The sequence below is a fragment of the Trabulsiella guamensis ATCC 49490 genome (assembly GCF_000734965.1).
In the GTDB taxonomy this organism is placed as follows: Bacteria; Pseudomonadota; Gammaproteobacteria; order Enterobacterales; family Enterobacteriaceae; genus Trabulsiella; species Trabulsiella guamensis.
In genome coordinates this window covers 1-57,671 of the sequence record NZ_JMTB01000111.1, presented here as the reverse complement: position 1 = coordinate 57,671, position 57,671 = coordinate 1, and the positions used below count along the sequence as shown (strand labels likewise).

General features: G+C 53.2%; 55 protein-coding genes, 1 tRNA gene, 1 rRNA gene and 1 pseudogene (1 of these 58 running past the window's edge). 29 read left to right on the top strand and 29 right to left on the bottom strand.

Annotated elements, in window-relative coordinates:
• The 7 genes from nanA to zapE all read right to left on the bottom strand — a co-directional run.
• Positions 1-355, bottom strand: partial view of an N-acetylneuraminate lyase gene (gene nanA / locus GTGU_RS18920; protein WP_038160810.1) — the 5' end (the start) only. 554 nt of this gene lie to the left of the window's left edge; only the first 355 of its 909 coding nucleotides appear in the window; the start codon lies at positions 353-355; its stop codon lies beyond the left edge, outside the window.
• A 124-nt stretch (positions 356-479) separates the two neighbouring features.
• Positions 480-1,283, bottom strand: a complete 804-nt coding sequence (gene nanR, locus GTGU_RS18915) for a transcriptional regulator NanR (protein WP_038160809.1) — start codon at positions 1,281-1,283, stop codon at positions 480-482.
• Between the two features lie 102 nt (positions 1,284-1,385).
• Entirely contained in the window at positions 1,386-1,883 is a 498-nt protein-coding gene (gene sspB, locus GTGU_RS18910) for a ClpXP protease specificity-enhancing factor (protein ID WP_038160806.1), read from the bottom strand.
• Between the two features lie 3 nt (positions 1,884-1,886).
• Complete coding sequence (sspA, locus tag GTGU_RS18905; protein ID WP_038160803.1) at positions 1,887-2,525, bottom strand: stringent starvation protein SspA; 639 nt, start codon at positions 2,523-2,525, stop codon at positions 1,887-1,889.
• Between the two features lie 315 nt (positions 2,526-2,840).
• Entirely contained in the window at positions 2,841-3,233 is a 393-nt protein-coding gene (gene rpsI, locus GTGU_RS18900) for a 30S ribosomal protein S9 (protein ID WP_000829818.1), read from the bottom strand.
• A gap of 15 nt (positions 3,234-3,248) precedes the next feature.
• On the bottom strand, positions 3,249-3,677 hold the full coding sequence (gene rplM / locus GTGU_RS18895; protein WP_002918559.1) for a 50S ribosomal protein L13: 429 nt from the start codon (positions 3,675-3,677) through the stop codon (positions 3,249-3,251).
• 220 nt (positions 3,678-3,897) lie between these two features.
• Positions 3,898-5,025, bottom strand: a complete 1,128-nt coding sequence (gene zapE, locus GTGU_RS18890; protein WP_038160792.1) for a cell division protein ZapE — start codon at positions 5,023-5,025, stop codon at positions 3,898-3,900.
• Positions 5,026-5,221: 196 nt separating this feature from the next.
• Between zapE and zapG the strand changes: the two genes are divergently transcribed.
• The 3 genes from zapG to degS all read left to right on the top strand — a co-directional run bounded on the left by zapG (position 5,222) and on the right by degS (position 8,317).
• On the top strand, positions 5,222-5,620 hold the full coding sequence (gene zapG / locus GTGU_RS18885; RefSeq protein WP_038160790.1) for a Z-ring associated protein ZapG: 399 nt from the start codon (positions 5,222-5,224) through the stop codon (positions 5,618-5,620).
• Positions 5,621-5,790: 170 nt separating this feature from the next.
• Positions 5,791-7,158 carry a serine endoprotease DegQ gene (gene degQ / locus GTGU_RS18880; RefSeq protein ID WP_038160787.1) on the top strand — a complete coding sequence of 456 codons (1,368 nt, stop codon included), beginning with the start codon at positions 5,791-5,793 and terminating at the stop codon, positions 7,156-7,158.
• Between the two features lie 88 nt (positions 7,159-7,246).
• Positions 7,247-8,317, top strand: coding sequence for an outer membrane-stress sensor serine endopeptidase DegS (degS, locus tag GTGU_RS18875; RefSeq protein ID WP_038160945.1), 1,071 nt, complete (start codon positions 7,247-7,249; stop codon positions 8,315-8,317).
• A gap of 51 nt (positions 8,318-8,368) precedes the next feature.
• Here degS and mdh read toward each other — a convergent pair whose 3' ends face one another.
• The gene (gene mdh / locus GTGU_RS18870; protein WP_038160784.1) at positions 8,369-9,307 is read right to left on the bottom strand and encodes a malate dehydrogenase; all 939 of its coding nucleotides are present in this window, start codon (positions 9,305-9,307) and stop codon (positions 8,369-8,371) included.
• Positions 9,308-9,557: 250 nt separating this feature from the next.
• Between mdh and GTGU_RS26915 the strand changes: the two are divergent.
• From GTGU_RS26915 to yhcN-B, 4 genes and pseudogenes are all read left to right on the top strand, one after another.
• Positions 9,558-9,751: pseudogene (locus GTGU_RS26915) on the top strand (hypothetical protein).
• A complete protein-coding gene (gene argR, locus GTGU_RS18865) occupies positions 9,708-10,178 on the top strand; it encodes a transcriptional regulator ArgR (RefSeq protein ID WP_038160782.1) in 471 nt (156 codons plus the stop codon). The pseudogene GTGU_RS26915 and the gene argR overlap by 44 nt, the downstream one beginning before the upstream one ends.
• Positions 10,179-10,545: 367 nt before the next feature.
• Positions 10,546-10,809, top strand: a complete 264-nt coding sequence (gene yhcN / locus GTGU_RS18860) for a peroxide/acid stress response protein YhcN (RefSeq protein WP_038160779.1) — start codon at positions 10,546-10,548, stop codon at positions 10,807-10,809.
• A 108-nt stretch (positions 10,810-10,917) separates the two neighbouring features.
• Positions 10,918-11,184 (top strand): DUF1471 family stress response protein YhcN-B, encoded by a 267-nt coding sequence (gene yhcN-B, locus GTGU_RS18855; RefSeq protein WP_038160776.1) that lies wholly within the window; start codon positions 10,918-10,920, stop codon positions 11,182-11,184.
• Positions 11,185-11,233: 49 nt separating this feature from the next.
• Here the strand turns inward: yhcN-B and GTGU_RS18850 are convergent, their stop codons facing one another.
• From GTGU_RS18850 to aaeX, 5 genes are all read right to left on the bottom strand, one after another.
• Positions 11,234-11,506: a barstar family protein gene (locus GTGU_RS18850; RefSeq protein ID WP_038160774.1), complete on the bottom strand. Its 273-nt coding sequence runs from the start codon at positions 11,504-11,506 to the stop codon at positions 11,234-11,236.
• A 51-nt stretch (positions 11,507-11,557) separates the two neighbouring features.
• Positions 11,558-13,012 (bottom strand): NAD-dependent succinate-semialdehyde dehydrogenase, encoded by a 1,455-nt coding sequence (locus tag GTGU_RS18845; RefSeq protein WP_038160771.1) that lies wholly within the window; start codon positions 13,010-13,012, stop codon positions 11,558-11,560.
• An 83-nt stretch (positions 13,013-13,095) separates the two neighbouring features.
• The gene (gene aaeB / locus GTGU_RS18840) at positions 13,096-15,063 is read right to left on the bottom strand and encodes a p-hydroxybenzoic acid efflux pump subunit AaeB (protein WP_038160768.1); all 1,968 of its coding nucleotides are present in this window, start codon (positions 15,061-15,063) and stop codon (positions 13,096-13,098) included.
• A gap of 5 nt (positions 15,064-15,068) precedes the next feature.
• On the bottom strand, positions 15,069-16,001 hold the full coding sequence (gene aaeA / locus GTGU_RS18835; RefSeq protein WP_038160765.1) for a p-hydroxybenzoic acid efflux pump subunit AaeA: 933 nt from the start codon (positions 15,999-16,001) through the stop codon (positions 15,069-15,071).
• A 7-nt stretch (positions 16,002-16,008) separates the two neighbouring features.
• The gene (gene aaeX / locus GTGU_RS18830) at positions 16,009-16,212 is read right to left on the bottom strand and encodes a p-hydroxybenzoic acid efflux pump operon protein AaeX (RefSeq protein ID WP_038160762.1); all 204 of its coding nucleotides are present in this window, start codon (positions 16,210-16,212) and stop codon (positions 16,009-16,011) included.
• Positions 16,213-16,340: 128 nt separating this feature from the next.
• Here aaeX and aaeR point away from each other — a divergent pair, with 128 nt between their 5' ends.
• Complete coding sequence (gene aaeR, locus GTGU_RS18825; protein ID WP_038160759.1) at positions 16,341-17,291, top strand: HTH-type transcriptional activator AaeR; 951 nt, start codon at positions 16,341-16,343, stop codon at positions 17,289-17,291.
• A 28-nt stretch (positions 17,292-17,319) separates the two neighbouring features.
• Here the strand turns inward: aaeR and tldD are convergent, their stop codons facing one another.
• From tldD to csrD, 8 genes are all read right to left on the bottom strand, one after another.
• A complete protein-coding gene (tldD, locus tag GTGU_RS18820) occupies positions 17,320-18,765 on the bottom strand; it encodes a metalloprotease TldD (RefSeq protein ID WP_038160756.1) in 1,446 nt (481 codons plus the stop codon).
• Between the two features lie 88 nt (positions 18,766-18,853).
• On the bottom strand, positions 18,854-22,642 hold the full coding sequence (yhdP, locus tag GTGU_RS18815; protein WP_038160753.1) for an AsmA2 domain-containing protein YhdP: 3,789 nt from the start codon (positions 22,640-22,642) through the stop codon (positions 18,854-18,856).
• Between the two features lie 78 nt (positions 22,643-22,720).
• A complete protein-coding gene (gene rng / locus GTGU_RS18810) occupies positions 22,721-24,190 on the bottom strand; it encodes a ribonuclease G (protein WP_038160750.1) in 1,470 nt (489 codons plus the stop codon).
• Positions 24,180-24,773: a Maf family protein gene (locus GTGU_RS18805; protein ID WP_038160747.1), complete on the bottom strand. Its 594-nt coding sequence runs from the start codon at positions 24,771-24,773 to the stop codon at positions 24,180-24,182. Before GTGU_RS18805 ends, rng begins: the two co-directional genes overlap by 11 nt.
• A gap of 7 nt (positions 24,774-24,780) precedes the next feature.
• Positions 24,781-25,269 carry a rod shape-determining protein MreD gene (gene mreD / locus GTGU_RS18800; RefSeq protein WP_038160744.1) on the bottom strand — a complete coding sequence of 163 codons (489 nt, stop codon included), beginning with the start codon at positions 25,267-25,269 and terminating at the stop codon, positions 24,781-24,783.
• Positions 25,269-26,288: a rod shape-determining protein MreC gene (gene mreC, locus GTGU_RS18795; protein ID WP_038160742.1), complete on the bottom strand. Its 1,020-nt coding sequence runs from the start codon at positions 26,286-26,288 to the stop codon at positions 25,269-25,271. The genes mreD and mreC overlap by 1 nt, the downstream gene beginning before the upstream one ends.
• 67 nt (positions 26,289-26,355) lie before the next feature.
• On the bottom strand, positions 26,356-27,399 hold the full coding sequence (gene mreB / locus GTGU_RS18790) for a rod shape-determining protein MreB (protein WP_006818047.1): 1,044 nt from the start codon (positions 27,397-27,399) through the stop codon (positions 26,356-26,358).
• Between the two features lie 308 nt (positions 27,400-27,707).
• A complete protein-coding gene (csrD, locus tag GTGU_RS18785; RefSeq protein WP_038160738.1) occupies positions 27,708-29,648 on the bottom strand; it encodes an RNase E specificity factor CsrD in 1,941 nt (646 codons plus the stop codon).
• Positions 29,649-29,877: 229 nt separating this feature from the next.
• Between csrD and acuI the strand changes: the two genes are divergently transcribed.
• The 6 genes from acuI to accC all read left to right on the top strand — a co-directional run bounded on the left by acuI (position 29,878) and on the right by accC (position 35,074).
• On the top strand, positions 29,878-30,852 hold the full coding sequence (gene acuI / locus GTGU_RS18780) for an acrylyl-CoA reductase (NADPH) (RefSeq protein WP_038160736.1): 975 nt from the start codon (positions 29,878-29,880) through the stop codon (positions 30,850-30,852).
• An 82-nt stretch (positions 30,853-30,934) separates the two neighbouring features.
• Positions 30,935-31,936, top strand: a complete 1,002-nt coding sequence (msrP, locus tag GTGU_RS18775) for a protein-methionine-sulfoxide reductase catalytic subunit MsrP (protein WP_038160734.1) — start codon at positions 30,935-30,937, stop codon at positions 31,934-31,936.
• On the top strand, positions 31,936-32,535 hold the full coding sequence (gene msrQ, locus GTGU_RS18770; protein WP_038160732.1) for a protein-methionine-sulfoxide reductase heme-binding subunit MsrQ: 600 nt from the start codon (positions 31,936-31,938) through the stop codon (positions 32,533-32,535). Before msrP ends, msrQ begins: the two co-directional genes overlap by 1 nt.
• Positions 32,536-32,769: 234 nt before the next feature.
• Positions 32,770-33,222, top strand: a complete 453-nt coding sequence (aroQ, locus tag GTGU_RS18765) for a type II 3-dehydroquinate dehydratase (RefSeq protein WP_038160728.1) — start codon at positions 32,770-32,772, stop codon at positions 33,220-33,222.
• Between the two features lie 21 nt (positions 33,223-33,243).
• Positions 33,244-33,714 carry an acetyl-CoA carboxylase biotin carboxyl carrier protein gene (gene accB / locus GTGU_RS18760; protein WP_038160725.1) on the top strand — a complete coding sequence of 157 codons (471 nt, stop codon included), beginning with the start codon at positions 33,244-33,246 and terminating at the stop codon, positions 33,712-33,714.
• A gap of 10 nt (positions 33,715-33,724) precedes the next feature.
• Complete coding sequence (gene accC / locus GTGU_RS18755) at positions 33,725-35,074, top strand: acetyl-CoA carboxylase biotin carboxylase subunit (RefSeq protein WP_038160720.1); 1,350 nt, start codon at positions 33,725-33,727, stop codon at positions 35,072-35,074.
• Between the two features lie 38 nt (positions 35,075-35,112).
• Here the strand turns inward: accC and GTGU_RS18750 are convergent, their stop codons facing one another.
• The 5 genes from GTGU_RS18750 to GTGU_RS18730 all read right to left on the bottom strand — a co-directional run bounded on the left by GTGU_RS18750 (position 35,113) and on the right by GTGU_RS18730 (position 40,510).
• A complete protein-coding gene (locus GTGU_RS18750) occupies positions 35,113-36,072 on the bottom strand; it encodes a sugar kinase (protein ID WP_038160717.1) in 960 nt (319 codons plus the stop codon).
• 21 nt (positions 36,073-36,093) lie between these two features.
• On the bottom strand, positions 36,094-37,083 hold the full coding sequence (locus GTGU_RS18745) for an ABC transporter permease (RefSeq protein WP_038160715.1): 990 nt from the start codon (positions 37,081-37,083) through the stop codon (positions 36,094-36,096).
• The gene (locus tag GTGU_RS18740) at positions 37,084-38,583 is read right to left on the bottom strand and encodes a sugar ABC transporter ATP-binding protein (RefSeq protein ID WP_038160712.1); all 1,500 of its coding nucleotides are present in this window, start codon (positions 38,581-38,583) and stop codon (positions 37,084-37,086) included.
• A 141-nt stretch (positions 38,584-38,724) separates the two neighbouring features.
• Positions 38,725-39,618: a substrate-binding domain-containing protein gene (locus GTGU_RS18735; RefSeq protein ID WP_038160709.1), complete on the bottom strand. Its 894-nt coding sequence runs from the start codon at positions 39,616-39,618 to the stop codon at positions 38,725-38,727.
• Between the two features lie 37 nt (positions 39,619-39,655).
• Positions 39,656-40,510 (bottom strand): tagatose bisphosphate family class II aldolase, encoded by an 855-nt coding sequence (locus GTGU_RS18730; RefSeq protein WP_038160707.1) that lies wholly within the window; start codon positions 40,508-40,510, stop codon positions 39,656-39,658.
• 221 nt (positions 40,511-40,731) lie between these two features.
• Here GTGU_RS18730 and GTGU_RS18725 point away from each other — a divergent pair, with 221 nt between their 5' ends.
• From GTGU_RS18725 to GTGU_RS24975, 8 genes are all read left to right on the top strand, one after another.
• On the top strand, positions 40,732-41,565 hold the full coding sequence (locus GTGU_RS18725) for a DeoR family transcriptional regulator (protein WP_051857392.1): 834 nt from the start codon (positions 40,732-40,734) through the stop codon (positions 41,563-41,565).
• Positions 41,522-42,529 (top strand): sugar kinase, encoded by a 1,008-nt coding sequence (locus GTGU_RS18720; protein WP_084222815.1) that lies wholly within the window; start codon positions 41,522-41,524, stop codon positions 42,527-42,529. Before GTGU_RS18725 ends, GTGU_RS18720 begins: the two co-directional genes overlap by 44 nt.
• 99 nt (positions 42,530-42,628) lie before the next feature.
• Entirely contained in the window at positions 42,629-42,871 is a 243-nt protein-coding gene (locus GTGU_RS18715; protein ID WP_038160706.1) for a YhdT family protein, read from the top strand.
• Entirely contained in the window at positions 42,861-44,312 is a 1,452-nt protein-coding gene (panF, locus tag GTGU_RS18710; protein ID WP_038160704.1) for a sodium/pantothenate symporter, read from the top strand. Before GTGU_RS18715 ends, panF begins: the two co-directional genes overlap by 11 nt.
• 11 nt (positions 44,313-44,323) lie before the next feature.
• Positions 44,324-45,205, top strand: a complete 882-nt coding sequence (gene prmA / locus GTGU_RS18705) for a 50S ribosomal protein L11 methyltransferase (RefSeq protein WP_038160703.1) — start codon at positions 44,324-44,326, stop codon at positions 45,203-45,205.
• Positions 45,206-45,565: 360 nt separating this feature from the next.
• Entirely contained in the window at positions 45,566-46,531 is a 966-nt protein-coding gene (dusB, locus tag GTGU_RS18700) for a tRNA dihydrouridine synthase DusB (RefSeq protein ID WP_038160701.1), read from the top strand.
• A gap of 25 nt (positions 46,532-46,556) precedes the next feature.
• Positions 46,557-46,853, top strand: a complete 297-nt coding sequence (fis, locus tag GTGU_RS18695; RefSeq protein ID WP_000462905.1) for a DNA-binding transcriptional regulator Fis — start codon at positions 46,557-46,559, stop codon at positions 46,851-46,853.
• A 145-nt stretch (positions 46,854-46,998) separates the two neighbouring features.
• A complete protein-coding gene (locus GTGU_RS24975) occupies positions 46,999-47,163 on the top strand; it encodes a DUF2556 family protein (protein WP_072012020.1) in 165 nt (54 codons plus the stop codon).
• On the opposite strand, the gene envR is transcribed toward GTGU_RS24975, so the two are convergent.
• Complete coding sequence (envR, locus tag GTGU_RS18690) at positions 47,084-47,758, bottom strand: acrEF/envCD operon transcriptional regulator (RefSeq protein ID WP_038160698.1); 675 nt, start codon at positions 47,756-47,758, stop codon at positions 47,084-47,086. The genes GTGU_RS24975 and envR overlap by 80 nt on opposite strands.
• Positions 47,759-48,075: 317 nt before the next feature.
• On the opposite strand from envR, the gene GTGU_RS18685 reads away from it, so the two are divergent.
• The 7 genes from GTGU_RS18685 (at position 48,076) to GTGU_RS18655 (ending at position 57,380) form a co-directional block, all read left to right on the top strand.
• Positions 48,076-49,215 (top strand): efflux RND transporter periplasmic adaptor subunit, encoded by a 1,140-nt coding sequence (locus GTGU_RS18685; protein ID WP_156964211.1) that lies wholly within the window; start codon positions 48,076-48,078, stop codon positions 49,213-49,215.
• Positions 49,216-49,228: 13 nt separating this feature from the next.
• Entirely contained in the window at positions 49,229-52,342 is a 3,114-nt protein-coding gene (locus tag GTGU_RS18680; protein ID WP_038160693.1) for an efflux RND transporter permease subunit, read from the top strand.
• A 316-nt stretch (positions 52,343-52,658) separates the two neighbouring features.
• Entirely contained in the window at positions 52,659-52,880 is a 222-nt protein-coding gene (locus GTGU_RS18675) for a lipoprotein (RefSeq protein WP_038160691.1), read from the top strand.
• Positions 52,881-53,223: 343 nt separating this feature from the next.
• The gene (locus GTGU_RS18670) at positions 53,224-54,249 is read left to right on the top strand and encodes an amino acid ABC transporter substrate-binding protein (protein WP_038160684.1); all 1,026 of its coding nucleotides are present in this window, start codon (positions 53,224-53,226) and stop codon (positions 54,247-54,249) included.
• Between the two features lie 70 nt (positions 54,250-54,319).
• Entirely contained in the window at positions 54,320-55,501 is a 1,182-nt protein-coding gene (locus GTGU_RS18665) for an amino acid ABC transporter permease (protein WP_038160681.1), read from the top strand.
• Between the two features lie 9 nt (positions 55,502-55,510).
• The gene (locus tag GTGU_RS18660; protein WP_038160678.1) at positions 55,511-56,614 is read left to right on the top strand and encodes an amino acid ABC transporter permease; all 1,104 of its coding nucleotides are present in this window, start codon (positions 55,511-55,513) and stop codon (positions 56,612-56,614) included.
• Positions 56,615-56,621: 7 nt separating this feature from the next.
• On the top strand, positions 56,622-57,380 hold the full coding sequence (locus GTGU_RS18655; RefSeq protein ID WP_038160674.1) for an amino acid ABC transporter ATP-binding protein: 759 nt from the start codon (positions 56,622-56,624) through the stop codon (positions 57,378-57,380).
• 43 nt (positions 57,381-57,423) lie between these two features.
• Here GTGU_RS18655 and rrf read toward each other — a convergent pair.
• Positions 57,424-57,539, bottom strand: a 5S ribosomal RNA gene (gene rrf / locus GTGU_RS18650).
• A 39-nt stretch (positions 57,540-57,578) separates the two neighbouring features.
• Positions 57,579-57,654: transfer RNA gene (locus GTGU_RS18645), tRNA-Thr, on the bottom strand.
• Positions 57,655-57,671: the final 17 nt, after the last annotated feature.

Sequence of the window (57,671 nt, the reverse complement as noted above, 5' to 3'; positions counted from 1 at the left end):
AATGCTCCTCGAAACTGAAAGGGTAATAGAACGGTGTTACCGCAGAGACCGCATCGAAACCGTAACGGCTCGCTGCCGAAGCCAATTGCTGGGTTTCCCCGGTGCTGACGCAGCCAACATGCGCGATCAGCGTCACTTTGCCCTTTGCCTCTTCTGCCACGATTTCCAGCACTTCCTGACGTTCAGCCACACTCTGCACAAACGCTTCGCCAGTTGAACCGCCGACATATAACCCGTCAATTCCCTGACTGATGTTAAAGCGCACCAGCCGCCGCAGGCTCTCTTTATCCAGCTCTTGCGCTTTATCGAATGGAGTCAGTAAAGCGGGCATGACCCCACGTAAATTCACATTCATAGTGACCTCGCTGTGATGTTTTAGCTTAAATTCGATATACCTTTATACCTGTTATACCAGATCAAATAAGCAGCAGTTAATAGCAGATGTTTAATCTGCGATCGGCTTCACTAAACGACGATCGTTAAGATCGGGAGGATTTGCGGCTTTTCTTTTCCTGGCCAAAGGCGTGCCAGGTGGCGGAAACACTGTTGAGGTGGGTTTGCAGGGCACGATCCGCTTCGTCCGGATCGCGGTGGCGGATCGCGTCGACAATCGCCACATGCTGCTGGTAACTGACGTAGTTATGCTGGTGGAGTTCCTGATCCGGCACTTTTGGCCGCGCGGCGATCAGCCAGTCGAGCAGCGCAACGTGGATAGCCATGAAGATCGGATTACCGGGGATCTCCGCCAGCACACGGTGGAAATCTACATCTGAACGGATAAACAGCGTGTTGTCATCCAGCGACTGATTGTTGAGTTCGAGCGCTTTCACCAGTTGATCGATTTGCGTGGGTGTGGCGTGTTCTGCCGCGTAACGCACCAGGCTGGACTCGAAAAACAGACGTAGCTGTTCAAAGTGGGCGATGCCGCCAGGGTGGGAGAGGAAATCCTTTGCCATACCGGACAGTTCGCTGATGATGGTATCCGCCGAAGGGCGCGACACACGGGCACGTTCGCCGTTGCTGATTTGCACCAGCCCTTTGCGTTTCAGCGCCGCAAGTGCTTCCCTGACAGACGGACGGCCTACGTTGAAAAAAGCCATCAACTCACGTTCAGAGGGCAATTGCTCCCCCTCCGCAAACTCACGGCGGCGAATCATCTGTTCCAGCTCTTCCTCCACCATTTCGGAGAGCTTTTTACGCGCCAGCGGACGGCGACGCAAACTGCGACCAATGGTGTCTGAAGCGTTTTCTTCTTGCGGATCAAATGCGTTCATAAATGCCATAGTATTGATATGTGACAGCTTTCTTCATCTTATCACAGGAATTTCTGACTGGCGAAACGGACAGCTGATAACAAAACAGGCCCATAAGGACCTGTTAAAAGATTACTTCACTACGCGCAGCGCCGGACGGCCGCCACGAGGAGGCGGGGTATCATCAGGATCGTCATCATCCTCATGATCGGGTTTATCGCCGTCGATCACGGACATCATCGTTTCGGTTTCACCCGTGATGGTGGCTTCGTCCTCGATCAGGCTGACCCCCTCTTCGTCATAAGCCGCTTCCGGCTCAAACATGGTGCCTGCGCCGTTTTCACGTGCGTAAATCGCCAGCACAGCAGCCAGCGGAACAGAAACCTGACGCGGCACGCCACCGAAGCGGGCATTGAAGCTCACTTCGTCATTGGCAAGCTCCAGATTGCCCACGGCACGCGGAGCGATGTTTAACACAATTTGCCCGTCGCGGGCATATTCCATCGGCACACGAACGCCTGGCAGCGTGACATCCACCACCAGGTGCGGCGTTAACTGATTATCCAGCAACCACTCGTAGAAAGCCCTTAACAGATAGGGGCGGCGCGGAGACAGTTGAGATACATCCATGCGTTAGCCTCGACCGAGGCGCATTTCACGCTCGGCTTCAGTTAAAGAAGCGAGGAAAGAATCACGCTCAAAGACGCGCGTCATATACCCTTTTAGTTCTTTCGAACCCGCGCCAACCAGCTCAATGCCGAGGACCGGCAAACGCCACAGCAGCGGCGCCAGGTAGCAGTCAACCAGGCTGAACTCATCGCTCAGGAAATACGGTTTCTGGGTGAATACCGGCGCAATTGCCTGTAATTCTTCGCGCAGCTGTTTACGGGCAGCATCAGCCTGAGAGGCAGAACCGGTAGTGATGATGTTCATCAGCGAATACCAGTCTTTTTCGATACGATGCATATACAGGCGGCTTTCACCACGCGCCACCGGATAGACCGGCATCAGGGGCGGATGCGGAAAACGCTCATCCAGATATTCCATAATGATACGGGATTCCCACAGGGTGAGCTCACGATCCACCAGCGTCGGGACGCTCTGGTTCGGGTTGAGGTCAATCAGATCCTGAGGCGGGTTATCCTTCTCCACGTGCTCTATCTCAAAACTGACACCTTTTTCGGCCAGCACAATGCGGACCTGATGGCTATAGATGTCAGTAGGACCAGAAAACAGCGTCATTACCGAACGTTTGTTGGCAGCGACAGCCATGAAAACCTCCAGGTATATTCAGAATTTTTACTGCTGCCAGCCACTCTGTGGCCAGCCAGATATAAGGCCCCATCTGCACGAAGGACACCCTTTGTTCAACGTGAAAACAAAAAATGAACAATCCCCGGCATTTGGGCAGAAAATTGGATGATAGTTTACCAGATTTTGTTGGCTTTGGGGTGAGGGGATTCTGGAAATGCTGAAAAAGAGAGTGGAAGCAGGGCCTGGTTGTGGGTATCACCTGCTTTATCCATAAAAAAAACCCGCCGAAGCGGGTTTTTTCGCCAATTCTTCTCCTGCAAATGCAGGACAAAATTAACGTTTGGAGAACTGCGGACGACGGCGTGCTTTACGCAGACCGACTTTCTTACGTTCAACCTGACGAGCGTCACGAGTAACGAAGCCAGCTTTACGCAGTTCAGAACGCAGGGACTCGTCGTACTCCATCAGAGCGCGGGTGATACCGTGACGGATCGCACCGGCCTGACCAGAGATACCACCACCTTTAACGGTGATGTACAGATCCAGTTTCTCAACCATGTCGACCAGTTCCAGCGGCTGACGAACTACCATGCGGGCAGTTTCGCGACCGAAGTACTGTTCCAGTGAACGCTGGTTGATAACGATTTTGCCGTTGCCCGGTTTGATGAACACACGAGCTGCGGAACTTTTGCGGCGACCAGTGCCGTAGTATTGATTTTCAGCCATTGCCTATAATCCCGATTAGATGTCAAGAACTTGCGGTTGCTGTGCCGCGTGGTTGTGCTCGTTGCCCGCGTAAACTTTCAGTTTACGGTACATAGCACGACCCAGCGGGCCTTTTGGCAGCATGCCTTTAACCGCGATTTCAATCACACGCTCAGGACGGCGGGCAATCATCTCTTCAAAGGTCGCTTCTTTGATACCACCGATGTGACCGGTGTGGTGGTAGTACATTTTGTCTTCGCGCTTGTTGCCGGTGACAGCAACTTTTTCTGCGTTCAGAACGATGATGTAATCACCAGTATCTACGTGCGGAGTGTATTCCGCTTTGTGCTTACCGCGCAGGCGACGAGCCAGTTCGGTAGCCAGACGGCCCAGAGTTTTACCGGTCGCGTCAACAACATACCAGTCGCGTTTTACGGTTTCTGGTTTAGCTGTAAAAGTTTTCATTAAAAGCTTACCCAAATAATTAGTTTCACGTTGGTGAACACACAAACGTCTAAAAATATGTGAGGTTCACACGACATTGTCCAGTAAACCTACCCCCTCGGATATGTTTAGCCGGCACACAAGGTTTCGGGAAAAAAACACTTGTTGTAACGTGGGGTCGCAGGATTATAGAGAAGTCGGGGTCAAAGATCGACCCCTTTTTATGATTCGCAGAGGGTTTTTAGCCCGCTAAATGCTCGCGCTTCAGATATTCTTCGCTCTGCATTTCCTGTAAACGCGACAGGCAGCGCTGGAACTCAAATTTCAACCGTTCGCCCTGGTAAATCTCATATAAAGGCACCGCAGCGCTGACCACCAGCTTCACGTGCCGCTCGTAGAACTCATCGACCAACGCGATAAAACGGCGTGCTTCGCTCTCCATCAACGGGGTCATCACCGGAACATCCAACAGCAACACCGTATGGAAAAGGCGCGAAAGCGCGATGTAATCATGCTGGCTGCGCGCATCGACGCACAGCGTGGTGAAAGAGACCGCCAGCGTCTGGTTCTCAACGCCGAGCGTCTGCAGTGGCCGGTGGTTAATTTCCAGTTCTGGCGCATGTTCACGACGAGCCCCTGCCAGCGCCAGCCAGAGTTTATCCATCTCTTGTGTGGTTGCGTCATTGAGCGGGGAGAGCCACAGATGCGCCTGCGTCAACGTCCGCAGGCGGTAATCTACGCCGGCATCGACATTCATGACGTCGCAATGGGCTTTGATAGCATCAATGGCAGGCAGAAAACGCGCCCGTTGCAGACCGTTGCGATAAAGCTCGTCCGGCGGAATATTCGAGGTGGTGACCAGCGTAATACCGCGATCAAACAGTGCCTTCATCAGCCCGCCCAGCAGCATGGCGTCGGTGATATCGGAAACGAAGAACTCATCGAAACAAAGCACGTCGGTTTCGGCCTTAAAGCGGTCGGCAATAATCTCCAGCGGGTCGCTGTGGCCCTGCAGTTGCGTCAGTTCTTCATGGACGCGCAGCATGAAACGGTGAAAGTGCAGACGTTGTTTTCGCGTGCCGGGCAGGCTCTGGTAGAAGAGATCCATCAGCCAGGTTTTCCCTCGCCCGACGCCGCCCCACATATACAACCCGCGTACTGGCGTCATTTCCGCCGCCTCGCGTTTACTCAACAGTTTGCTGAATCTGGCCATCAGTCCACCGCCAGAAGGCGGCGTGGCGGATCGCTGCACCAGTTCCTGCCAGATGTTTTCCAGACGACTCACAGCCTCTCGCTGCACATCATCAGCTTGATGACTGCCCTCGCTGAGAGCCTGAAGGTAACGCGATGTTGGGGTAATGCTTTGCATGAGTTATTGTTATTCCTTGAAAAGCGCGATGCCGCAGTTCACGATTGACGTATAAAGAGGCGGTTCTACACTACGCGATGATACGCCAGGATTCCACTTCCTGGCGAATAGCGGTTATAGTGGCACTATCAGGCGCGTGCAAGGAGTCGCCTCACGGCCAACACCCTACGGAACCACAAAACAACGGGAGAAGTTCATGACCTGGGAATATGCGCTAATTGGCTTAGTTGTCGGCATTATTATCGGTGCTGTCGCCATGCGTTTTGGTAACCGCAAATTACGCCAGCAGCAGGCCCTGCAGTACGAACTGGAAAAGAACAAAGCAGAGCTGGATGAGTATCGTGAAGAGTTAGTAAGCCACTTCGCCCGTAGCGCGGAGCTGCTCGATAACATGGCGCACGACTACCGCCAGCTGTACCAGCACATGGCGAAAAGCTCCAGCAGTCTGCTACCGGAAATGGCGGCAGAAGCCAACCCGTTCCGCAGCCGTCTGGCGGAGTCTGAAGCCAGCAATGATCAGGCGCCGGTTCAGATGCCTCGTGACTATTCCGAAGGCGCGTCCGGTCTGTTGCGCAGTGGCGTAAAACGCGACTGATCGCATAATCGCTATTATTTTTCACGGGCGCTGCCGTTGCGCCCGTCCCTTCTTCCCTGCCCCAGCTATTATTTAATCATTATCCGCATTGTTAGCTGATTGAAAATTCAATAACATCGGTCTGTTTCGGGATCTTTTTCTTACCCATCAGGTTACGAGAGCCAGCATCAATGAAGAAATCTACTTTGCTGTTGAGTGCGTTAGCGTTAAGTGTCGGGTTATCTCTTTCTGCGATTCAACCCGCAGCAGCGTCATTACCTACCGCGGTACCGGGCCAGGGCACGCTGCCCAGCCTCGCGCCGATGCTGGAAAAAGTCCTGCCCGCCGTGGTCAGTGTCCAGGTGGAAGGCACTGCAATGCAGAGCCAGCAAGTACCCGAAGAGCTGAAAAAATTCTTTGGCGAGCAGGGGCCGGACGAGCAAGCGCAGCCGTTTGAAGGTCTCGGTTCTGGCGTCATCATCAATGCAGCGAAAGGCTACGTGCTGACCAACAATCACGTCGTCAGCCAGGCGCAGAAAATCAGTGTTCAGTTGAACGATGGCCGTGAGTTTGAAGCGAAGCTTATTGGCAGCGACGATCAGAGCGACATTGCGTTGCTACAATTGCAAAACCCCAGCAATCTGACCCAAATCGCCATTGCCGATTCCGACAAACTGCGCGTCGGTGATTTCGTCGTCGCTGTTGGTAACCCGTTCGGCCTCGGGCAAACCGCCACGTCAGGGATTGTCTCCGCACTGGGCCGCAGCGGGCTTAACCTTGAAGGACTGGAAAACTTTATCCAGACCGATGCCTCCATTAACCGCGGCAACTCCGGCGGCGCACTGCTCAACCTGAATGGTGAGCTGATCGGCATTAACACGGCAATCCTCGCCCCTGCCGGCGGCAGCGTCGGCATTGGTTTCGCCATCCCCAGCAATATGGCACGTACGCTGTCTCAGCAATTGATTCAGTTTGGTGAAATCAAACGCGGTCTGCTTGGGATCAAAGGCACTGAAATGAGTGCCGACATCGCGAAAGCCTTTAAGCTCGACGTACAGCGCGGGGCCTTCGTCAGCGAAGTAATGCCAAATTCCGGCTCAGCGAAAGCGGGCATTAAATCCGGCGACGTGATTGTCAGCCTCAACGGTAAACCACTTAACAGCTTCGCAGAACTGCGTTCGCGCATTGCCACCACCGAACCCGGCACCAAAGTGAAGCTGGGGCTGTTACGCGACGGCAAACCGCTGGACGTCGAAGTGACGCTGGATAAGAGCACCTCGTCAACCGCCAGTGCAGAACAGATTTCGCCTGCATTGCAGGGCGCGTCGCTAAGCGACGGACAACTGAAAGATGGCAGCAAAGGGATTGTTATCGACAGCATCGAAAAAGGCAGCGCCGCCGCGCAGATCGGTCTGCATAAAGATGACGTTATTATCGGTATCAACCGCGAACGCGTGCGCTCGATTGCTGAAATGCGCAAAGTGCTGGAAGCGAAACCCTCCGTTATTGCGCTGAATGTGGTGCGAGGTAACGAAAGCATCTATCTGCTGCTGCGTTAAGCGAACCCATCCGGACATCACATGGCATGTGATGTCCGGATAACTCGTGTTATGCTTCGGCTGTTTACTCACCAGTGATATCAGCATCATGCTTGTAAAGCTCATACGTTCGACCGCGATCGGTTTGATTGTTGGCGGTATTTTGTTAGCCGCTATGCCGTCCTTACGCCAGATTGGTACCCAGACCACCGCCAGTTTCGACAGCGCGGATGAATCACCCGCCAGTTATAATCAGGCGGTGCGCCGCGCTGCGCCTGCGGTCGTTAACGTCTATAACCGTGGGCTTAACAGTACAACCAACAATCAGCTGGAGATCCGCACTCTCGGCTCCGGCGTCATCATGGATGATCGCGGCTACATTATTACCAACAAGCATGTGATCAACGATGCCGATCAGATCATCGTCGCCCTGCAGGACGGCCGGGTTTTTGAGGCATTACTGGTCGGGTCCGATACGCTGACCGACCTGGCGGTACTCAAAATCAACGCCACAGGCGGTTTGCCGATTATCCCCATCAATCCAAAACGCATTCCCCACATTGGCGACGTGGTGCTGGCGATCGGCAACCCGTATAACCTCGGGCAAACCATCACCCAGGGGATTATCAGCGCCACCGGTCGTATCGGCCTGAACCCCACCGGACGGCAGAACTTCCTGCAAACCGACGCCTCCATCAACCACGGTAACTCCGGCGGCGCGCTGGTGAATTCGTTAGGCGAACTGATGGGCATCAACACTCTCTCCTTCGATAAGAGCAACGATGGGGAAACGCCGGAAGGGATCGGTTTCGCCATTCCTTTCCAGCTCGCCACTAAAATCATGGATAAGCTGATCCGCGATGGCCGCGTGATTCGTGGTTACATCGGCATTGGCGGGCGCGAAATTACCCCGCTGCATGCACAAAGCGGCGGCGGGATCGATCAGCTTCAGGGGATTGTGGTCAACGAAGTGGCGCCTGGCGGTCCGGCTGCACTGGCGGGCATTCAGGTTAACGACGTCATCACGTCGGTAAACGGTAAACCGGCGATCTCAGCGCTGGAGACTATGGATCAGGTAGCGGAAATTCGCCCGGGTTCAGAAATCGAAGTGGTGGTGATGCGTGATGATAAGAAAATCACGCTGCCTGTAACCGTGCAGGAATACCCCGCAACCAACTGACAACCATAAAAAACCGGAGCCCTGGGCTCCGGTTTTGGCATCCGCGAAAACTTATTTGTTCACGAACTCTTCGCCGAGTGCGATATCTTTCTTCAACGTATCCAGCATCCCTTCCAGCGCCTGCTGTTCAAACGCGCTCAGAGTGCCAACTGGCTTACGCTCCTCGATACCATTTTTACCCAGCAGCAGCGGCTGTGAGAAGAAACGGGCATGCTGGCCATCGCCTTCAACATACGCGCATTCCACAACACCTTTTTCGCCCTGCAGCGCACGCACCAGAGAGAGACCGAAACGCGCCGCCGCCTGACCCATAGAAAGGGTTGCGGAGCCGCCACCGGCTTTCGCCTCAACCACTTCAGTACCCGCATTCTGGATACGTTTGGTCAGATCGGCAATCTCCTGATCGGAGAAGCTCACACCCGGGATCTGCGACAGTAGCGGCAGAATGGTTACGCCTGAGTGACCGCCGATCACCGGCACTTCAACGTCAGTCGGCTGTTTGCCTTTCAGTTCGGCAACAAAGGTGTTGGAACGAATGATGTCCAGCGTGGTGACGCCAAACAGCTTGTTCTTGTCATAAACGCCGGCTTTTTTCAGCACTTCGGCGGCGATAGCAACCGTGGTGTTAACCGGGTTAGTGATGATACCAATGCAGGCTTTCGGGCAGGTTTTCGCAATTTGCTGCACCAGGTTTTTCACGATGCCCGCGTTAACGTTGAACAGATCGGAACGATCCATCCCCGGCTTACGCGCCACCCCTGCGGAAATCAGAACCACGTCAGCACCAACCAGTGCCGGCGTCGCATCTTCACCGGAGAAACCTTTGATTTTTACATCGGTAGGAATATGGCTAAGATCCACGGCCACGCCAGGGGTTACCGGCGCGATATCATACAGGGAGAGTTCTGAGCCTGAAGGCAGTTGGGTCTTAAGTAGTAGGGCAAGCGCCTGGCCAATACCGCCAGCTGCGCCAAGGACTGCGACTTTCATCCTAAACTCCTTATTATGGTTAATTTAATCTACCGTTATCTCGCTGCGGCGACCTTAATTCACAAGTTCAATAATTACAATAAGATCGCTTTTAGAATGCGGGGTACATTCCGATTCAACAATCTTTTAAGAATCACTCGCCGCCACTGCCGGAAAACGGTTGACTGCTGGTTACAATACACCCTGCCAGACTAGCAAAACAACATCATTTTTATAACATTTGTTTTACTTTTGTACTTATTTTCTTCCCGTGACACAGGCATGTTTCTTGATAACGTTTTTTGATAAAATCCCTCTCTTTCATAACATTATTTCAGCCTTTTCCATGGCAGAACATTTGCATAAAAATTCATTCAAATGCATAATAATGTTGTTTTCTCCGCCATGATACGGGTGACATATGCGAAGCTCGGCAAAACAAGAAGAGTTAGTAAAAGCATTTAAAGCGCTACTAAAGGAAGAAAAATTCAGTTCTCAGGGTGAGATCGTCCAGGCGTTGCAGGAGGATGGATTTGATAATATCAATCAATCCAAAGTCTCCCGCATGTTGACGAAGTTTGGCGCAGTGCGCACGCGCAACGCCAAAATGGAAATGGTCTACTGCCTGCCTGCCGAACTGGGAGTCCCGACAACCTCCAGCCCGCTGAAAAATCTGGTTCTGGATATCGATTACAACGATTCTGTGGTGGTTATCCACACGAGCCCTGGTGCGGCACAGTTGATCGCACGCCTGCTGGACTCGCTGGGTAAAGCAGAAGGTATCCTCGGTAGCATTGCCGGTGACGATACCATCTTCACTACACCGGCCCGGGGTTTTTCCGTGAAAGAGCTGTTTGAAGCCATTCTGGAGCTGTTCGAACAGGAGCTTTGATCCGCTGCGCCCTCTGGCATTCATCCAGAGGGTTACTCTGCCTCATCATAACTTAAACGCAACATATCTCCCTTTTACTTTAACAAATAGTGCGATTCACCACTCAAAACCATTCACCCAGTTAATACTAACGCACAAAACGTTAAATCAAATTATCCATTTGATTTTCTTATCATTTATTAGATTAAACGCACTCCACAGTCTTTTTTTAATTCCTCCAGGTTATAAAAATTGATTTTCTTAGTGAGTAATAAGGCAGCAAACAATTAGCAGGGTATTAATTTTTCCCGTGACGAGTGTATACTTGATTTTGTGATGAGGGTCACGAAATGAAGGCCCCACGAAAAAATTCGACGAGGTAAAGATTATGAAAACTACCAGCACTGTAGCAGTCCTGAGTCTCCTGTCCGCGCTCTCTTTTGGCGCTTTCGCTGCCGATTCTATCACCAGCGAGCAGGCACAAAACCGTCAGCCTATCGGTACCGTTTCCGTTGGCGCTATCGCCTCTTCCCCGATGGACATGAACGCCATGCTGAGCAAAAAAGCCGATGAGCAAGGCGCAACGTCCTACCGTGTGATTGAAGCCCATAACGGCGACCAGTGGCACGCCACTGCAGAACTGTACAAATAAGCTCTGCGTATTTCCGACCCGTTATTCGTCAGCGGTCACCAGGCATAAAAAAAGCAGTTTAACCCTTCTCGCCGCTGATATGACCAAATTTTATGGAGTAAAAAGATTATGAAACGCGCAATGATCATCGCATCCCTTGGTTTAGCTTCTGTTCTCTCTTTTGGTGCCAGCGCCGCGGTACATCAGGTCAACGCTGAGCAGGCCCGCAACCTGCAGCCAATGGGCACTATTTCTGTTGCTCAGATTGGTAGCGCACCGATGGATATGCGCCAGGCACTGGATGCGAAAGCAGAAAAAGAAGGCGCATCCGCCTACCGTATTATTGAAGCCCGTACTGATGCCAGCTGGCATGCAACGGCAGAACTGTACAAATAAACCCTCGTCGTCTTGTCCGACGACTTGCCCCCGCTCGCCGGGGGCTTTTTTATAGCTGAACGTTGAAGCGCAACTGCCCTTCCGACTCCTCTTCGGCCTCATCAAACAGCAGAATCAATGCGCCAAACCGCCGGCGTTGCACGTCGCTGAGATGGGAGAATTCAATCTCCAGCGGCAACGGCAGGACGTTTCCCGTCACCACATCCCACAGCGAATCCAGATCGTTGACCTGTTCACGCGCCAGTGCGAAAGCGTGGCGGAATTGCTGGTAAAAATCATCCATGGTTTCGATTTCGTCAAAATCAAACGTGTAGATTTTCATGCCTGCGCCCCATCCCGACGGGTGGCGAATGCCACCCGTTTCCTTACTCGCTTACAATCCCCCAAGGTGCAGGGTTTTCACTTCCAGAAACTCCTCCAGCCCCAGCACAGAGCCTTCACGCCCCAGACCGGACTCCTTCACGCCGCCGAACGGCCCAAGTTCCGTCGAGACAGAGCACTCATTGATGCCGATCATACCGCTTTCCAGCGCCTGAGAGACGCGAAAGACGCGTTGCAGATTCTGCGTATAGAAGTAGGCCGCCAGACCAAACGGCGTATTATTTGCCCGTTGAATGACTTCCTCTTCGCTGGTGAAACGGAAACAGGCGGCGACAGGCCCGAAGGTCTCCTCCTGTGCCAGCTTCATGTTGTCGCTGCACTCGCCCAGCACGGTTGGTTGCCAGAAGTTACCGCCCAGTGCGTGCGGTTTGCCTCCGGCCAGCACGCGGGCACCTTTTTCTACCGCATCAGAAACATGCTCTTTCACTTTTTCAACGGCAGACGGTTCAATCAATGGGCCAACCACCACCCCCTCTTCCACGCCGTTGCCGACCTTCAGCGCATTCACTGCATCAGCGAGCTGGCGGGTAAACGCATCATAAACGTTTTCATGAATGTAGAAGCGGTTAACGCTCACGCATACCTGCCCGGCATTGCGGAATTTATTGGCGATCGCCCCTTTCACTGCGGCATCAATGTCAGCGTCCTCAAAGACGATGTAAGGGGCGTTGCCGCCCAGTTCCATCGAGACTTTCTTCATCGTCTCTGCGGCGTTACGTACCAGCGTTTTACCCACTGCCGTCGACCCGGTGAAGGAGATTTTGCGCACCTCATGGCTCGCCATGATGGCGTCGCTGATTTCTGGTGTATTGCCCGCCACGGCATTCAGTACACCGTCCGGAACACCGGCCTTTTTCGCCAGTTGCAGCAGTGCAAAGGCGCTCAATGGCGTGTTATTCGCAGGTTTAATCACCCCGGTACACCCTGCGGCCAGCGCCGGACCGAGCTTACGCGTCAGCATCGCCATCGGGAAGTTCCACGGCGTGATTGCCGCTACCACGCCGACGGGTTCGCGGGTCGCCAGAATACGCGATCCGGGTTTCACGGCAGGGATGATTTCGCCGTTGGCGCGTTTCGCCTGTTCAGCAAACCACTGAATAAAGCTGGCAGCGTAATCCACTTCCCCTTCGGCTTCTTTAATCGGCTTGCCCTGCTCGGCAGTCATCAACCTGCCAAGCCAGGATCGGTTCTCAATGATCAGCTGATACCATTTGTTGAGTATCTCCGAACGCTCTTTTGCGGTTTTTGCCCGCCAACCCGGGAAGGCTTTACTGGCTGCCGCAATGGCCTCTTCGGTCTCTTTCTTACCAGCTTTTGCGACTTTCGCCAGGGTTTCTCCGGTCGCCGGATTCACGACATCAAAGGTGGTGTCGAGATTTTTCCAGACTCCATCAACGAAATAACCGGTCCGAAACAGTTCATGATCCTGCAGCGCCTGCGTTGTCATTTGTCCTCCTGGTGTGTTGTGTTCTGCCTGACCAATAAGTATAGCCACAAAAAAACCGACGCTTCTGGCGTCGGTTATCGGGGTTAGTTATCGGTCAGCGCATTCTGGTATTTATTCAGCATACCCACCAGTCGTTTGACCGGTTCGGTCACCTGTGGCGGCGCTTCCCAGGTTCGCAATTTTTCCTGATAGACATCGAGTTCTTCCAGCAGTTGCGTAAAGTAGCGACGACGTTTTACATCGCTGTTGGCGGCAATCACCTGATCTGCGGTGCGCCGCAACTGACGGTGAAAGGCGGAGAGATCATCATTAATGGGTACCGGCGCGTCGCGCAGGCGCTGATGCGCGATAATCAGCGTCAGGGCAAGGCGGAATTTCGCCAGGTCGCCGGGAAATTTGTTCAGCAGTAAAAACAACTGTTGGTACAAAGCCGGAAGACGGTTCTCTTTACGTCGTGCCGTGTTGGTGGTCATTGCCGATACCGCCGCCGAGACAAACTGATTCAGTAGTACGCGTCCGGTGCGTGCATGGGAGTTATCACGGATCAACAGGATCACCATAAACGCCAGGAAACAGCCCACCAGTTGACCCAGCGCGCTGTCGAGGAACTGACTGAAATGAAAAGTCATCGGGTTATCAAGCACGATGATGTTGATCGTACTCGCCAGCGCCCCCAACGAACCCAGCCGCCGTTTCTGAACCTCAATACCAATGAAGAACGCCAGCACAGCGAGGCTGATGCAGAGCAGCAGCATGCTTTGTTGCGTCGAGGGAATAATCACGAGGAAAAAGAGCGCCCCCAACGGTAGCGCGGCCAGCGTACCGTAAATAAAGTCGATGGCTACCATGCGCGGGTTCGGCAGACGCATCGCCAGCGAGGTGACGACGGCAATCATGACCATCGCGCCGCTGCCTGACGTCCAGCCTGTCCACAGCCAGAACAGGGTGCCAAGTACGCAGGAAATCGTGGTGCGCCAGAAGTTGATCATCGCATGATGACGCTCGGCGGATTCCGCACGCACTACCACTTCGCCCTGTAAGATCTCCTCTTCTCGAACACTGATTTTGGCATTGCTTACCACACCGCGTTTCAGTAGCTGATAGCGTGTGGCAGCGCCGATCCAGCTGTAAATCGTCACCGGTGTGTCGTGTTCGCCGGTCCATACCAGTACGCGGCGCATGCGTTTGAGCTGCTTATGCACATCCTGTGGCGTCTCCACCGGTTCATCGAACAATTCCCGCCAGCCGTCAGTGATCAGCTCCGGGCGGGTATTCTGAATCAGGTAGGTTTCACACGCCTGGGTAATGAGTGTCAGGGAAAGGGTATTCAGCGCTTTCAGGCGACGGTTGGCTTTGGCCCAGCGTGATGACTCCATATGCAGGTTGCTGCGCATCCCTTCCATGGCCTGTGCGCGGCGCACCAGTGCACTCCAGGCTTTGTCTACCTCTTCGCTATCGCCGTGACGAATGCACAATTGCATCAGTTGATATTGCGCCACCAGCAGCGCATCAAGTTCCCGGTCAATCTCCTGTTTAATGGATCGCGGGGAAAACAGCAGATCGGCGGCGATCGCGCAGACAATACCAATCACTATCTCACTGCAACGCTCCACCGCAAACTGCGGCGTCAGTAGCGGTTCGGTCTGAATGGTGATCACGATGATGAGCGCCGTGTACCCCGCCAGCCCCCAGGCATAGGAGTTTTCCACGCGAACCAATGAGGAGAGCCAGGTACAAAAACCCGCCCACACGCAGCACACCAGGATCATCAGCAACGGCGCGCGGATCATCAGAATGATGATGGTGAGCGCGGCGATACAGCCGATGAAAGTACCAATGATACGCAGCATACCGCGGTAGCGAATAGCGCCGGAGTAAGGTTCGCCACCAGCGGCAAAAGCCGGGCCTGCCGCGACAATCGCAGCGGTCAGCACCGCCCAGCGCGGCGTTTCCAGCTCGAAGTGAAAGCCTACAAATAGCGCCAGCACAATCGCGCAGGCAAGCTTAAGCGCAAAGCGAATATGCTGGCTGGCGATAGAAAAAATGCCCATCACAATTAACCGAACTCACGCAGGCGCAGCGCCAGTTTCTGAAAAAAGGTCATCTGGCGCTCGTCGCGATCTTTGGCGCCGGTAATGACAACGGTGGCGGTGGTACCGGCCGGCCACAGGTTGCCGCGCTGCTGATCAAGATGAATGCGCACCGGCACACGCTGGGCCAGGCGAACCCACTCCAGGTTAGAGTCGACCGTCGCCATACCTTTGCTGTCGTTGCTGCTGCTGGCGTTGGTCACCCCAGCCGCCACGCTGTTTACGGTACCTTTAAGCACAACCGAACCGCCCAGCGGGGTAATTTCCGCACGATAGCCCGGGCGCACGCCTTCCAGTTTGGTCTCTTCCATATAGGCCATCACATAAAACGACCCTTCTTTCACCAGCGCGACTGCTGTCGAACCACGGGTAATAAACTCACCGGCATAGACGTTAAGGTTAGTGACCCAACCGTCCGCAGGCGCACGAATGACAGTGCGCTCCAGGTCCAGACGTGCAAGATCGCGTGAGGCCTGCGCTTTCGCCAGTTGATGCAGGACGGTTTGCAACACATTGTTTGCCTGGTCAATTTCTTCGCGCGACATCGCCTGAATGCCTAACTGGTTACGGCGACCCGCTTCGCGGCGTTTTTCGCTGGCCAGCGCCTGATAATAGGCCACATCAGCTTCGGCCTCTTCCAGCGCCTTTTTATAGCGCGGCTGGTCGATGACAAACAGCACCTGGTCCTTCTTCACCCGTTGGTTATCTTTTACATTCACCTCAGTGATGAGTCCGGCAACATCTGGAGCGATGGCGACGACGTCAGCACTGAAGCGTGCGTCACGCGTCCAGGGCGATTCCGTGTAATAGACCCAGGCACGGAAAATAGCCATAAACGCCAGAATAACCAGTATCAGTGTGATGGCCGTACGGGAGATTTTTCTTGTAAGTGTTTTCACAGCGACCTCAGACGAACAAACGCGATATCAGATAGAAAAGACAGCAGTACAGCGCCGTATTGAACAGCGCGGGGTGCCAGACAAAATCGTATATCCCGGAGGGGATAAGCACCCGGCGAACCAGCCAGAAGATGGCGAGCGACAGTAGCAATTCAAAGAAGATCGGCGGAAATGACAGGCCGAAAATCACAATGACGGGGAACAGACTCATGTTGACCTTGATTTGGGAGCAGGTGAGAAGCGATGCTTTTTTATTATTCAGCTAACAGTATATTAACGTAACTGTTATCCTCTTATCTACGATATGTGATCTAAATCACTTTTAAGCCAGAGTGAATAATGGAAAGACTAAAACGCATGACGGTGTTTGCCAAAGTGGTCGAATTTGGCTCCTTTACAGCGGCAGCGCGACAGCTACAAATGAGTGTTTCCTCCATCAGCCAGACGGTATCAAAACTGGAAGATGAGTTGCAGGTCAAGCTGCTCAACCGCAGCACCCGCAGTATTGGCCTGACGGAAGCCGGTAAGATTTACTACCAGGGTTGTCGCCGGATGCTGCATGAGGTGCAGGACGTGCACGAACAGCTTTACGCCTTCAATAACACGCCCATCGGCACACTGCGTGTCGGCTGTTCTTCAACGATGGCACAAAATGTGCTCGCCAATATCACCGCCGAAATGCTGAAAGAGCACCCGGGGCTGACCGTGAATCTGGTGACCGGGATCCCGGCACCTGATCTCATCGCTGACGGTCTCGACGTGGTGATCCGCGTCGGAGCACTGCAGGATTCCAGTCTGTTCTCGCGCCGTCTGGGTTCCATGCCGATGGTGTTATGTGCAGCAAAAAGTTACTTACAACAGGCTGGAACCCCGGAAAAACCCGCTGATCTCGCCAGCCATTCCTGGCTTGAGTATAGCGTGCGTCCGGATAATGAGTTCGAGCTGATCGCTCCGGAGGGGATTTCCACCCGCCTGATCCCTCAAGGGCGTTTTGTCACTAACGATCCTATGACCCTGAACCGCTGGCTGGTGGCGGGCGCTGGCATCGCTTATGTGCCATTGATGTGGGTGATCAATGAGATCAACCAGGGGGTACTGGAGACGCTGTTGCCGCGTTATCAGTCCGACCCACGACCGGTTTATGCGCTCTATACCGAAAAAGATAAACTGCCACTGAAAGTACAGGTCTGCATTAATGCGCTGACCGATTATTTCGTTGGCGTATCGCAGTTGTATCAGGGGATGCACGGACGAGGGAATATACAGCAGGCGCGGACGTCAGGAAACTGAGCGCCGCGCCATCAGGAGGTGGTGTGGGTTATGCGGTACCGCCAACCGTCAGGTTGTCGACTTTCAGCGTTGGCTGACCCACACCCACCGGCAGGCTCTGCCCTTCTTTGCCACAGACGCCGACGCCGTTATCGAGCTTCAGGTCATTACCGACCATTGAGATCTGCTGCATAGCTTCGATGCCAGAACCAATCAGCGTCGCGCCTTTCACCGGTCTGGTCACTTTACCGTTCTCAATCAGATACGCTTCTGAGGTAGAAAAGACAAATTTGCCGGAGGTGATATCCACCTGACCACCGCCAAAATTCGGCGCGAAAATGCCGTACTCAACAGATTCGATGATCTCCTGCGGCGTTGATTTCCCGGCGAGCATGTAAGTGTTGGTCATACGCGGCATCGGCAGGTGCGCGTAAGATTCACGGCGGCCGTTACCGGTGGGGGATACGCCCATCAGACGCGCATTGAGCTTGTCCTGCATGTAGCCTTTCAGCACACCGTTTTCGATCAACACATTGTACTGCCCGGGCGTGCCTTCATCGTCAATGGCGACAGAACCACGGCGATCCACCATTGTGCCGTCATCCACCACAGTACACAGCTCAGATGCCACCAGTTGCCCCATCTGACCGCTAAATACAGAGGTGCCACGGCGGTTAAAGTCGCCTTCCAGACCGTGACCGACCGCTTCATGTAACAGTACACCAGGCCACCCCGCGCCAAGCACCACCGGCATGGTTCCGGCAGGTGCCGCCACCGCCGACAGATTCACCAGCGCCATACGCACCGCCTCTTTCGCCCAGGCATCGGCACGTACTTCACCGTTAAGATCGGCGAGGAAATAGTCATAGCCAAAACGACCGCCACCGCCGCTGGCGCCGCGCTCACGTTTGCCGTCCTCTTCCACCAGCACGCTGACGGAGAGACGAACCAGCGGACGCACATCAGCCGCCAGCGTACCATCCGTTGCTGCCACCAGAATCAGCTCATACACCCCGGTCAGGCTGGCAGAGACTTCCTGCACGCGTTTGTCCGCCGCACGCGCGGTTTTGTCCACTCGACGCAGAATATCCAGTTTCTCTTCACGGCTCATGCTCTGCAGCGGATCAAGGCTGGTGTAGAGCGACGGATGTTCCACGGCGCCGAGGGTTTTCGCTTTCCCGTCACCACTCTCGCGCACAATGGTACGCGCAGCTTCAGCACTGTTCTTCAGCGCCAGTTTGCTGATTTGATCGGCATAGGCGAAACCAGTTTTTTCCCCGCTTACTGCACGGACGCCAACACCCTGATCGATGTTATACGAACCGTCTTTAATGATGCTGTCTTCTAAAACCCAGGACTCGTGATAGCTCGACTGGAAATAGAGATCGCCGTAATCAAGACGACGCTCCGTCAGTTGACCAAGAATGGCGAACAGATCCTGATGATTCAGGCCGTTTGCCGATAGTAGTTGTTCACTTACCAGGTTCAGACTCATCGTTATGCTACTCTTCGGTTGCCGCTCAGCGCGACGGTATGAAAGATTTTATCTATTGAGAGTGAGGCAATTCAAAGCTCACGTCAAATCATTGCGTTGTCTCGCTGCGCGGCTGGCGCAGCACTTCGTTGATCTGTGGTTTGTCCACCGGACCGGTGATGCGATAGCGCAGAATGGAGACTTTGCTCCACAGCGGGCCGAGCACTTTGCTGGCGGCAAACACCGCCGCGCCGATGATCGGGTTAACGGCAAACGCGGCGGCGACGCCCACCGTGGCGGAGATTTCAGGCGCGACGACGGCTTCCATGTCCAGTTCCCGGCGCACCAGGTTAACCGACCCTTTCATTGCGATATCGGCCTCAAGGCCATCCACCAACGTGTCGTCGGTATGCAGAATGCCGTCCTTAATCCATGCCGTGCTGCGAATGGAATCAAACCAGAACCCTTCACTGAAGGTATCGCTAAAATCGAAGCGCAATTTACGCAGCAGCGCATCAACGCTGAGCAGGCGTAGCAGTTGCCCCGCGTGTCCACTGCTCAGATCCGTAAATTCGCCCTTTCCAAGGCGCGCTTTAATAATGCCATTAAGAGAGGCGACATCCGGTTTCCAGGGTGCTGCACGCCAGTGAAGATCGTAATCCGTGGAGAACGAGGAGCCCCGAATCGGCGTTTCGACGCCAAAGAAGTTCGTCGCCGCGTCAACCTTATCGCCACGCACTTTGCCTTTCAGCGAGGTACGCTGTTCTGTCTGACTGTTAACCCATACACCGCTGGCCGTGATGTGACCAAAACCGGTGTCCAGCACGCCGCCGGTCAGGCTCAGGGTGTCGCCGTCAACACTAAAGTCGCCATCGATGCGGCCATATTTTTGTCCCCACAGCCAGCATTCTTTACAGCGCAACTGGAGCGCGGGCCAGTTCTGGAAGTTAATGCGTTGATCACCCAATAGTGTGGTTTCAGGAGATGCCCCTTGCGCCGTCGCCGGGTTGTAGTAGAGGTAACGAATCGACGCCAGCCAGGGCGCGTTCTTATGCATGGTCAGGCTGGCATTGATTTCACGCCCCTGTGCGTTGATCGTGGCACCATCGGACGTCGGTTGCGAGACAATACTCAGGTTGTTCCATTGTTGCCCCCCAAGCGCCAGCATCGGCGTACGCAGGGTGACTCGCTCCGGGAAGCGGGCCGCATTGCTGACGTTATCAGCCGCGCCCTGACGGAAAAGCGCCAGCCACTGCGCGCCGTCCATTGCCGGCAGGTTCAGCTCAACACCGGGCTGATCCGGCAATGGCGGCACGCTGCGGCTGTCTGATGCCCAGATAGCGCGATCAAGCGTCAGCTTGTTGTCGAGCAGCCAGCGGCTGTTAAAGTATTCGGCGCTGCCCAGTTTCCCGGTCAGGTTAAAGCTGTCCATCCCGCCTGCAACATTAATTTTCACTGGCATCGGTTTACCCGCCTGTTTGTCCACTGGCGGCGGTAAGTGACTGCTTACATTTTTCAGATCGCCAGTGAGGTCAACGGTATATTTCGAGCCTCCCCGGTAAGGGATTTCAATGCTGACTTTTCCTTCCCAGGGCACACTACCGCTCAGCGAGTCTTCAATCGCTTTCGGCAACAAACCGGTGCGCGCTGGCTGCCAGCTGGCGTCCAGATTAACATTGACGGTGTAGGATTTTGGCCCTTCAACGGTAGAGAAATTCAGGTTCAGCGGCTGATTAAACCAGCTGGCGGTCATCGGGTCGCTTTGCAGATTACCATTCACAAAGCTGAATCGCCCGCTGAGGTTTTTCAGTGTGCTGTTCAGCGGTTTGATATACAAGCTGTTGTTTTGCAGTTGCACCTCGCCTTTGGCGGTGGTCATTTCGCCATCCAGAGGGATATCCAGATTCAGACGGGCGTTAACATCGCCATCCAGTTGCAGCTCATTCAGCGTCGCGGCGAGAGAATCTTCCAGCGGCGTCTCTTTAAAGTACGGCCCGACCGCTTTCCCCGGCCCGTGAATATCGGCATCAATCAGCAGTTTTTCCCTGGAGTAGTCCGGGATCGCCGCATTGAGATTGTTTGCCGTTACGCCACCCAGCTTCACGCCGTCGGCCTTCATCCACAGCCCGTCATTGAGGAAGTTGAGATCGATATCCAGATTCGTCAGCGCCGGCCAGTCTGGCTGGAACGCGAAGGTCGCATCACGTAACGGCACCCAGACCTGGAATTGGCCTTCGTTATGTTTATAGGGGAACAGATGCGGGTTGCCACTGTAGACCAGTGTCGCGTCATCAGCATGACCGCCTTTGATGGCGCTACTGAGGTAGTCCACCAGCGCTTTGCCCATCAGATTTTCCGGGAAATACCGCCACGCCTGCCCGCCGTCATCGGTGCTGATCCCGGCGAGGATCCCCAGCCATGGGGCATCGTCTTTCGGCTGGAGATAGCGAAATCCGCCACGGGCATGAACCGCTTTCGCCTGCACGTCAATGTCACGGCCATCGAGCATAAAGCCTTTTTCATTCTTCACCCAGCGGAGGTTAGCCACCCCTTTTTCGATCTCCAGCGGCGCGCGGAATACCGTTTCGTAGGGCATGACCGCCTGATCCATCGTCACCGTCAGCGCGCCGTTCTCAACACCGCCGCCGATTTTGCCGGAAAAGTGCTCCGCGCCAGGCAGCAGTTTCCACTGTTTCCAGGCGAGGTTATTCCATGTCGCCTGAAAGCGCGTTTTTTCGGTTTGCTGCAACGGAATATCGACCGCCAGCGAATCTACCGTGCCGGTGGGCTGGGTGGTCTGCCAGATTTCGCCCAGCGACGGTGAAAGTTTTTTGGCAACAGGCAACAAACCCTTCAGGCTACCGAGATCCAGATTGGTGGCGCGAAGACGCAATTCATCGCTGCGCACACCCGTGGGGCCGCCCACCTCCTGTGCAGGCACCCAGGCCATCGCCAGCGCCCCGGTCGGCCAGCGGGTGCCGTCGATAGCAATGCGGGTATCAGGAATGCGCATCGCCCAGCCTTCCCGCTCGCGGGCCAGGTGTGCGGTGAGATTGTCGACATCAAGACGGTGCGTTTGCTGCTCACCCTGCCAGGTGGCGCCGCCCTGCTTCAGCCACAGATCGCCGCTCTCCACTTCGCCTTTATTCAGCGTCATCCAGCCTTCGAGGCTGAACCGCGCAGATTCCAGCGCGATGTTGTCCTGCATCCAGCGCCCCAGCCAGGGCTTCACGTCGATATCATCGGCCTGCAGCCACACGCGACCTTTATTCAGAATGCCGTTTTCATCACGCAGATCCATGCGAACCTGCATAACGCCGTGCTGCCCCGTCAGGCTGGAAAGGCTCAACTCGCCTTCTGCGCGGTGACGGTTGTCGCTGTTAAGCCAGGTCAGTTGCGGCACCGACAATTCCGCCCGCTGACCCGATAGTGTCAGGAAGCTCAGTTGGCTGTCGCGCAAGGTAAAATGGTCGAACTGGCGCAGGAAAAGATCGTTGATGCGATCCGTTTTAATGCTCTCGCTGTCGTTGCTTTGTAGCGGCGTGTTGGTGTGAACGCGCAGTTGCCAGAAGGTGAGATCGCGGAATTGCCAGCGCATGTGCAGCAGACTTTGCCATACATCCAGTGCCAGGGTGACGCGCTTTACGGAAAGCTCGCCACCATCTTTCAGGCCCGCGTTAACGTCACGAACATCAAGCGTCGGGCCAAAATTTTCCCAACTGGCGATGATGGAAGAAGCATCAACAGGGATGCCGGTCGAGGCGGTGATTTTTTCCAGTAACTGGGGACGCCATGTGTTCAGTTGTGGCAAGACGAGACGCAGGCCACTCACCAGCAGCGCGACAATGACAATCAGTGCTGCCACGGTGAGCAGTAAAATCCCCGGCAAACGCCTCACGCCTCTCTCCTTGTCAGCGCCTTACACTTCATCCATTCACCCGCCTCTTCAAATGATTCGTGTAAAGCAGTGTTCGTATTACATCATGACCACATCAAACTGCTCCTGATTATAGAGCGGTTCAATCTGCACTTTGACCTGCTTACCGACGAAGATTTCCACTTCCGCCAGGGCGTGAGACTCTTCCCCTTTCAGGGCTTCCGCCACCGCAGGCGACGCGTAGACCAGGAAACGATCAGACTCATAGGCGTGATGAACACGCACGATCTCGCGCATAATTTCGTAGCACACGGTCTCGACTGTCTTCACCGTGCCACGACCATGACAAGTAGGACACTCATTACACAGCACATGTTCAACACTTTCTCGCGTCCGTTTCCGGGTCATTTCCACCAGGCCAAGCTGCGAGAAACCGTTAATACTGGTTTTCACCCGATCTTTGCTCAGTGCCTGTTCCAGAGAGTGCAGCACGCGTCGGCGGTGATCGTCATTACTCATATCGATAAAGTCGATGATAATAATGCCGCCAAGATTGCGCAGGCGCAGCTGACGCGCGATGGCCTGAGTCGCTTCAATATTCGTGTTAAAAATGGTGTCGTCGAGATTGCGATGGCCGACAAACGCGCCGGTGTTGATGTCGATAGTGGTCATCGCTTCTGTCTGATCGATGATCAGATAGCCGCCGGATTTAAGCTCAACTTTGCGCTCCAGCGCGCGCTGGATTTCATTTTCGACATCAAAGAGATCGAAAATGGGCTGGCGGCCGCTGTAATGCTCCAGCTTGCTGGTCATTTCCGGGATATATTCAGCGGTAAATTCCAGTAATGCTTCGAACGTCAGACGGGAGTCCACACGAATACGGTCAAGCTGCGCATCGGCAAAATCGCGTAGCACTCGCTGCGCCAGCGCCAGTTCGCCATACAGCTGATAGCGTGTCTGCTGACGTTTTTTGCGCTCCATGACTTTCGTCCACACGCGCTTCAGGTACGCCGCATCAGAGGAGAGATCCTCTTCCGGAATGCCTTCCGCGGCGGTACGGATGATGAACCCACCCTCTTCATCGCAATACGCAGTGACAATTTTCTTCAGGCGCTCGCGTTCCACTTCGCTTTCAATGCGTTGCGATACACCGACATGCGCGGCGCCGGGCATAAACACCAGGTAACGGGATGGCAGAGTAATATCGGTAGTCAGCCGCGCGCCTTTGGTGCCGAGCGGATCTTTTACCACCTGCACCATGAGGTCCTGCCCCTGTCGCACCAGTTCCGAGATATCACGGACGGTGAATTGCTTTTGCTCTTCACCCGCCACGCATTCGGTATGCGGCATGATATCCGAAGCGTGAAGAAACGCCGCCTTGTCCAGACCAATATCTACAAAAGCCGCCTGCATACCAGGGAGTACGCGACTGACCCGACCTTTGTAGATATTGCCTACGATTCCGCGCCGTGCTTCGCGCTCAATGTGAATTTCCTGCAAAATACCGCCATCAATATACGCCACGCGCGTCTCCGATGGGGTTACGTTCACTAATAGTTCAGCCGTCATGATGATCCTTTTTCTCACGTAGTGAGTTAAAATTACTCAGCAACTCATACGTTTCCACCAGCGGTAAGCCGACCACGGCGTGATAGCTGCCATTTATCCTCCTGACGAAACAGCCACCCAGCCCCTGAATACCGTATGCACCTGCTTTATCTAAAGGTTCACCGCTGGCCACGTAGTCAGCGATGTCCTGCTCAGAAAGTACCCTGAATGTCACGTCCGTCACCACCAGGCAATCCATCGTATGTTCGCTATCCGCCAACGCCACCGCCGTCATTACCTGGTGTGTCTTGCCAGAGAGCATACGCAGCATCGCGGCGGCATGTTCGCCATCGCGAGGTTTTTCAAGCACTTCACCATTGAGAATAACAATAGTATCCGCCCCAAGTACCGGCAAATTCTCTGCCGTCAGCGCAACGCCCGCCTGTGCTTTTTCACGCGCCAGTCGCGACACATACTGTTGTGCGCTCTCCTGTGAGTGGCGCTGTTCTTCAATCCCGGGAACGACTTTTTCAAAAGTGATGCCGAGTTGAGTGAGTAACTCCTGACGACGCGGGGAGCCGGATGCAAGATAAAGAGCTGTCATAAGAACCTTATTGCACTGCGTATTGCTGGCGGATTTTCCGCATCAGCAGGAAAATCCACGGCCAGAGCACTCCGTTCACTACACTACTCCAGAACACTTCTGGTCGGAAAGAGACGTCGATCACTAAAAACTCAGCCCAGAAAACAATGATATCCACCGCCAGCGACAGGAGTATCACGACCAGCGCCTGCTGCCAGAGCGCAAGATTACGAAAGAGCTGATATTTCAGGGCAACGAGATAAGCAACAATACTTAAAGAGAGCGCACGAACGCCCAGTGTAGAGCCGCTAATGAGATCCAGTATGGCACCGACAACAAAACCAGTGCCAACATTGACGCGATGCGGTAACGCCAGAATCCAGTAGAGCAGAATTAAAAGTACCCAGTTTGGCCGGAAGACACTGATCTCATCCGGCCAGGGCATAATTTGCAGCAACAGTGCGATAAAAAACGAGAGCCAGATAACCCAGCGTCCCTGGCTACGGTAATTTGCCACTACTGCCCTCCCGTCGGGAGCGGTTGCGCTGGCTGCGGCTGGGCGGTCGGCGGTTGCGCCAGACCAGTCGCCGGTGCCGGGATCGGCGCAGGCGGCCCCATGGCGTCAGGCGGCGGCAATACCTGCGGCATCATCTGCATCAGGCGTTCGTTAGCCACGCGGTGTACATCTTCCGGGGTCATCGGGTTTGTGCCTTCCCGGTCAGCGCCCCACAGCAACAGCAGATACCGTAAGCGCTGCAGCCCGGCGGTTGGACGCGCCTGAATAACGGTGTACGCGCGCTGCGTATCCAGTTTCACGGAGGAGACCACCGCAACCGGATACCCTTCCGGGAAACGACCGCCGAGACCGGAGGTCACCAGCACGTCGCCGACGCGGATATCCGTGTTAGCTGGCAGATGTTCGAGCTGCAAATCGTCAGTACAGCCGTTACCCGCCGCAATGACGCGGATATCGTTACGTAAAACCTGAATCGGCAAGGCGTGGGTCGCATCACAAATCAGCAATACGCGGCTGGTCAGTTTCGCCACGGCGACCACCTGACCTACAACACCTTTGTCGCTGATCACCGGTTGCCCTTCGTAAACGCCATTGACACTGCCTTTGTCGATCACCACCTGATCGCTGTAAGGATCGTTAACGGTGGAGATGACCTGGGTGACCATCTTTTGCTCATCCTGACGCAGCGGGGAACCGAGCAGTTCACGCAGACGCGCGTTTTCCTGCTTGTACTGACCCAGCATCAGTAAGTCGCTGTTTTTCAGCAACAGTTCCTGGCGTAACGCCCGGTTTTCCAGTTCGAGTTGATCGCGAGAGGCCAATGTCTGCGAAACGCTGTCGAGCATTTCACGAGGACCGTTAGAGATAAAATAGAAAGGGCTGACGGCGGTATCCATGTACGTTCGGATCTGGCTGAACGTACCGAGGCGACTGTCGGCGATAATGACACCAAGCGCCACCAGCACCGCCAGAATAAGGCGAAACTGTAGCGACGGGCCACGGCTAAAAATTGGCTTCATAGGCTATGCGTCTTCTCGTGTCAGTGAAACCAGGGGCAGCAGCTTGCTCCCCCTGACCTCAAACCGACTACTCTTCGCTGAACAAGTCGCCGCCGTGCATGTCGATCATTTCCAGCGCTTTGCCGCCGCCACGCGCGACACAAGTCAGTGGATCTTCTGCAACTACGACAGGAATACCTGTCTCTTCCATTAACAGGCGGTCGAGGTTACGCAGCAGCGCACCACCACCGGTCAATACCATTCCACGTTCGGAGATATCAGAAGCCAGTTCCGGCGGGCACTGTTCCAGCGCCACCATGACCGCACTCACGATACCGGTCAACGGTTCCTGCAATGCTTCCAGGATTTCGTTGGAATTCAGCGTGAAACCGCGTGGCACGCCTTCCGCCAGGTTACGGCCACGAACTTCGATTTCGCGGACTTCATCACCCGGATAAGCAGAACCGATTTCATGCTTGATGCGTTCCGCAGTCGCTTCGCCAATCAGGGAACCGTAATTACGACGGACATAATTAATGATAGCTTCATCGAAGCGATCGCCGCCGATACGAACGGAAGAGGAGTAGACCACGCCGTTCAGAGAGATGACGGCAACTTCAGTGGTGCCCCCACCGATATCCACGACCATAGAACCTGTCGCTTCGGAAACCGGCAGGCCTGCGCCGATCGCCGCAGCCATCGGTTCTTCAATCAGAAATACCTCGCGAGCTCCAGCGCCCTGAGCGGATTCGCGGATCGCACGACGTTCAACCTGGGTTGCGCCTACCGGTACACACACAAGAACGCGCGGGCTTGGGCGCATGAAGCTGTTGCTGTGCACTTGTTTAATGAAGTGCTGCAGCATTTTTTCAGTCACGAAGAAGTCGGCGATCACGCCGTCTTTCATCGGACGAATTGCCGCGATATTGCCAGGTGTACGGCCCAGCATCTGCTTAGCTTCATGACCGACGGCAGCCACGCTTTTCGGTGAACCGGCACGATCCTGGCGAATGGCCACAACGGAAGGCTCATTCAGTACGATGCCTTGTCCTTTTACGTAAATGAGGGTATTCGCGGTACCCAGGTCAATGGACAGGTCATTGGAAAACATGCCACGAAATTTTTTCAACATACTAAGGGATAATCCTGAAAGCTGGGGCGGAAAACAAAATCCGCTTACTTTACCAACCACACGCAGCAGCGACAAGGCGCAAAAATCATCTGCTACGGTGAAAATTTGTGCAGTTCGTTCCTTAGTGACAAATTCTTTGCCTGACTCCTTCAGCGCTGAAACAACCAGCTGCGTTCCTCGCCTGCATTTGCAACCTGTCTAAGGTCGTTTACGTGCAATTTTAATCTGTGATCCTCTGTCAGGTAGCCAAGCACACCCCCACAGAAACAGCGCGCGTTATTCTACGTGAAAACACGCTAAACGGCAGGTCAAACAGAGTATCTTTGAGAATATTTTTTCACACTGGCGTCAAGTGGCTGTGAGCCCGCAAAAAAATCGCCCTGCCCCCCCGTAACGCCACACTCTGTCAGTACCTGCCACTCGCCCCGGCTGCGTAGCCCGGTGGCAAAAACCCGGGTAGTGGTGCCTTTACAGGCTTCCACCAGACTTTGCACCAGAAGCTGGTTTTCACTTCGCTTCTCAATATTACGCACCAGTCCTGGATGAAGCTTAATAATTTCAACGTCCAGAAGCTTGATCCAGTCCGTACTGACCAGCGTTAAACCCGCTTGTATCACAGCAACGCGTACACCTAAAGCGCTAATTAAACGCATAACAGGCTGTAAACGGCTGATATGTTGACAAACATCCGCCTCAGCAAGTTCAAAAATAATGCGTTTTCGTTGCGATTTTTCGCATTGCATTAATGTATCCCGCAGCCAGCGCTGGAAACGCGGACGGATCAACGACTCTACCGTCACCTGCAATGCCAGGTTTTCTTCCGGCCAGAACGACAGAAAAGGAATCAGGCGCGTGATCTGCAACCGGTCATACTCTTCCGACAACCCGAACTGTAATACCATCGGCATATATTCCGCCGAGATGACTTCTTCTTGCCCATCATAAATACGACACATCAGTTCACGATGGTGAACCCGACCATCAAGCATCACTGCTGGTTTCTGGTAAATTCGCGGGCCACCACGGGTCAACATCTGTTCGATCAACGTGCGCCAGCGTACATTCCCGCGTCCTTTTTCCGGTAACGAATCGTCATACACTGCCCACCCGTTACTTCCCTGAAGCACGGCATTACGGGTCGCTGCTTCGGCGTGTTCCATTACCTGATTCGTCGACTGCCCGCTCCGCCAGGCGCAGATGCCAATATGCATCATGTCATCGCGTTCACGGATTTTCGTCGTCGGCAGCGCTTCCATGGCTTTCAACAACTGGCTGGCAATGCTGTCTGCCTCTTTTAACGTCCGGTGCGGCAAAAGCACCGCAAAATCACTACGATGATAGCGCGCCAGAAGCGCACCCGAATAGCGCATTATAAAGGTAGAAAGTAGGTTAATTACGGTGAATAGATACTCTTCTGCTGCCGTTCTCCCCCAATTATCACGTAACAGGTCGAAATCCGGCAGACGGATCATCATCACAATACCGTGCGATCCGACCTTTTCCTGATCTTCCAGCAATGTCGCCAGTTGATTGTCGAAAAACAGTCGGTTGCTTAGCCCGGTGCGGGTATCCTGGGCGGCGTAAGAGCGAATCAGCGTGTCCATTCGGCTGCGCTGATCACTGGCAAACTGAATCTCGGAAAGCAGCATATCCAACGCACTGCTGGTACGGGCAGGCCATTCGTGTACCGAGCCTTTCGCCTGCTGACCGCGCGCACCTTTTAAAATCCTCTCTGAACGCGACTCCAGCAGTTCCTGCCCGGCCAGTTGTCGCCGTAGCCAGCGCACGGCAAAGAAAATCACCAGCACCATAAAGGCAATCGCCAGCGTCAACGGCACCGTTGTTGATAACGCGCCGAAATAGTTGACCATCGGATCCAGGTAAATCACGCGAATCGTCATACCGGGATTCTTCAGAGAAGGTACTTCCAGCTCGCGATAATGATAGCTGCTGCCTGCCGGACGATAACTGACCTGCCGGATATGGGTGAAAATCGGTTTCTCGCCCACAAGGAAGTCGAGGCGAACAATGTCGACAGGCTCCAGCAGCTCATTTAACTGCGGGCTCAGTTTGTCGAACGGGGTGGTCACGAGGCGGTTATCGAGCATGATCGCGACGGCCTGCACGCGATGCTGAAGCTTAATCTGGATCCCGTTATAAAAGCTCAGCGAGCAACCCACCAGGGTCACGAAAATTGCCAGACTGACCAGCAACGTGACAAAAGCAGAAAATTTCGTCGTTAATCGCATCCCTGTATTAACTCCGCTGATGAAAAAATCGCCCGCCTGAGGAGCGGCCCCGGGATTAGCCCATACTACTAAGTAAGCACTAACTTGCATAAAAGAAGACGCATACTACCAGAGCTGGTAGATCTGGCAATTTATTGCGCTTTATTGCGCTATATCGGCATCAATATGCAATTAGCGAGTATAGTCTTCAGAAATTTTTTTCCAATCATCGTGCAACTGAGGAAAGGTTATGCAGGCGTTAATCTTAGAACAGCAGGACGGGAAAACCGTCGCGTCCGTTCAGCCCCTTGACGAAAGTCAGCTGCCGCAAGGCGATGTGAGTGTCGATATCCAGTGGTCCAGTCTCAATTATAAAGATGCGCTGGCGATCACCGGCAAAGGCAAAATCATTCGCAACTTCCCAATGGTGCCGGGGATTGATTTCGCGGGTGTGGTACACAGCAGCGAAGATCCGCGTTTTCATGTCGGTCAGCAGGTGCTGCTCACCGGCTGGGGCGTGGGTGAAAACCATTGGGGTGGCCTGTCGCAGCGCGCGCGGGTAAAAGGCGACTGGCTGGTTGCCATGCCCCAGGGTCTTGATGGCCGCAAAGCGATGATTATTGGTACGGCGGGCTTTACGGCAATGTTGTGCGTGATGGCGCTGGAAGATGCTGGTATTCGTCCGCAGGATGGCGAGATTGTCGTGACCGGTGCCAGCGGCGGAGTGGGCAGCACAGCGGTGGCGCTGCTGCACAAGCTCGGTTATCAGGTGGCGGCGGTATCTGGTCGTGAAAGTACCCATGACTACCTGCGTTCGTTAGGTGCAAACCGCATTTTGGGGCGTGACGAATTCGCCGAATCCCGTCCGCTGGAAAAACAGCTGTGGGCCGGCGCGATAGATACCGTTGGCGATAAAGTACTGGCGAAAGTGCTGGCGCAAATGAACTACGGTGGTTGCGTCGCGGCCTGCGGCCTGGCGGGTGGCTTTGCGCTGCCGACCACGGTGATGCCTTTTATTCTGCGCAACGTACGCCTGCAGGGTGTCGATTCGGTCATGACGCCACCGGCTCGCCGCACCGACGCGTGGAAGCGATTGACGCAGGATCTGCCTGAGTCCTTTTTCGTGCAAAGCGCAACGGAAATCACCCTGGCGCAGGCGCCGGAATACGCTGACAAAATCATTAATAACCAGACGCAAGGCCGCACACTGGTTACGTTAGCGTAATCATCAAATTTGGTGACATATTCGTATTCGCTTTAACGCTTTTCCTCCGTCATGATTAAGAAAATGAATGACGGAGGAAGCTATGAAAACCAAAACATTGACGGAAGCCGATGTCACCGCGGAATCTGTCTTTATGATGCAGCGCCGCCAGGTCCTGAAAATGCTCGGGATCAGCGCGACGGCGTTGACATTATCACCTGCTGCACATGCCGATTTGCTCAGTTGGTTTAAAGGTAACGATCGTCCGCCAGCCCCCTCCGGGAAGCCGCTGACGTTTGATAAACCGGCTGAATGGCAAAATACCCTGCCGCTAACGCCGGAAGATAAAGTAACCGGTTACAATAATTTCTATGAATTCGGTCTCGATAAAGCCGATCCGGCGGCCAATGCCGGTTCGCTGAAAAGCGATCCCTGGACATTGACCATTGACGGCGAAGTGGCAAAACCGCTGACGCTCGATCACGACGATCTCACCCGGCGTTTTCCGCTGGAGGAGCGTATCTACCGGATGCGCTGCGTTGAGGCCTGGTCGATGGTAGTACCGTGGATTGGCTTCCCGCTCCACAAGCTACTGGCGCTGGTTGAGCCCACCAGCAATGCAAAGTATGTGGCGTTCAAAACGATCTATGCGCCCGACGATATGCCAGGTCAGAAAGATCGCTTTATCGGCGGTGGGCTGAAATACCCTTACGTTGAAGGGTTGCGTCTGGATGAAGCAATGCATCCGCTGACACTGTTGACCGTTGGTGTTTATGGCAAAGCGCTACCGCCGCAAAACGGCGCGCCGGTACGCCTCACTGTGCCGTGGAAGTATGGTTTTAAAGGGATCAAGTCAATCGTCAGTATTACTCTGACTCGCGAACAGCCCCCTACCACCTGGAATCTGGCGGCGTCAGATGAATATGGCTTTTATGCCAACGTCAATCCGCATGTCGATCATCCCCGCTGGTCGCAGGCCACAGAGCGTTTTATCGGCGCTGGTGGCGTGCTGGATGTCAAACGACAGCCTACGCTGCTGTTTAACGGCTATGCCGATCAGGTCGCATCGCTTTATCGCGGTCTTAATCTGAAGGAGAATTTTTAGTGCGATTATCGGCGAAACAGGTGCTGTGGCTGAAAGTCCTTCTCCATCTGGCAGCATTCTTACCCTTTTTGTGGCTGTTCTGGGCCGGATCGCAGGGCTATTTCAGCGCCGATCCGGCGAAAGATATCCAGCATTTTACTGGTCGGATGGCTCTGAAATTATTGCTGGCGACCTTGTTGATTTCGCCGCTGGCGCGCTACGCTAAACAGCCATTATTGATACGCACACGTCGATTGCTGGGATTATGGTGTTTCGCGTGGGCCACGCTGCACCTGAGTTGCTATGCGCTGCTGGAACTTGGCATCAACAATCTTGCGCTGTTGGGGCAAGAGGTCGTCAGCCGGCCTTATTTAACGCTCGGGCTGGCAAGCTGGTTGATTTTGCTGGCGCTGGCGGTAACATCTCCGCAGGTGATGCAGCGGAAACTGGGACCCCGATGGCAAAAACTGCACAACTTCGTCTATCTTGTCGCGATCCTCGCTCCCATTCACTATCTGTGGTCGGTGAAGATCCTGTCGCCCCAGCCAATCATCTACGCAGTACTGGCTGTCGCGCTTTTAGCGTGGCGTTACAAGAAGTTCCGCCTGTGGTTCCGCTAATTTTTCAGGCTGTGCAGTTACCCGCAAATTTCTTATCAACCGCCAATCTTTTCACGATAGCGGTTGATAATCTTCCCTGATAAGACCAGTATTTAGCTGCCAATTGCTACGAAATCGTTATAATGTGCGACCCTGGTTTCCCTGACAGAGATTTTACGCCTCTGAAAGGGTGACAAGAGCACATCGAAGGTATATTTTGTTTTTTACCGAAAAATGGCAGGAGATAGCCGCACGATGACTGACAAGTTTCACATTTTGCTTTTGAACGGGCCGAACCTTAATATGCTCGGCACGCGAGAGCCGGAGAAGTACGGAACCCTGAGTCTGACGGAAATTGTTAACCGTCTGGCGACGGAAGCGGCCTCTCTGAATGTGGCGTTTGATCATCTGCAGTCCAACGCGGAGCATGTACTCATCGACCGAATTCATCAGGCTAAAGACAACGTTGACTATATCCTGATTAATCCGGCCGCGTTTACGCACACCAGCGTGGCCCTTCGCGATGCGCTTCTGGCTGTCAGTATCCCGTTTATCGAGATTCACCTGAGCAATGTGCACGCACGTGAACCATTCCGCCATCATTCGTATCTGTCGGATATCGCCGCTGGCGTTATCTGCGGATTCGGTGCGGACGGTTATTCATACGCTTTACAGACGGCGGTAAAACGCCTGTCACAATCACACTAAACAAGAGTACGGAACCCACTCATGGATATTCGTAAGATTAAAAAACTGATCGAGCTGGTTGAAGAATCAGGCATCGCTGAACTGGAAATTTCTGAAGGCGAAGAATCTGTTCGCATTAGCCGTGCACCGGCTGCGTCAGCCTTCCCGATGATGCAACAGGCTTATGCCGCGCCTGTTATGCAGCAACAGCCAGCAGCCCCTGCTGCCGTTGCCGCGCCAACCGCCGCTGCAGAAGCGCCGGCGAAAGCAGAAATCAGTGGTCACATCGTACGTTCCCCGATGGTTGGTACTTTCTACCGTACGCCGAGCCCGGACGCGAAAGCGTTTGTGGAAATTGGCCAGAAAGTTAACGTGGGCGATACCCTGTGCATCGTAGAAGCGATGAAAATGATGAACCAGATCGAAGCCGACAAATCAGGGACCGTGAAAGCGATCCTGGTGGAAAGTGGGCAACCGGTAGAATTTGACGAGCCGCTGGTCGTCATCGAGTAACGAGGCGAACATGCTGGATAAAATTGTCATCGCCAACCGCGGCGAGATTGCACTGCGTATTCTTCGTGCCTGTAAAGAACTGGGCATCAAGACAGTCGCAGTACACTCGACAGCGGATCGCGATTTAAAACATGTACTGCTGGCAGACGAGACCGTATGCATCGGTCCGGCACCCTCAGTTAAAAGCTATCTGAACATTCCGGCGATCATCAGCGCGGCTGAAATCACCGGCGCGGTAGCAATCCACCCGGGCTATGGCTTCCTGTCTGAAAACGCCAACTTCGCTGAACAGGTTGAACGTTCTGGCTTTATCTTCATCGGCCCGAAAGCTGACACTATCCGCCTGATGGGTGACAAAGTGTCTGCAATTACCGCCATGAAGAAAGCGGGCGTGCCGACAGTGCCAGGCTCTGACGGCCCGCTGGGCGACGATATGGACGTTAACCGCGCGCATGCGAAACGCATCGGCTATCCGGTTATCATTAAAGCGTCCGGTGGCGGTGGTGGTCGCGGTATGCGCGTGGTGCGCAGCGATGCCGAGCTGGCGCAATCCATCTCCATGACCAAGGCGGAAGCGAAAGCCGCTTTCAGCAACGACATGGTCTATATGGAGAAATACCTGGAAAACCCACGCCACATCGAAATTCAGGTGCTGGCTGACGGTCAGGGCAACGCTATCTATCTGGCGGAACGTGACTGCTCCATGCAGCGTCGCCACCAGAAAGTGGTTGAAGAAGCACCAGCGCCGGGCATTACCCCGGAACTGCGTCGCTACATCGGCGAGCGCTGCTCCAAAGCGTGTGTTGATATCGGCTATCGCGGTGCTGGTACGTTCGAATTCCTGTTCGAAAACGGCGAGTTCTATTTCATCGAAATGAACACCCGTATTCAGGTTGAGCACCCGGTCACTGAAATGATCACCGGCGTTGACCTGATCAAAGAGCAGCTGCGTATTGCTGCGGGTCAGCCACTATCCATCAAACAGGACGAAGTTCAGGTTCGCGGCCATGCGGTGGAATGCCGTATCAACGCCGAAGATCCGAACACCTTCCTGCCGAGCCCGGGTAAAATCACGCGTTTCCACGCACCGGGCGGCTTTGGTGTACGTTGGGAGTCTCATATTTACGCGGGCTACACCGTTCCGCCGTACTATGACTCAATGATCGGTAAACTTATCTGCTATGGCGAAAGCCGTGACGTGGCGATTGCCCGCATGAGAAACGCCCTGCAGGAACTGATCATCGATGGCATCAAAACCAACATTGATCTGCAGACACGCATTATGAGCGACGAGAACTTCCAGCATGGTGGCACCAACATCCACTATCTGGAGAAAAAACTCGGCATGCAAGAGAAGTAATAAAGCGAAAAGGGAAGCGCATGCGCTTCCCTTTTTTATCAGGCTCTTTCCCGGATATCGGCCTTGTGATGATCGATAAAGGCTCTGATGTCCGCCAGCAGTGATGTCCCCTCCATCGGACCACGACGCGTCACCGCAATCGCGCCACAGGCATTGGCATACTGTAACGCCTGGCGGGTACTGTACCCCAACTGGCGACAGGCCACGTAGGCACCGCCAAAACAGTCTCCCGCGCCGGTCGGGTCAATCTCCTGCACCGGGTATCCCCCAATGTGAAACTGCTCCGTGGCGGACCAGAAACTCGCCCCTTTGCTGCCACGCTTCACAATCACCTCTTTCACGCCATCCTCAAGGAACCCTGCGATAGCGCGTTCTGAGGTCCCATGCGAGGAGAGCAATAACACCTCGCCTTCGCTGGGCATATAGATATCCGTCAGCTCAAGAACGAAATGCAGGGCATCACGCATTTCCGGGATATCGAGCATTTCTTTACGGATATTCGGGTCGAACGAGATCACGCCGCCATTCTGTTTCACCAGTGTCACCGCTTTTTTCACCGCATCGACCATATGAAATGAAAACAGCGACGATCCCATAATATGAAAGTGGGTACAGTCTTTCAGAAGTCTTTCGTCCACATGCCGTGCCGATAATTTCCCGCAGGCCGCGTTTTTAATATTGAAGATAAAGTCGCGGTCACCGGATTCATGATAAGTGACAAATGCGCTGCCAGTCGTTTCCAGCGGCAGTACGGAAATACCGCGAATATCGACACCATCGGCCGCCAGGCGATTCACGTTGATATCGCCAAAACCGTCCTTACCGACGCAACTGATAATCCCGCAAGGCACGCCAAAACGCGTTACCTGATCGATAAAAATCGCCGGGGCGCCGCTGGGGTACGGTCCATGCCAGACGCCAGGCCGGTCAAATGACTGACCCGTCTGACTTGCCATAATTTCGACCAGAATTTCTCCAATAGTGAATACTTTGCTCATACAATTAATTCCTTGAGATATTTAGCCGCGTTTTCTTTTATTTCTGACATCGACATATACCGCCACCAGAATAACCATCCCTTTGACGACCATCTGATAAAAGTAAGGAACGTTCATCAGGTTCATACCGTTGTTAATCACGCCGATCGTTAATGCGCCAATCATGGTACCGACAACCGTGCCATAACCGCCGTTCAGACTGGTGCCACCTAGCACCGCCGCGGCAATCGCATCCAGTTCATAACTCAGCGCCGCATTCGGTTGCCCGGAATAGAGACGTGATGCGAGGATCATGCCGCTCACGCCGGCCAGCACGGCAGTGATCATAAATACTTTAATTTTCAGCCGAATAACGTTAATACCGGAGTAGACAGCGGCTTCTTTATTGCCGCCGGTAATATAAATCTTGCGACCAAACGTGGTTTTGGTGAGGACAAAATGGTTGATCAGTAGCAGCGCTAATAAGATCCAGATCGGTACCGGAATATATAAAAACTCTCCGTTGCCCAACGCCAGAAAAGCGTCATTACGGATCATGACCGGCATACCATCCGTCATGATATAAGCAATGCCGCGGAATATTCCCATCGTGGCCACGGTGACAATAAACGACGGAATACCGGCTACGGCGGTCAAACCGCCGTTAATCATCCCGAGGATCAGCGCCGCAACAATCGACAGCGGCACCAGCAAAATAAAGGGAATTCCCCAGGAAGCGCCGAGTGCGGCAAAAGTCCCGATAAGCGCGATGGTCGAACCGACCGACAGATCAATATCACCGAGCAACAGCACGTAGGTCATGCCATACGCCGTTATCGCGATAATCGAAACCTGCAAAATAATATTGGTGATGTTATTGGTGGTGAAAAAACTGTCATTCATAAAGCTGAAGAGAATAATCAGGACGATCATTCCGCTCAGGATCCCGCCGTATTGTCTGACGATTTTTTTCAATCCGTTGCCCGACGACTGATTCCGTTCTTTGGGCGCAGAGACAATTTTCTCAGTCATTTACTGTACTCCTGTTGCAGCGGTCATCACCTGCGTCTGTGTCAGGTTTTCACACGAATAAATATCAGCGATGGTTTTATTACGCATCACCACTAAGCGATCGCTTAGCGCCATGACCTCCGGTAATTCTGAGGAAACCAGAATAATGGCCGTCCCTGCTGCCGCGAGTTGACGAATCACGTTATAAATTTCAAACTTCGCCCCCACATCCACGCCACGGGTGGGTTCATCCAGCAGCAAAATACGCGGTGTCTTTTCCAGCCATTTCGACAGCACGATTTTCTGCTGGTTACCTCCGCTTAAGGCGCTCACCGGCTGGTGAATTGAGCTGATTTTGGTATTCATCTTTTCGACAGCTTTGCGCGTGCGCTGCTCTTCCAGCCGATCATTAATCAGCCCAAAACGTGACGCGTTGTACTGAAACGCCACGTGGTGGGTATTCATATTCACGTCATGCATCAGCACCAGGCCTTCTTCTTTACGGTTTTCTGTCACAAACGCAAAGCCGCGCTCGATGGCCTCTTTCGCTGAGCGGATCGCCACCATCTCACCATCGAGCAGGATCTCGCCCTGGCAGGGAATGATGCCAAAGATAGCGCGCATCACGTCGGTACGCCCCGCGCCCACCAGACCGAAAAAGCCCAGCACCTCACCGGGACGCACAGCAAAATCGATCTGATGAAATAAAGGCGGGTGCGACAGGTTTCTGACCTCCAGCCGAGGGGTGATACTCGCATCCGGTCTTTCCCCGATGCGCGGCGGCCAGATGTTTTTCATCTCTCTGCCCACCATCTGCGCGATGAGCTGCTGGATATGTGTCGTCTGGCGGTCATGGGTGGCAATATATTCACCGTCACGGATCACCGAAATATCGTCGGAAATGCGCATAATTTCATCCATACGGTGGGAGATATAAATCACCGCGCTGCCGCGTTGCGTTAGCTTCGCAATAATCGCAAACAGAATTTCCGCTTCGTTATCACTGAGCGACGACGTTGGCTCATCCATAATCACAATGTCAGCGGGATAACTTAGCGCTTTCGCAATCTCCACCAGCTGGCGCTGAGCGAGAGACATATTGCCGACTAACTCATGCGCATCCAGCGGAATGCCCAGTTCAGCTAATAACGCCTCACAGTCGGCGACCATTTTTTTATCGTCAATAATGCCAAAACGTACCGGTTCATTATTGGCATAGATATTTTCAGCTACCGTCACGTTATTACTCAGGCTGAGTTCCTGAAAAATAATGGCGATACCAAGTTTGCGTGAATGCTGCGGATTATTTATTGTCACAACATTACCGTGCAGCGTAATGGTTCCCTGGGTTGGCGGATAAACACCAGCGAGAATTTTCATCAGCGTGGATTTTCCCGCGCCATTCTCACCCAATAACGTATGTACTCTGCCTTTTCGAACCGTCAGAGAAATATCTTTCAGGGCCTGTACAGGGCCGAAGCTTTTAGCAATATGAGAAATTTCAAGAATAATATCGGTCATAACCACCTCAATTTCTTAGCAAAGCATCATCGGCTCTACCTCTCACGATTGCGTTAAAGCAAAGGATGTGGTCTGGTATTTTTTGTTTTCTTTTCAGGTTGCGAAGAAAATACAAATACTTCGCAACCTGATGGCGTGACATTACTTCTTAGCGGTATACACCCCCGGCTGGATCGGGATGATTTTATCCACCGGTTTACCGTTGAGATGGTCAACTGCTGCGTCGATGGCTTTCGCGCCCATTTGATCCGGGTACTGACGAATCACCGCCACAAACGTTTTGTCCGTATCAACGGCGTCACGCGCTTCCTTCATGCCGTCAAAGCCGATGATTTTGATGTTGTCGTTATGGGCAGATTTTGCGGCAATCACTGCAGCCAGCGCGGCATCATCACCAAAACCAAACAGACCGTTAAGGCTCGGATTCGCCTGCATGATATTCTGCGCGGTGGTCAGCGCTTCGGCACGGGTGATCCCCGGTTGTTCAGCGACGATTTTTACGTCCGGTGTATCCGCCAGTCCTTTCTTAAAGCCATCGATACGGGCTACGACTGACTGTACGGCGGGATAGCTAATAATGGCGACAGTGCCTTTACCGTTCAGCAATTTGCCCATTAATTTACCGGCCTGTACGCCGCCTGCGTAGTTATCCGTCGCGACGTGCGATACCACCGGCACGCCTTCGGCGGCAACGTCAACGGTGATTACCGGAATACCGGCTTTGTTGGCTTTAATAATGGCTGCCTGAACGCCTTTAGAATCGACCGGGGAAATAATAATGGCATCGACTTTTTTGGTAATAAAATCTTCAACGTCGGAAAGCTGCTTATTTAAATCCTGGTTAGCAATAGAAATACTCAGATTAACGTCATTTTTTTTCGCTTCGTCTTTCATCGCATTAGCAAGATCAATATAAAAGGGATGCTGCTGCGTCAATAAAGAGGCGCCAACATTATACGTTTTCGCAAAGGGGCTTTGTGAGAACAGTGCCAGGCCCACCAGCATGGCCAAACCGGGTAACTTAAATCTGCTCATAAACAATCCTCGTTCTTTTTTGTAGGGTTAATAGCTATCAGAGTTTGTCTTCACTACCGCACACGCCAATAATGCGTGTGACCACTTGCTTCATTGCCGCTTTTGCCGGTTGCATATAGTGACGCGGATCGTTGGCAGTCGGGTTTTCATGGAAATAGCCTTTCAGCGCATCGGCAAAGGCGATTTTCAATTCCGTTGCAACATTCACTTTGCAAATGCCCAACCGGATACATTTTCGGATATCCTCTTCCGTTAAGCCGGACGCACCATGCAGCACTAACGGCACCTCCACCCGGTTGCGAATCTGTTCCAGGCGGGCGAAATCCAGACGAGGTTCATGGGTATAGAGTCCATGCGCTGTGCCAATAGCCACGGCCAGCGAATCAATCTCCGTGCGCTGAACAAATTCGGCCGCCGCTTCAGGCGAGGTATAGGCTGAGTCTTTGTCGTCGACGATCAGATCATCTTCCTGACCGCCGAGTCGCCCGAGTTCTGCCTCAATGCTGACATCATACGAATGGCAGAACGCGGTCACCTCTTTCACCCGGGTGATATTTTCCTCAAAGGGCAGATGCGAGCCATCAATCATCACTGAGCGAACTCCGGCGCGAACTTTATTGAAAATGTCCGTAGCTTCCTCGTGATGGTCGAGATGCAGCACCAGCGGGATGTTGTGTTCTTGCGCCAGCGCGTTTACCAGCGCGATCAGACTGCCGACACCACCGTAGCGATAGGTGCCCGGCGTACCGGCCAGCATTACAGGTGAACGGAGGCCCGCCGCCGTTTCAACCACCACTTGTAAGGTTTCAAGGTTATGGATATTGAATGCCGGAACCGCAAACCCCTGGTGTTGGGCTTTTTTCAGCATATTTTTGCTCGAAATGATGTACATCTCAGCTCCTGGTTATGCGCTCGTCTCTTACAAAACGAAGAAATCTACGTTTCACTTTCATTTTGAAAGCAAAGTAGCACATAAAATAAGCAGAAAAGCGTGACCAGGTTCAAGTCATCACAAAATAACTTACGAAATTTAACTTAACAGGTTGGTATTTTTATCAAATGAAAGTTTCAAAGAAAAAGCCATAACGCTATAGTGTCTGACATTGCAGGCAAATAATGAGTGTCGTCGTGCCCAGGAAATCATCCAATCTGCTGAAACGCAGACTAAAAATCGCTGAAATCGTCAGCGTTCAGGGAGAAATCAAAGTTGACGAGCTCTCAGCGCAGCTGGGTGTCTCTGGCGTCACGATCCGCGGTGATCTGAGCTATCTGGAGCAACAGGGTTATCTGAAGCGCTCATTTGGCGGCGCTATCGCCACGCCCGTCCTGCAAGCCGATTATGAGCCCGCGCCGCTGGTCGCGATGCCGCCGCTGGCGCAGCAGATGGAAATCGCTCGCCATAGCATACGGCTGATTCATGACCGGGATACGCTCTTTCTCGGTCACGGTGCCCTGTGCCGCCGACTCATTCCTTTGCTTAATGGATTAAAAAAAATCCGTCTGATCACCAACGATCCGGAAAGCGCACTGCTGGCGAATCAGTATATCGAAGGCGACATCATTCTGGCCGGAAGCGAAATGCTGCGACCTGACGGGATCCTGGCGGGAAAATCACTGGAACAGGCGCTTCAACATCACACCATCACGCACAGCATTGTGGAAGTGAACAGCATCGACGCTGACGGGACGCTGGGGATCGATTTCCCCGAACTGGCGATGGCCTGGCAGCTCTGTTTTGATAATGCGCGCAGTAAAACGATCCTGATGGCGGCAACCTCTGGCGCAGCAACCGCCACCATCGGTCATCTCAATCAGACCGAAAATGTGATCGTCTGCCACAGTATTAACGAGCAATATCAGCAACAATTATATGATGCTGATTTTGTCACCCTGTATACCAACAATGAATGTTTCACCTGGTCGAATCGCGAAAGACTCCAGGAATGAGAGGGCATCAGTGGGACTCACCCTTTGTACAATAGGCGAATTACTGGTTGAATTTTTATCCCGCAATCCACACCAGAAATTTACTCATCCCGGCGAATTTGTTGGTCCATTCCCCAGTGGAGCGCCCGCGATTTTTGCCGCTCAGGTCGCCAGGTTAGGTCATCGTGCGATGATTTTCGGTTGCGTCGGTAATGATGATTTTGGCCGTCTTAACATCGAGCGACTGCGCCATGAAGGAGTGATTGTTGATGGTATTCGCGTAATGAATAACGCCGTCACCGGTACCGCCTTCGTCAGCTACCAGAGCCCTCAGGAGCGCGATTTCATCTTTAATATCCCCGATAGCGCCTGTGGCCTTTTTACGGAAAAAGATATCGATCAGGCGCTACTACAACAATGTGGTCATATCCATATCATGGGGTCATCGCTGTTTTCCTTTCGTATGATCGACGCCACGCGTAAAGCGATGATGGCGATCAAAGCCGCGGGTGGCACCGTCTCATTTGATCCCAACATCCGTAAAGAGATGCTGAACATTCCCGAAATGGAACAGGCGTTTGATTACCTGATCGAATACACCGATATCTTCCTGCCGAGTGAAAGCGAGCTTCCTTTCTTTGCCCGACACAAAAATCTGAGCGAAGAACAGATAATCAGCGATCTGCTGCAGGCTGGCGTGAAGCATGTCGTTGTCAAACGCGCCCAACGCGGCGCCAGCTACTATCATCTGCAGAAGGGCGAATTGCAGACGCTGCATCTTCCCGGCTATACCGTAGAGACTGTCGATCCGACTGGCGCAGGGGACTGTTTCGGCGCCACGTTCGTCACGCTATTTCTTTCCGGCCTTCCTGCTTCAGAAGCCCTGCATTACGCTAATGCCAGCGGTGCTATCGCGGTCACACAACAGGGGCCGATGGAAGGACTCGCCTCGCTTTCTGAGATCGATGATTTTCTGAGGCGCTAGCACTGACGCGTTTTTTCCTGCCAGAGGATTTTCCCTCAACGGCCAGTTGCCGTAGAATTGCCCGTTTCTGGTTGTAACACCATGAAGAGGACATCTTCCATGGACAAACGATTTGTTCAGGCACACAAGGAAGCACGCTGGGCGCTATGGCTCACCCTGCTCTATCTTTGCGCCTGGTTGGTGACTGCTTACTTACCTGATTCTGCACAGGGATTTACCGGTCTGCCGCACTGGTTTGAAATGGCCTGTTTGCTGATACCGCTGGTGTTTATTCTGCTCTGCTGGGCCATGGTGCGGTTTATCTATCGTGATATTCCGCTGGAGGATGATCATGCAGGCTGAAGTCATAGTGCCACTCATCGCCTACCTGCTGGTGGTCTTTGGCTTGTCCCTCTATGCGATGCGCAAGCGCGCCACTGGCACCTTCCTCAATGAGTACTTCCTCGGCAGTCGCTCGATGGGGGGATTTGTGCTGGCGATGACGCTGACTGCGACCTACATCAGCGCCAGTTCGTTTATCGGTGGTCCAGGCGCGGCCTATAAATACGGTCTTGGCTGGGTGCTGCTGGCGATGATCCAGCTTCCCGCCGTGTGGCTGTCGCTGGGCGTGCTGGGGAAAAAATTCGCCATTCTGGCGCGCCGCTACAATGCCGTGACGTTGAACGACATGCTTTTCGCGCGCTACCACAGCCGCCTGCTGGTCTGGCTGGCCAGTCTGAGCCTGCTTGTCGCTTTTATCGGCGCGATGACCGTGCAGTTTATTGGCGGCGCGCGCCTGCTGGAAACGGCGGCGGGCATTCCTTATGAAACCGGCCTGTTGATTTTCGGCATCAGCATTGCGTTGTACACCGCGTACGGGGGTTTTCGCGCCAGTGTGCTCAACGATGCGATGCAGGGACTGGTGATGCTCATTGGCACTGTTGTGCTGCTGGTCGGGGTGGTTCACGCTGCTGGCGGGCTGTCCACGGCAGTGGAAACGCTGGAGCATATCGACCCTAAACTGGTGACGCCGCAGGGAGCCGACAATATTCTTTCGCCGACCTTTATGACCTCATTCTGGGTGCTGGTCTGTTTCGGCGTAATTGGTTTGCCGCACACCGCCGTGCGGTGCATCTCCTATAAAGACAGTAAAGCCGTGCATCGGGGCATTCTCCTGGGCACGATCGTTGTCGCCGTACTGATGCTGGGGATGCATCTGGCGGGCGCACTGGGCCGGGCGGTACTTCCGGATCTGACCATTCCCGATCAGGTGATCCCGACACTGATGGTGAAAGTCCTGCCGCCGTTTGCCGCAGGGATTTTCCTCGCGGCACCGATGGCGGCGATCATGTCGACGATCAACGCCCAGTTACTGCAAAGTTCCGCTACGATCATTAAAGATCTCTACCTGAATCTGCGTCCGGAGCAGATCCATAACGAAGCGCGACTGAAGCGGATGTCTTCCGGGATCACGCTGATTCTGGGCGTGTTACTGTTGCTCGCCGCGTGGCGTCCGCCAGAAATGATCATCTGGCTCAACCTGCTGGCGTTCGGCGGGCTGGAAGCGGTGTTTCTGTGGCCGCTGGTGCTGGGCCTTTACTGGGAACGCGCAAACGCCGCCGGCGCGCTCAGCGCGATGATCGTCGGTGGCGTACTGTACGCTGTACTGGCGACCTTCAACATCCAGTACCTGGGCTTCCACCCGATAGTGCCCTCGTTACTACTGAGTTTGCTGGCTTTCGTCATCGGCAACCGTTTTGGTCAGCCGCTGCCACAGGCCCCTGTTTTGACTACTGATAAATAAAGAGTTTTGCCATGCCATGGATCCAAATGAAACTGAACACCACAGGCGCGAATGCGGAGGAACTGAGCGAGGCGCTGATGGAAGCGGGCGCGGTGTCGATTACTTTTCAGGACACCCACGACACGCCAGTGTTTGAACCGTTGCCGGGCGAAACCCGCCTGTGGGGCGACACTGATGTCATTGGCCTGTTTGACGCCGAAAGCGACATGAGAGCAGTGGTGGCGATCCTCGAACATCATCCGCTGCTGGGTGCAGGTTTTGCCCACAAAATCGAACAACTGGAAGATAAAGACTGGGAGCGCGAATGGATGGATAATTTCCACCCGATGCGCTTCGGCGAGCGGCTGTGGATTTGCCCGAGCTGGCGCGAAATCCCCGATGAAAACGCCGTCAACGTAATGCTTGACCCGGGTCTGGCCTTTGGTACTGGCACACATCCAACGACCTCGCTGTGCCTGCAATGGCTTGACGGCCTCGATCTGGACGGCAAGACGGTTATCGACTTCGGCTGTGGCTCCGGGATCCTCGCCATCGCGGCGCTGAAACTGGGTGCAGCCAGAGCAATCGGCATTGATATCGATCCGCAGGCAATTCAGGCCAGCCGGGATAACGCAGAACGCAACGGCGTTTCTGATCGTCTGGAACTGTATTTACCGCAAGACCAGCCAGAAGCCATGAAAGCCGATGTGGTGGTTGCTAATATCCTGGCAGGCCCATTACGTGAACTGGCGCCGTTAATCAGCGTGTTGCCCGTTGAGGGCGGTTTGCTGGGGCTTTCGGGTATCCTTGCCAGCCAGGCGGACAGCGTGTGCGAAGCCTATGCCGATCTCTTTACCCTCGACCCGGTGGTCGAGAAAGAAGAGTGGTGCCGGATTACCGGGTTTAAAAAGTAAACAGCGTAACGCGGTCTCCGGGCCGCGTTACGGTTTGCAATGTGTGTAGGGTGAATGACAAAAATGAGAGCATGATCTCATTACGATGCGCTTTTTTGTTCATATAAACAGCGTTTAATCTTGCGTTCACAGCAATTCAGGCAAGAAAAAATACGAAGTTTTACGATTTTCTAAAAGAACACATTTTCGCCACATCGCATTAAATCAATGATAATTATAATTATTTATTTTTTCTGCATTCGCTTGACGGCGATTCATTGATCTACGACAGTGGATTGCTCAAAGTTTGGCCTTTCATCTCGTGCAAAAAATGCGTAATATACGCCGCCTTGCAGTCACAGTATGGTCATTTCTTAACTCATGCGCATCGGACACCACCAGCTCAGAAATCGCCTGATCGCAGCACCCATGGCTGGCATTACTGACAGACCATTCCGGACGCTGTGCTACGAGATGGGAGCAGGGTTAACCGTATCCGAGATGATGTCCTCCAACCCGCAGGTTTGGGAGAGTGACAAGTCCCGTTTACGGATGGTGCACATTGATGAACCAGGCATTCGTACCGTGCAAATTGCCGGTAGCGTACCTGAAGAGATGGCTGAGGCCGCACGTATTAACGTCGAAAGCGGTGCCCAGATTATTGATATCAATATGGGCTGTCCGGCCAAAAAAGTGAATCGTAAGCTCGCAGGTTCAGCCCTCTTGCAGTACCCGGCGCAGGTGAAGTCGATCCTGACCGCGGTCGTCAATGCAGTGGACGTTCCTGTCACACTCAAGATTCGCACAGGCTGGGCACCAGAACACCGTAACTGTGAAGAGATTGCCCAACTGGCTGAAGACTGTGGCATTCAGGCTCTGACTATTCACGGACGCACCCGCGCCTGCTTGTTTAACGGAGATGCTGAGTACGACAGCATTCGGGCAGTTAAGCAGAAGGTTTCCATTCCGGTAATCGCGAATGGTGACATTACTGACCCGCTTAAAGCCAGAGCTGTGCTCAACTATACGGGGGCGGATGCCCTAATGATAGGACGTGCAGCTCAGGGAAGACCCTGGATCTTTCGGGAAATCCAGCACTATCTGGACACTGGGGAGTTGCTGCCCCCGCTGCCTCTGGCAGAGGTTAAGCGCTTGCTTTGCGCGCATGTTCGGGAATTGCATGACTTTTATGGTCACGCAAAAGGATATCGAATTGCACGTAAACACGTCTCCTGGTATCTCCAGGAGCACGCTCCAAATGACCAGTTTCGGCGCACATTCAACGCCATTGAGGATGCCAGCGAACAGCTGGAGGCGTTGGAGGCATACTTCGAAAATTTTGCGTAAACAGAAATAAAGAGCTGACAGAACTATGTTCGAACAACGCGTAAATTCTGACGTACTGACCGTTTCTACCGTTAACTCTCAGGATCAGGTAACCCAAAAACCCCTGCGTGATTCGGTTAAGCAGGCACTGAAGAACTATTTTGCTCAACTGAACGGTCAGGATGTTAATGACCTCTATGAGCTGGTACTGGCTGAAGTAGAACAGCCCCTGTTGGACATGGTGATGCAATACACCCGTGGTAACCAGACCCGCGCTGCCCTGATGATGGGTATCAACCGCGGTACGCTGCGTAAAAAACTGAAAAAATACGGCATGAACTGATTTTTGTTCCTGACGTTTAAAAGGCGCTCTTCGGCATGGGGAAGCGCCTTTTTTATTGCCAAAATTTTCGTCTTGCCTCACTTTTTGCCGCCACTGTTTCGGATATATTTTGACCATTCAACCTGGCAGATGCAGGGGACAAGGTATGTTGCGCAAGTATGGTTGGCTGGTCATTTTTGTACTTCTCGTGTTTCTTCTCGACATACTGATCGTTCAACTGCTGGAGTTCGCTACCCTTGAGTCCGCACGGTGTCGCAATATGGATTCAGTGAATCCACTGAAACTGGTGGATTGTACTGTGCTCGAGTGAATGTGCTCATAATATTATCCACAAACACTGGTGCCTGTTGATATAAATTGCATTGACCGGGCTCCATAAGCCAGTTTTTAATAATACCGCTAAAAAAACCGCGTAACATAATGACAATGACATCGGTATTTATGTCTGATGGTAAATAACCATAGCGAATACATTTCGATAAACTTTCACGTAATGCGTTACGGTTGCAACAAACTTTGTCACGAATTTTTTCTTCTGAAATCATTTCCGCTGTGAATTCGCATTTATGATACAGAATTTGCAGCAGTGCGCGTTGTTTTGGTGTTTCGGCAACGTACTGTAGCGAGAAAATAAATTTCTCTCGTAAATCCATTAATGGGTTTTCATTTTCCGTTCGTATATTTTTTATAATATCCCTTAACGGCACCTGCTGCTCCCACATGTCATTAAACAATTCCGTTTTATTGCTGAAGTGCCAGTACACCGCACCGCGTGTGACGCCAGCGGCATCAGCGATGTCCGAGAGCGTAGTATTGGTCACACCATGCTGCGCAAATTGCTCAATGGCAGCGTCAATCAACAGTTGACGGGTCTTTAATGCGTCTGCTTTTGTTTTTCTTGCCATAAAATGCGTCCCTGCCACTGCGATGTGGCGAAAAAAGGATAAGAGGGCTGTTATTATTAACGAAAAAAAACGGGGCGCATAGGCAAGCACGCTTTTTTATTCAATAAATTTTATCAATAAATAAACCCTACATATTCATAATAAAAATAATCCTCTCGCTATTCATCCTTTTTTTGTGTTTTAGTGCGTTCAGATCCGGTTCTTAATTCACAGAGTCTTACATCAGCATGTGTTTATTTGTAGGATGGCGAGCTGTTTTATCTCTATTCTTTTTCCAGCTTGCGGTACGCCAATAACTGGAACAATAAGGAACGGTAATAATGATTCACGCCAGGGCGACGCTTTTCTCCAGCCTCATCATGACGACTGCATTACTGGCAGGTTGCAATGATTCGGGAAACCAACAACCACAGATGCCCGCGCCAAAGGTGACCTTTCATGTTGCCACGCGCGCACCGTTGCAGGTAATCACGGAACTCCCCGGGCGTACAGCAGCATTTCGCATCGCGGAAGTTCGTCCGCAGGTCAGCGGCATCATCCTGAAACGACATTTTGTGGAAGGCAGCGATGTCAAAGCCGGTCAGTCGCTTTATCAGATCGATCCCGCGACTTATCAGGCTACATATGACAGCGCGAAAGCGGATGAAGCCAACGCGGTGGCGGCGGCAACCCTCGCGCACCTGACGGTTAAACGCTACGCCCCCTTGCTGGGAACCCAGTACATCAGCCAGCAGGATTATGACCAGGCTGTCGCCACTGCGCGACAGGCCGATGCCAGCGTGCTGGCAGCGAAGGCCACAGTGGAGAATGCCCGCATTAATCTGGCCTGGACGAAAGTCACCTCCCCCATTAGCGGCCGTATCGGCAAATCCACTGTCACTGAAGGTGCGCTGGTCACCAGCAGCCAGACAGAAGCACTGGCGACCGTTCAACAACTCGATCCTATTTACGTTGACGTGACGCAATCCAGTAGCGATTTCATGCGCCTGAAACAGGAAAGCCTGCAGGGCAGGAGTGAAACAAAAAGTGTGCAGCTGATGATGGAAAACGGTCAGCCGTATGCGCAAAAAGGCTCGCTGCAATTTTCTGACGTTACCGTGGATGAAAGCACCGGGTCGATTACCCTTCGCGCTATCTTCCCGAACCCACAACACGCTCTGCTGCCCGGCATGTTTGTTCGGGCGCGCATTGATGAAGGCGTACAACCTGATGCCATTCTGATCCCTCAGCAAGGCGTGACGCGCACACCGCTGGGTCAGGCCACTGTCTTGCTGGTCAACGCGCAAAACCAGGTGGAATTGCGTGATATTACCGCTCCGCAGGCGATTGGCGATCGCTGGCTGGTGACAGACGGATTACAGCCCGGCGATAAGATCATCGTCAGCGGGTTACAAAAAGTGCATCCGGGTGTAACCGTGGACGCAGAAGAGGACACGGTAGCCGCTACCGCGAAGTAAGGTACACAACACAATGTCTAGGTTTTTTATTCAACGCCCGGTTTTTGCCTGGGTGCTGGCCATCATTTTGATGATTGCAGGTGGTCTGGCGATTGTGCAACTCCCCATCGCCCAGTACCCAACTATTGCGCCGCCTGCGGTCTCGGTGACCGCCACTTATCCCGGTGCTGATGCACAAACGGTGCAGGATACCGTCACGCAGGTTATCGAACAGAACATGAACGGCGTCGATAACCTGATGTATATGTCCTCCACCAGCGATTCGGCGGGTAACGTGACGATTACGCTGACATTCGATTCCGGTACCGACCCGGATATCGCGCAAGTACAGGTACAGAACAAACTCCAGCTGGCGATGCCCCTGCTGCCGCAGGAGGTACAACAGCAGGGCATCGGTGTGGAAAAATCCAGCAGCAGTTTCCTGCTGGTCGCCGGTTTTGTGTCGGACAATAAAAACCTGTCACAGGAAGATATCTCCGATTACGTGGCATCTAATGTAAAGGATACCCTTAGTCGCACCAGTGGCGTGGGGGACGTACAACTGTTTGGCGCTCAGTACGCGATGCGGATCTGGCTCGATCCTGGTGCACTGAACAAATATCAGCTGACGCCAGTTGATGTGATTAACCAGCTCAAAACGCAGAATGATCAGATCGCCGCCGGGCAACTCGGCGGTACGCCTGCCGTCCCGGGACAGCAACTGAATGCATCGATCATCGCTCAAACAAGACTAAAAGATGTGGATGAATTTGGGCGCGTCACACTGAAAGTGAATCAGGATGGTTCCGTGGTGCGGCTGAAAGACGTAGCCCGTATTACGCTCGGCGGTGAAAACTACAATATGGTGACCAAAATAAATGGTCAAACCGCGACAGGTATAGGGATCAAACTGGCGACCGGCGCTAATGCGCTGGATACCGCAAAAGCGGTAAAAGGAAAACTGGCTGAACTGCAGAGCTTCTTTCCGCAGGGGCTGAAGGTCGTTTATCCCTACGACACCACGCCGTTTGTCAACATTTCGATTCACGAGGTGGTGAAAACACTGCTCGAAGCCATCGTACTGGTTTTTCTGGTGATGTATCTGTTTCTGCAGAACTTTCGCGCGACGCTTATCCCGACCATCGCCGTGCCAGTCGTTCTGCTGGGAACCTTTGCCGTGCTGGCTGCATGCGGCTACTCCATCAATACCCTCACGATGTTTGGCATGGTGCTGGCCATCGGGCTGCTGGTCGATGACGCCATTGTGGTGGTGGAAAACGTCGAACGCGTGATGATGGAAGACCGATTGTCACCTAAGGCAGCAACGGAGAAATCCATGTCGCAGATCCAGGGCGCGTTGGTCGGCATTGCCATGGTACTGTCGGCAGTTTTTATTCCGATGGCCTTTTTCGGCGGCTCCACAGGCGCCATTTACCGCCAGTTTTCAATCACCATTGTTTCTGCCATGGCGCTTTCCGTACTGGTCGCGTTGATTCTTACACCAGCGCTGTGCGCCACCCTGCTGAAACCGGTTGATCCCGACCACCATGAGCAGAAGCGGGGGTTCTTCGGCTGGTTTAACATGACGTTTGATCGCAGCGTTGAGCACTATACCAACAGTGTCGGTGGGATCCTGCGTAGCACGGGACGTTATCTGCTGATTTACGTGCTGATTGTCGCGGGTATGACGGTACTCTTTTTACGCATGCCGACCTCATTCCTGCCGGATGAAGATCAGGGCGTTTTTATGACTATGGTGCAGCTTCCGGCAGGCGCCACGCAAACCCGTACGCAACAGGTGCTGGATAGCATCCAGCAATATTACCTGACGGAAGAAAAAGCGAATGTCGCATCGGTGTTTACTGTTAACGGCTTTAGCTTTAGCGGTCAGGGGCAAAATTCAGGGATTGCGTTTATCAGCCTTAAGCCATGGGAAGAGCGATCCGGCAGCGAGAATGGCGTCGAGGCTATCGTTGGTCGTGCCCGTCATGCTTTCAGTCAGATCCGCGATGCCATGGTTTTCCCCTTCAACTTGCCCGCCATTATGGAACTCGGTACGGCAAAGGGTTTCGATTTTGAACTGATTGATCAGGCGGATCTCGGTCATAACGCACTCACCCAGGCACGTAATCAGCTGTTGGGGATGGCAAGAGCACATTCGGATGTCCTGACCAATGTCCGCCCGAACGGACTTGAGGATACGCCGCAGTTTAAACTGGATGTCGATCAGGAAAAAGCACAAGCACTGGGTGTATCGATTTCTGATATTAACCAGACAATCTCCTCGTCTCTCGGCGGTACTTATGTGAATGACTTTATCGACCGTGGACGCGTGAAGAAGGTTTACGTACAGGCCGATGCGCCATATCGCATGCTACCAACAGATATCAGCAATCTGTTTGTGCGCAGTGCTAGTGGCGAGATGGTCCCTTTCTCTGCTTTTGCCACGTCGCACTGGGCCTATGGCTCGCCACGCCTGGAACGCTATAACGGGATGCCGTCGATGGAGATCCTCGGTGAAGCGGTAGCCGGGAAAAGTACCGGCGAAGCCATGGTGCTGATGGAACAACTGGCAAGGAAATTACCTTCAGGCGTTGGCTATGACTGGACCGGTATGTCTTATCAGGAAAGGCTTTCCGGCAATCAGGCTCCCGCGTTGTATGCCATTTCACTGATTGTGGTGTTCCTGTGTCTCGCCGCACTTTATGAAAGCTGGTCTGTGCCGTTCTCTGTGATGCTGGTGGTGCCGCTCGGAGTTATCGGCGCACTGCTGGCCGCCACACTACGCGGACTGAGCAATGACGTTTATTTTCAGGTGGGGCTGCTCACCACAATTGGTCTTTCGGCCAAAAACGCGATTCTGATTGTCGAGTTTGCCAAAGATTTAATGGAGAAGGAGCATAAAGGCGTTATCGAAGCGACGCTGGAAGCTGCACGGATGCGTCTGCGACCGATTCTGATGACATCACTCGCTTTCGTCCTCGGCGTGCTGCCGCTGGTGATAAGCCATGGCGCAGGGAGCGGCGCACAGAATGCGGTTGGCACCGGCGTAATGGGCGGAATGTTATCCGCCACGCTGCTGGCGATTTTCTTTGTTCCGGTCTTCTTCGTGGTGGTCAGACGGCGGTTCAGTCAACATAAAGGCTAAACACCTTCATCAAGGCGCCATCAGGCGCCTTGATTTTGTAATAATGCAGGACTTTAATGCCTGTGGATATTTGGCATATACTCTGTTAACCAGATGAATATTATTATTTTCCACAGATAAAGTTTTATATTCACCTTCATCTTTTCTGCACATTTTTATGCCTCACCTAATATTCTCTCCACGATATTTACATCACTCATACTTTGAGATTGTTTTGCGCAGACGGTCCATTAAACAGCAATGATAAAATACCCTCTAACGTCCATGGGATGTTTTACGTAATGACATTCACCGTGGCTTATCAAGAGGTAACTTTATGAAAAGGTTCATTTCCGTCGCATTACTGACTACGTTTCTTGCAGGCTGTGCACATGAGTCTCCGTGTGTACCGGTCTACGACGACCAGGGGCGACTGGTTCACACCAATACCTGTATGAAAGGGACGACGCAGGATAACTGGGAAACCGCAGGCGCCATCGCTGGCGGTGCCGCCGCGCTGGCTGGCCTGACGCTCGGTATCGTCGCACTGACCAAATAATCACAGTAAAGCGCGGGATTCCGCGCTTTGTCATCGCACAAAAACAATTTTAATTCATTCTCCCTCCAATATTACCGCCCGAAATTATTATTTCCCCTTCTGTCTTATGAGAAACTTTTTGCGCTAATTTGTGGCACAGGTTGTAATTTTGCACCATTTCAGGGCGATGACATTTTCATTTCATGTCTACACTCACTTTATTGCCAGCCGCCGTCCGAAAATCAGGCGCTTGCAATTATGGCATCCGCTTTGCTTAACAAAGTATGGCTGTCACCACAGACAGGTATCAGGCGTTCCGGACGCCTTAATAAATAACGATAAATCTCGTCACACAGGATGCATTATGAAAAAGATGATGATTGCCAGTCTGGCGGTCGCAAGTACGCTGCTTGCCGTTGCCAGTCAGGCCCATGCTGGTGCAACTCTGGATGCGGTTAAAAAGAAAGGATTCGTACAATGCGGTATTAGCGACGGTTTACCCGGTTTCTCCTATGCGGATGCCAACGGGAAATTCACCGGCATTGATGTGGATGTTTGCCGTGGGATTGCCGCCGCCGTTTTTGGCGATGACAGCAAAGTAAAATACACCCCGCTGACGGCGAAAGAGCGCTTTACGGCGCTGCAATCAGGGGAGGTCGATCTGCTCTCGCGTAATACCACCTGGACCTCTTCACGCGATGCGGGAATGGGGATGTCATTTACTGGCGTAACTTATTACGACGGTATCGGCTTTCTGACGCATAACAAAGCCGGTCTTAAAAGCGCGAAAGAGCTGGATGGTGCGACAGTTTGTATCCAGGCGGGAACGGACACCGAGCTTAACGTAGCGGATTACTTCAAAGCCAACAACATGAAGTATACGCCGGTGACCTTTGACCGCTCAGACGAGTCCGCAAAAGCGCTGGAATCCGGCCGCTGCGATACGCTCGCCTCGGATCAGTCTCAGTTGTATGCACTGCGCATTAAGCTGAGCAATCCTGCCGAATGGATTGTCCTGCCTGAGGTCATTTCAAAAGAGCCGCTGGGACCGGTAGTTCGTCGTGGTGATGATGAGTGGTTCGCCATTGCTCGCTGGACGCTGTTTGCCATGCTTAATGCTGAAGAGATGGGTATTACGTCGAAAAACGTCGATGAGAAAGCCGCGAATCCTGCAACGCCGGATATGGCCCATTTCCTGGGTAAAGAAGGCGACTATGGCAAGGATCTCAAGCTGGACAATAAATGGGCTTACAACATTGTCAAACAGGTCGGCAACTACAGTGAGGTTTTCGAACGTAACGTGGGCCTGAACAGCCCGCTGAAAATCAAACGCGGCCAGAACAATCTCTGGAATAACGGCGGTATCCAGTACGCACCACCGGTACGGTAAATCTATCGCTGTAATGGGCATCGCATTGGCGATGCCCTTTTCTGGAGTTTCGGTCGCAGAGGTTTTTGTTATGTTCCATCGCCGCCCAACCGTAAAAGGCGCGCTGTCGTTTTCTAATCCCACGGTTCGCGCCTGGCTTTTCCAAATCATCGCGGTGGCGACGATTGTCGCTATTGCTGTCTGGTTAATTCATAACACCATCACTAATCTGAATCATCGTGGCATCACTTCTGGCTTTGCATTTCTCGACCGCAGCGCCGGGTTCGGTATTGTGCAGCATCTGATTGATTATGAGCAGGGCGATACCTATGGTCTGGTCTTTATCGTCGGGTTGCTGAATACGCTGTTAGTGTCCGCGTTATGTATTGTTTTTGCGTCGTTTATCGGTTTCTTCCTGGGGCTGGCTCGTCTTTCCGACAACTGGTTGCTGCGTAAGCTCTCGACGATTTACATCGAAATCTTCCGTAATATTCCGCCACTGCTCCAGATCTTCTTCTGGTATTTTGCGGTACTCCGTAACTTGCCCGGTCCTCGCCAGGCCGTCAGCGCATTTGATCTGATCTTTCTTAGCAACCGCGGACTCTATATCCCGTCGCCACAGTTTGGCGAAGGATTACTGGCGTTTGTTGGCGCGCTCGTTTTAGCAGTTGTCATCACCGGGTGGCTCTGGCGCCGTCATAAGGCACATCAGATGGCGACCGGACAGCTTCGCCGCACATGGCCCATCGCGATTGCGCTACTGGTCGGGTTTCCCCTTCTGACACATGCGGTCTTTGGCGCCGCAATCCACTGGGAACTCCCGGAGCTGCGCGGGTTTAACTTTCGCGGTGGGCTGGTGTTGATTCCGGAACTGGCGGCGCTGACGATCGCCCTTTCGGTTTATACCTCCGCCTTTATTGCCGAGATCATTCGCGCAGGCATTCAGGCTGTCCCCTACGGGCAGCACGAAGCTGCGCGCTCTCTTGGATTGCCGAACCCGGTGACGCTGCGCCAGGTCATTATCCCTCAGGCTCTGCGAGTGATCATTCCGCCGCTCACCAGTCAGTATCTGAATATCGTTAAAAACTCCTCACTTGCCGCAGCGATTGGCTATCCGGATATGGTGTCGCTGTTCGCCGGGACGGTACTGAACCAAACCGGTCAGGCGATTGAAACGATCGCGATTACGATGTCGGTTTATCTGCTTATCAGCCTGACAATTTCGCTGCTGATGAATATCTACAACCGGCGTATCGCCCTGATCGAGCGCTAGGGGGCTCTGATGACAAAAGCACTACTGTCGCACCCCGTGCCGCACGGCAAAATGCGTTCCGGTTTACTGTTTAGCTGGATACGCAAAAATCTCTTCACCGGCTGGGTAAACTCGCTGCTGACGATTTTTTGCCTGTGGTTGCTATGGGAAATCATTCCGCCCTTACTGAACTGGGCTTTTTTGCAGGCCAACTGGTTGGGCTCGACGCGGGCGGACTGTACTAAAGCAGGAGCTTGTTGGGTGTTTATCCACGAGCGTTTCGGCCAGTTCATGTACGGCCTCTATCCGCACGACCAGCGCTGGCGCATCAATCTCGCCCTGATAACCGGCCTGCTGACTATCATCCCGCTGTTCCTGAAAAAAATGCCGTTTCGTGGCCGGTATCTTGCCTGCTGGTCAGTGCTCTATCCATTGCTGGTCTGGTGGTTACTGTTCGGTGGTTTTCTGGGGCTGGAACGCGTCGAAACCCGGTTGTGGGGCGGTCTGACGCTGACGCTTATCATCGCTGCGGTGGGTATTGCTGGCGCTCTACCGCTAGGTATTCTACTGGCGCTCGGCCGACGTTCAACCATGCCTGTTGTACGCCTGTTGTCCGTTATTTTTATTGAGTTCTGGCGTGGCGTTCCGTTGATTACCGTGTTGTTTATGTCGTCGGTAATGCTGCCGCTATTTTTGTCTGAAGGAATGAGCATCGATAAGCTCATCCGTGCGCTGGTCGGGGTCATTCTGTTCCAGTCTGCCTATGTGGCGGAAGTGGTGCGCGGCGGCTTACAGGCGTTGCCGAAAGGACAATATGAAGCGGCGGAATCGCTGGCGCTGGGATACTGGAAAACCCAGGCGCTGGTCATTTTGCCTCAGGCGTTAAAGCTGGTTATCCCGGGGCTGGTAAATACCATTATCGCTCTGTTTAAGGACACCAGTCTGGTGATCATCATTGGTCTGTTCGATCTGTTCAGCAGCGTGCAACAGGCGACCGTCGATCCCGCCTGGCTTGGGATGTCGACGGAAGGCTATGTTTTTGCCGCTCTGATCTACTGGATCTTCTGTTTTAGCATGTCGCGCTACAGCCAACATCTGGAGAAGCGTTTTAACACCGGGCATTCCCGGCACTGAGGAAATTATGGGTCAAATTACAATGCAACCGGCTGACGCAATGATCACCCTGGAAAAAGTGAATAAATGGTACGGGCAATTTCATGTCCTGAAAGATATCGACCTGAAAGTACAACAGGGGGAGCGTATCGTTTTATGCGGTCCTTCCGGCTCGGGAAAATCAACCACGATCCGCTGCATTAACCATCTCGAGGAACATCAGCAAGGGCGAATTGTGGTGGACGGTATCGAGCTTAATGAAGACGTCCGGAATATCGAGAAAGTCCGTCAGGAAGTAGGGATGGTGTTTCAGCACTTTAACCTTTTCCCGCATTTGACCGTGCTGCAGAACTGCACTCTTGCACCGGTATGGGTGCGCAAAATGCCCAAAAAAGAGGCTGAAGCGCTGGCAATGCATTACCTTGAACGCGTACGTATTGTAGAGCACGCGCATAAGTTTCCTGGTCAGATTTCCGGTGGTCAACAGCAGCGTGTAGCCATTGCACGCTCACTGTGCATGAAGCCGAAAATTATGCTTTTCGACGAGCCGACCTCCGCTCTCGATCCCGAGATGGTGAAAGAGGTGCTGGATACCATGATTGCACTTGCCCAGTCAGGTATGACAATGCTGTGCGTAACGCATGAGATGGGGTTCGCACGAACCGTGGCGGACAGGGTTATTTTTATGGATCGCGGAGAAATTGTCGAACAGGCACCACCGGCGGAATTTTTCGCTCATCCTAAATCTGAACGTACGCGCGCGTTTTTGTCGCAGGTGATCCATTAAAGCAAAAAACCCCGATCTTTCGATCGGGGTTCTTCTTATTGGTGTCTGGCAGTGTCCTACTCTCACATGGGGAAGCCCCACACTACCATCGGCGCTACGGCGTTTCACTTCTGAGTTCGGCATGGGGTCAGGTGGGACCACCGCGCTAAAGCCGCCAGACAAATTCTTTTTTACTTGCCGAACTTTAACCTTTAAAACTGGTGCTGATACCCAGAGTCGAACTGGGGACCTCACCCTTACCAAGGGTGCGCTCTACCAACTGAGCCATATCAGCACACTTAAATGGATGCC

Coding starts and splice junctions, on each gene's coding strand:
- nanR (WP_038160809.1), bottom strand. CDS start 1,283: ATGGCATTTATGAACGCATTTGATCCGCAAGAAGAAAACGCTTCAGAC.
- sspB (WP_038160806.1), bottom strand. CDS start 1,883: ATGGATGTATCTCAACTGTCTCCGCGCCGCCCCTATCTGTTAAGGGCT.
- sspA (WP_038160803.1), bottom strand. CDS start 2,525: ATGGCTGTCGCTGCCAACAAACGTTCGGTAATGACGCTGTTTTCTGGT.
- rpsI (WP_000829818.1), bottom strand. CDS start 3,233: ATGGCTGAAAATCAATACTACGGCACTGGTCGCCGCAAAAGTTCCGCA.
- rplM (WP_002918559.1), bottom strand. CDS start 3,677: ATGAAAACTTTTACAGCTAAACCAGAAACCGTAAAACGCGACTGGTAT.
- zapE (WP_038160792.1), bottom strand. CDS start 5,025: ATGCAAAGCATTACCCCAACATCGCGTTACCTTCAGGCTCTCAGCGAG.
- zapG (WP_038160790.1), top strand. CDS start 5,222: ATGACCTGGGAATATGCGCTAATTGGCTTAGTTGTCGGCATTATTATC.
- degQ (WP_038160787.1), top strand. CDS start 5,791: ATGAAGAAATCTACTTTGCTGTTGAGTGCGTTAGCGTTAAGTGTCGGG.
- degS (WP_038160945.1), top strand. CDS start 7,247: ATGCTTGTAAAGCTCATACGTTCGACCGCGATCGGTTTGATTGTTGGC.
- mdh (WP_038160784.1), bottom strand. CDS start 9,307: ATGAAAGTCGCAGTCCTTGGCGCAGCTGGCGGTATTGGCCAGGCGCTT.
- argR (WP_038160782.1), top strand. CDS start 9,708: ATGCGAAGCTCGGCAAAACAAGAAGAGTTAGTAAAAGCATTTAAAGCG.
- yhcN (WP_038160779.1), top strand. CDS start 10,546: ATGAAAACTACCAGCACTGTAGCAGTCCTGAGTCTCCTGTCCGCGCTC.
- yhcN-B (WP_038160776.1), top strand. CDS start 10,918: ATGAAACGCGCAATGATCATCGCATCCCTTGGTTTAGCTTCTGTTCTC.
- GTGU_RS18850 (WP_038160774.1), bottom strand. CDS start 11,506: ATGAAAATCTACACGTTTGATTTTGACGAAATCGAAACCATGGATGAT.
- GTGU_RS18845 (WP_038160771.1), bottom strand. CDS start 13,012: ATGACAACGCAGGCGCTGCAGGATCATGAACTGTTTCGGACCGGTTAT.
- aaeB (WP_038160768.1), bottom strand. CDS start 15,063: ATGGGCATTTTTTCTATCGCCAGCCAGCATATTCGCTTTGCGCTTAAG.
- aaeX (WP_038160762.1), bottom strand. CDS start 16,212: ATGAGTCTGTTCCCCGTCATTGTGATTTTCGGCCTGTCATTTCCGCCG.
- aaeR (WP_038160759.1), top strand. CDS start 16,341: ATGGAAAGACTAAAACGCATGACGGTGTTTGCCAAAGTGGTCGAATTT.
- tldD (WP_038160756.1), bottom strand. CDS start 18,765: ATGAGTCTGAACCTGGTAAGTGAACAACTACTATCGGCAAACGGCCTG.
- rng (WP_038160750.1), bottom strand. CDS start 24,190: ATGACGGCTGAACTATTAGTGAACGTAACCCCATCGGAGACGCGCGTG.
- GTGU_RS18805 (WP_038160747.1), bottom strand. CDS start 24,773: ATGACAGCTCTTTATCTTGCATCCGGCTCCCCGCGTCGTCAGGAGTTA.
- mreC (WP_038160742.1), bottom strand. CDS start 26,288: ATGAAGCCAATTTTTAGCCGTGGCCCGTCGCTACAGTTTCGCCTTATT.
- mreB (WP_006818047.1), bottom strand. CDS start 27,399: ATGTTGAAAAAATTTCGTGGCATGTTTTCCAATGACCTGTCCATTGAC.
- csrD (WP_038160738.1), bottom strand. CDS start 29,648: ATGCGATTAACGACGAAATTTTCTGCTTTTGTCACGTTGCTGGTCAGT.
- acuI (WP_038160736.1), top strand. CDS start 29,878: ATGCAGGCGTTAATCTTAGAACAGCAGGACGGGAAAACCGTCGCGTCC.
- msrP (WP_038160734.1), top strand. CDS start 30,935: ATGAAAACCAAAACATTGACGGAAGCCGATGTCACCGCGGAATCTGTC.
- aroQ (WP_038160728.1), top strand. CDS start 32,770: ATGACTGACAAGTTTCACATTTTGCTTTTGAACGGGCCGAACCTTAAT.
- accB (WP_038160725.1), top strand. CDS start 33,244: ATGGATATTCGTAAGATTAAAAAACTGATCGAGCTGGTTGAAGAATCA.
- accC (WP_038160720.1), top strand. CDS start 33,725: ATGCTGGATAAAATTGTCATCGCCAACCGCGGCGAGATTGCACTGCGT.
- GTGU_RS18750 (WP_038160717.1), bottom strand. CDS start 36,072: ATGAGCAAAGTATTCACTATTGGAGAAATTCTGGTCGAAATTATGGCA.
- GTGU_RS18745 (WP_038160715.1), bottom strand. CDS start 37,083: ATGACTGAGAAAATTGTCTCTGCGCCCAAAGAACGGAATCAGTCGTCG.
- GTGU_RS18740 (WP_038160712.1), bottom strand. CDS start 38,583: ATGACCGATATTATTCTTGAAATTTCTCATATTGCTAAAAGCTTCGGC.
- GTGU_RS18735 (WP_038160709.1), bottom strand. CDS start 39,618: ATGAGCAGATTTAAGTTACCCGGTTTGGCCATGCTGGTGGGCCTGGCA.
- GTGU_RS18730 (WP_038160707.1), bottom strand. CDS start 40,510: ATGTACATCATTTCGAGCAAAAATATGCTGAAAAAAGCCCAACACCAG.
- GTGU_RS18720 (WP_084222815.1), top strand. CDS start 41,522: ATGAATGTTTCACCTGGTCGAATCGCGAAAGACTCCAGGAATGAGAGG.
- GTGU_RS18715 (WP_038160706.1), top strand. CDS start 42,629: ATGGACAAACGATTTGTTCAGGCACACAAGGAAGCACGCTGGGCGCTA.
- panF (WP_038160704.1), top strand. CDS start 42,861: ATGCAGGCTGAAGTCATAGTGCCACTCATCGCCTACCTGCTGGTGGTC.
- prmA (WP_038160703.1), top strand. CDS start 44,324: ATGCCATGGATCCAAATGAAACTGAACACCACAGGCGCGAATGCGGAG.
- dusB (WP_038160701.1), top strand. CDS start 45,566: ATGCGCATCGGACACCACCAGCTCAGAAATCGCCTGATCGCAGCACCC.
- fis (WP_000462905.1), top strand. CDS start 46,557: ATGTTCGAACAACGCGTAAATTCTGACGTACTGACCGTTTCTACCGTT.
- GTGU_RS24975 (WP_072012020.1), top strand. CDS start 46,999: ATGTTGCGCAAGTATGGTTGGCTGGTCATTTTTGTACTTCTCGTGTTT.
- envR (WP_038160698.1), bottom strand. CDS start 47,758: ATGGCAAGAAAAACAAAAGCAGACGCATTAAAGACCCGTCAACTGTTG.
- GTGU_RS18680 (WP_038160693.1), top strand. CDS start 49,229: ATGTCTAGGTTTTTTATTCAACGCCCGGTTTTTGCCTGGGTGCTGGCC.
- GTGU_RS18675 (WP_038160691.1), top strand. CDS start 52,659: ATGAAAAGGTTCATTTCCGTCGCATTACTGACTACGTTTCTTGCAGGC.
- GTGU_RS18670 (WP_038160684.1), top strand. CDS start 53,224: ATGAAAAAGATGATGATTGCCAGTCTGGCGGTCGCAAGTACGCTGCTT.
- GTGU_RS18665 (WP_038160681.1), top strand. CDS start 54,320: ATGTTCCATCGCCGCCCAACCGTAAAAGGCGCGCTGTCGTTTTCTAAT.
- GTGU_RS18660 (WP_038160678.1), top strand. CDS start 55,511: ATGACAAAAGCACTACTGTCGCACCCCGTGCCGCACGGCAAAATGCGT.
- GTGU_RS18655 (WP_038160674.1), top strand. CDS start 56,622: ATGGGTCAAATTACAATGCAACCGGCTGACGCAATGATCACCCTGGAA.